This is a genomic window from Klebsiella pneumoniae subsp. pneumoniae HS11286 (assembly GCF_000240185.1).
Taxonomy (GTDB): Bacteria; Pseudomonadota; Gammaproteobacteria; order Enterobacterales; family Enterobacteriaceae; genus Klebsiella; species Klebsiella pneumoniae.
This window is the reverse complement of sequence record NC_016845.1, coordinates 1-57,177: the sequence shown is the minus strand read 5'-3', so window position 1 is coordinate 57,177 and position 57,177 is coordinate 1. Positions and strand designations below refer to the sequence as shown.

The window sequence follows — 57,177 nt, the reverse complement described above, 5'->3', positions numbered from 1 at the left end:
CACCTGCGTTTTGTTCACCTGCGGCTCAAGCAGCCTGGCAAATGGAATATCCAGCGCTACGCAGAGCGACCACAGCGTTTCCAGACTCGGGTTGCCGTTGCCGGACTCCAGTTGCGATAGCGTGGATTTTGCGATACCCGCCCGACGCGCGACTTCCGCCAGCGAAAGCCCGGTCCGCGCCCGCTCCCGCACCAGACTTTTGGCGATAACGCTGATTGGCTGTGTCATACCCGCCCCTTGTTTTTTATATCGAACAATTCGTTCGCCTTGAAAAACGATCATTATGTGTTCATTATAATGGAAATTCGTTCGATATGGCTAAGTGATATGAAACAAACTCTCTCCAGTCTCAGCGGAGACACGATAAAATCGATTGTTTTGGTCTGCCTTGCCGTCGGGGTGGTGGGCATGTCCTATGGGTCGCTGGCGGTGGCTTACGGCTTCCCTTTATGGGTGCCGCTCTTGCTTTCGGTGTCGGTGCTGGCGGGCGCCTCTGAATTTATGTTTATCGGCATTGTCGCCAGCGGCGGTAGTCCGCTGGCCGCCGCCGCCGCCGGCCTGTTAGTCAATGCGCGTCATATCCCGTTCGGGGTGACCGTACGCGAACTGGTTGGTCGGCGCGCCTTAAGCTTTATCGGGTGCCACATTATGAACGACGAGAGCGTGGTCTTTGGCTTGTCGCAGCCCACCCCCGCGCAGCGCAAAGCGGCCTACTGGCTGTGCGGCGCTGGCGTCGCGCTGATCTGGCCCCTCGGTACGCTAACCGGCGCGGCCGTCGGCAAACTGCTGCCAGCGCCGGAAACCATCGGGCTTGATGCGGTCTTCCCGGCGATCCTGCTGGCGCTGGTGATCCCGGCCTTTAAAAACCGCACTACGCTGATCCGCGCCGCCAGCGGCGCCGCGCTGGCGCTTGCCGCCGTACCGTTTGTGCCCACCGGGCTGCCGGTGCTGCTTTCGCTGTTCGGTTTACTGTCGAGGAAAAAATAATGGGCAATATGACGCTGTTTATCGCCGGTATCGCCATCCTGTCGCTGGGAACCTATCTGATGCGTCTCGGCGGCGCGAAGCTCGGCAATCGGCTGGCATTTTCCGAGCGCTCGCAGGCGCTGCTTTCCGATGCGGCGACGGTGCTGCTTTTTTCCGTCGCCCTGGCCACCACTTTCTATGAGGGCGCACATTTCGCCGGTATGGCGCGCGTTCTGGGCGTTGCTTTCGCTGTGTTCCTCGCCTGGCGCAAGGTCCCGCTGATCGGCGTGATTATCGCCGCCGCCGTGGTGACCGCGCTGCTGCGCCTGGCGGGTATGCCCTAGGACGAGTAAGCGTAATCTGTAAAACCGCTGTGCTGTCCGGCGATCGTGCCTTCAAGCCACTGAATAACCGGTTCGATTTGCAGCGGGTGCCGCTGGTCTATCGTCAGTACAGGTCCTAACGACATGGGCTGCGCCCGCCCGGCCAGCTGGGCCAGCTCCGGCAAATACTCTTCTCCGGGGTGGCCCGGCGGCCGCGTCGCCAGCCGCGAGGCATAGCGCGCGACGGCCAGCTCCGGAGAGATATGGTTCCAGACCTCAATCACCTGCTCCACGCCCGCCTGCTGTAGCAGTCTCTGCAAGGTCTCCCGCGGCTGAAAGCCGAACCAGGCGTCGATCAACCAGACCATGCTGGCAGGCGATGCGCCGACAATCGACCAGATCACCTCATACGCCGCGCAGCCCAGCTGGCGATTCATCGGCCGGTCGACAGGGGCCAGGCGCGCCATAAACGGCTCTTTGATGCCGTCGATCGTCAATACCGGCAGGCTAAAGGTCTCCGCCAGCAAACGGGTAATGGTGCTCTTCCCCGACGCCGGAATGCCGTTGATTAAAATGGCCGTTTTGCAGCCTGGGGTCAGATGTCTGTTCATAGTAATGCGACAACCTCCTCCCGGCTGCGGGCCGTCCGCAGTTTGGCCATGGTGTCATTATTATCCAGCAGCGCGACGATGGAACGGATGCCCTCCTCGATATGCGCATTGCTGTCCCGGGCGCCAAACATAATAACAATGTCCGCTTTTTCACTGTCCGCAAAGGGAATAGGCTTTTCCAGCACCACCAGGCTAAAGCAGTTGCGTCTGACGCCGCATTCGGGGCGGGCATGGGGGATGGCAATCCCTTCATCAAAAACGTAATAAGCGCCATGATTTAAAGTATTGTCGATCACCGCCTGGCTATATTCCGTCGAAATAAAGCCTTTTGCCTCCAGCGGGCGGGCAGCCAGCTTTATTACCCGCTGCCAGTCGGACTCCACAACGCCAACCTGAATGGCATCGGCCTCAATAAGCAGTTCTTTTATGGTCATTCTCTGTTCCTAGATATTGCGGCGAATAATATTGCGTAAATTATCAATCTGCAGAAACAGCGCATCGATATCCTGCCGGTGGCTCTTACTTTTGGCATATACCGATAATGCCCGGTTGTAAGTCAACATCAATGTTTTTTGCACGTCGCTATTATCGGGCTGGCGCTGTAATTCGCCTTCCAGTCTGGCGATCTCTTCCGCCAGCTGACGGGACTGTTGATCATAATCCTGCAGCGGGTTTTGCTCTTTTTTCCACAGCGTTTTCAATGATTCAAACATAGCAAGCTCCCTCCCTGGCGGAAGACAGGGCAACAAAAGATATGTGTCGGTAAAAACGCTACTTAAATAGCGCCATTTTTTCCATTAATACGGCAGTAACTGCCTGGTTGGCGGGAATTAAAAATTTCCGTACGCTGTCATTTACTTTTCCTTTCTCAAACGTTGATTTACAGCGGTCGACCCACTGCACGTTCATTTCCGTTCCGACGTTCACTTTATTAATCCCTTCGGTGACGGCCAGCCGCATATCCTCATCGCTGACACCTGTGCCGCCATGCAGCACCAGCGGCACGCCCGTCGCTTCGCTTATCGCCTTCAGCCGCGCATGCTGTATCTGCGCTTTACCGGTGTACAGGCCATGCACAGTGCCCACGGAGACGGCCAGCATATCGACCTGTGTCTCCTTCACAAAACGCGTCGCGTCTTCGACGGTAGTAAAACAGATATCTTCGGCAGCCACCGCTTTTCCATCCTCTGACCCGCCGATCGCCCCCAGCTCACCTTCTACCGTAATATTCCGCGGCCGGGCCATTTCCACCACAATCCGCGTGTTACCGATATTTTCCTCGAGGCTTAAGTGAGACCCGTCGTACATCACCGAAGAAAAGCCCGCATTCATTGCCGTCTCGATGGCTTTAATATCGGAGCAGTGATCGAGATGCAGGCAGGTCGGGATATTTTCACTGTCTGCTAATGAACGCACGGCATCGACCAGTAACCGATACCCCAGATACTCTGCGGTACCGGTTGATATTTGGATCATTAATGGGCTGCGGCTGTTTTGCGCGGCTTTAAAAAAAGCCGGTAACATCTCAATACAGTGCAAGTTAAACGAGCCAATCGCTTTAAAATCTCTTTCCTGAGCGATTTTTAAAATCTCATTAAAATTATACAGACTCATGAACACTTTCCCCTTTCGGCTTAGCGGATTTACCGTTTACAAACCATGCCAGTGCGGCGACAAACACAATAAACAAGGCGACAAAGAGCCAGTTATTCTGGAAGGCGTGGCCTAATACCAGACCGGAGCTGATGACGTCTGAATCGCTGAAGGTGACGCCCGTAAAGCCGTAGCTCTCCAGCATGGGTACCAGAATGGCCGGCAGCAATGTGATAAACAGGCCGTGAATCACCCCGCCGATCATCGCCCCGCGACGTCCGCCCAGCGCATTGCCAAATACCCCTGCCGTACCGCCGGCGAAAAAGTTGGTTAACAGCCCGGGGAGAATCATCGCCAGGCCGAACATCGGGAAAACCAGCATGCCGATAATCGAGCCGACAGTCGTTGCCAGAAATCCAACAATCACCGCATTCGGTGCATAGGGAAATAGCACCGGGCAATCGAGAGCGGGCTTTGCATCCGGGACAATACGCATCGCGATACCGCGAAAAGCCGGCACCAGCTCATTGAGTAATAAACGCACGCCGCTATAGAGGACAAAGACCCCGGCGACAAACTGAATGGACTGCATGAAGGCATACATCAGGTAATTAATGCCGCCGGAGAACTGCGCGATGTACTGAGGCCCCGCCGCGATAGCCGGGATGAGATACATCGGCACCATCACCACCGCCATGGCCAGATAGGTATCCTGCAGAAACTTAAAGTTATCAGGCAGTTCGAGATCTTCCGTGGAGCGAGAGCCTTTTCCGACAACTTTAGCGACCGCAGCCTGCACCAGATAGCCGATAGTACAGAAGTGCCCCAGGGCCACATCGTCAGACCCGATAATGCGCCTGACCACCGGCTGCGCCAGGGCCGGCATTAACACCGCCATCACGCCGCCGAAGATGCCCCCGGTTAAAATCAGCGGTACGCCGGTGAGCCCGGACTTATAGCCAATCACGGCGCCGATCGTCGCCATCCACAGCAGCGCCTGGCCGGTCAGAAAAATATATTTCAGCGGCGTCAGCCGGGCGATAATAATATTGACGGCAAAGATCACCAGCAGCGTCAGCGCCACCTCCGAACCTAATTCCCGATTCGCTAACCCGGCGATGGCGGCCACATCGGTAATATAGCCTTTCATGCCAAATCCCTGGGTGAAGATATCATTCAGGAAGGTCAGCGTGGCGACAATGATGTTTATCCCGGCCATCATAATTAAGAAACCGAGCAGCGTTTTAAATGTCCCTTCCGCGGTTTTGCCTGGCGATTTCTTTTGCAGGATCAGGCCAAGCATGGCAATAAAAGCAATAAGAATGGATGCCTGGCCGAGTAAATCCTTAACGATAAACGCAACGAAGCTATTCATAATCAGCCACCTTCAGATGACGTTCTTTTAAGAATGCGACGATCTTAGTTTCAATCTCCTCTTTATCAGTAAGTTTATTCAACACCACGACACGTTTAATTTCTTCTTCACTGGCATCGGCGGTTAAGATGTCGGCAAAGGTTTTTTGCGTCAGAATCATATCCGATTTAAAAGCCCCAGCTTCGGAAACGGTGGTGTGTTCAATATGAGCGGGAATTTCCAGCTTCTTTAAAACTGCCTTCGCCGTCATTTCAATGGCAAAGCTTGAACCGAGGCCGCAGCCACATACGCATAAAATTTTCAGCATGGAGGGTCTCCTCAAATAATATTGAGTTGCTTGGCAAGTTTATAATGATGTCCTTCAGTATCGACCAGACGTTTTTTCATACTGACTAAATCAATCGGAATAGGTTTGTTACTGGAATTAATTATTATGGCTTTATTTTTCATACCTGACTGAATACAGCGAACCACTTCACTGGCCATAATAGTGCCCTGATAAATCTCTTCGCAGGTTGGATCACCGCTGCGTAAACCATAGCCGACGATCGTTTTACGGATACGGACACCTATTTGTGGTTCCAGCTGTTTAATCATGGTATCAATCGCCCCCTGAAAGCCGGGAGAGTACTCTTTGGTATAGCCTTCTGAGCAGAGGATAACGACGCTATTCTGCGTACTCAGCTTCCGGGTAATCCGTTCCGCGAGCACGGCCAACGGCATCTGTGCCTCCGGGATCAGGGCAATATCCGCATTACATTTAATGGCGGACTGCAACGTTAGTTCTCCACAATAGCCTCCTAATATCTCAACCATAAAAACCCGACCGGGCAGCGCTCTTCCGGTATTTCTTAAACGAGAGACTTCTTTAATAATTTGCTCACAGGCCGTGGAAAAACCAATCGTATAATCACTGCCATACACATCATTATCGATAGTCATTCCCACACCAAAGCAATTAATCTCAAATTCACTAAGGGTATTCAGAAACTGCAGGCTGCCATCCCCCCCGGCCATAATGAGCACATCAATACGCAGAGATTTAAGTTTTTTAGCAATGCTTTCATATTCACTGCGCTGCAGTTTGCGACTGGTTCGCCCCGAGGTAATGATCGGCACCGCGGTAATTGAATAATCAACCAGATCGCGCCACGCCATATCCTGATGACTTTTCTCCAGTAGCCCTGGAATACCGCCATTAAACAGCGTGATATCAGCATTAGCCTGCCTGGCTATCTGGAATATAAAATTATTCATTCCAGAAACATCCCCGCCGCTAATAACGATACCAATTTTCATGACGCATCCTCGCTCATTTGCCTGACAACATTTTTCCCTGAGTACAAGCCTTCTATTTGCAATGAAGATCACATAATGCGTATTAAATTACCGCAGTGAATAGTTGACAGGTACGGCGAAACACCTATTTTTGTGATACACATCCCATTTAAAGAGAGTGATCTCCATCGCTTTCTGTTTTTTATTTCTTTAAATTTCATGGCGTTAAAAAATCGAGATATTCAGGCGTGCTGACCTTTCCTTTGCCATAAAAAGGAGGATTTAAGAAAAGAACGGAAACGTGATTAGTGCCACATTTTTTTCGTAGCAGAGGAAAATATTGGCAAATTTCGCAGAGACGGGAAGCGGAAAACAAAAACAAAAAAAGCGCCCTGAGGCGCTCTTTCGACAGTTGCTATACGCTTATTTGTTCAGTTCGGCAGTCATATGCACGCGGTTGCCGGTAAACGCTTCGGTGATTTTGTAAGACGAAGCGCCGGCAGCCTGCGCCTGTGCGGCGATTTTCGCTTCCGCGCCGTCCATTGTGGAGGCGGTTGCGGTCACGGTTTCAGCAGCGAAGGAAGCGAAAGAGGCGGCCATAGCGATTACTGCGACAAAAGTTTTGATGCTTTTCATAATATAAACCCTTTCATTTAGTTGTTTAGATAAGGCGCTGTGCCTTGATGTGTTAAATAGTAGCCCGCACATTGCTAAACAAAAAGCGGAAGGATTTGCTGTCATTGTTCAAATTTATTGACCAATATTTAACCCGCAATTAAACGCTGCGGATGGGTGTAAACTGTCGCCCTACCCGGCTTGCAAAAGCCCACCAGCGTCAGATTGCAGCGCTCGGCAACTTCCACTGCTAAGGTGGTGGCCGCCGAGACCGCGAACAGGATCTCGACGCCGCACATCGCGGCCTTCTGCACCATTTCATAGCTGGCGCGGCTGGAGACCAGCGCGGCGCCATGCTGCCACCCCTCGCCGACTTCCGCCCGCCGGCCCAACAATTTATCCAGGGCGACATGCCGGCCAACGTCTTCAAACCCGCCCGCCAGTTCGCCCGTCAACCGGACCCACGCGGCCGCGTGAGTACAGCCGGTGAGCCGGCCAACCGGTTGAAAGTCGTTAAGATGCGCCAGGGCCTGATCGAGATTGGCTAAATCGAACGACTGAGTGAACGGCAGCGGCTGGACCGGCTTACCAATATCATTGAGCTGCTCGACGCCGCATACGCCGCAGCCGGTGCGCCCGGCCAGCGCGCGACGCCGGGCTTTGAGGCCCATAAAACGCCGGCTGGAGAGCTCAATCTGCACCTCAAGGCCGTTGCACACCGCTACCACGTCCATGCCGAAAATCTCCCGCCGGTGCTCGATAATCCCTTCGGATAAGGAGAAGCCGACGGCGAATTGCTCCAAATCTTTCGGGGAGGCCATCATCACCACGTGGGAGATACCGTTGTAGACCAGCGCGACGGGCACCTCTTCCGCTAACTCATCTGGCTGAGGGTGTTGCAGATCCTCGCGTTTCCAGAGGGAGACCTGGCGATATCCTGTGACATTCGTCACATTTTTGATTTGTTCGAGAGGCTTCTTGTTCACTTTGCTTTAACCGTATTGGAACAGGCATACACACAATGTGGTATTCTGTTTTTATCCCTTCAGGAATGAGGGAAATTTGCCCTAATTCTGAACCTTTGCGGCCTTCACCGCAAAGCAAATAACTACATGTGACAATGTCGAAACAAGGAGCGAACCATGCAGGTCAGCAGAAGGCAGTTCTTTAAGATCTGCGCTGGCGGTATGGCGGGAACCACGGCAGCAGCGCTGGGCTTTGCCCCGGCAACTGCGCTCGCGGAGACACGGCAGTACAAATTGCTGCGCACGCGCGAAACCCGTAACACCTGCACATACTGTTCTGTCGGCTGTGGGCTGTTGATGTATAGCCTCGGCGACGGCGCGAAAAACGCCAAAGCATCCATTTTCCATATCGAAGGCGATCCGGATCATCCGGTCAACCGTGGTGCGCTCTGTCCGAAAGGGGCTGGTCTGGTGGACTTTATCCATTCTGAAAGCCGCCTGAAATTCCCGGAATATCGCGCGCCAGGCTCCGATAAATGGCAGCAAATCAGTTGGGACGAAGCGTTCGATCGCATCGCCAAGCTGATGAAAGAGGACCGCGACGCCAACTTTATCGCGCAAAACGACGCCGGCACCACCGTCAACCGCTGGTTGACTACCGGGATGCTGTGCGCCTCCGCCTCCAGTAACGAAACCGGCTATTTAACGCAAAAATTCACCCGCGCCCTCGGGATGCTGGCGGTGGATAACCAGGCGCGTGTCTGACACGGACCAACGGTAGCAAGTCTTGCTCCAACATTTGGTCGCGGTGCGATGACCAACCACTGGGTTGATATTAAAAACGCCAACCTGGTCGTAGTGATGGGCGGTAACGCCGCAGAAGCGCATCCGGTGGGGTTCCGCTGGGCGATGGAAGCCAAAATTCATAACGGCGCCAAGCTCATCGTTATCGATCCGCGCTTTACGCGTACGGCGTCGGTGGCTGATTTCTATACCCCGATTCGTTCCGGTACCGACATTACCTTCCTGTCGGGCGTGATCCTGTATCTGCTGAATAACGAAAAATTCAACCGCGAATACACCGAAGCCTATACCAACGCCAGCCTGATCGTGCGTGAGGACTACAGCTTTGATGATGGTCTGTTCAGCGGCTACGATGCCGAAAAACGCCAGTATGACAAAACCAGCTGGAACTATGAACTGGATGAAAACGGCTTCGCCAAACGCGATACCACGCTGCAGCATCCACGCTGCGTCTGGAATCTGCTAAAACAGCACGTTTCCCGTTATACCCCGGATGTGGTCGAAAACATCTGCGGTACGCCGAAGGCCGACTTCCTCAAAGTCTGTGAATACATTGCTGAAACCAGCGCGCCGGATAAGACCGCATCGTTCCTGTACGCTCTCGGCTGGACCCAGCACTCCATCGGTGCGCAGAATATCCGCACCATGGCGATGATCCAGCTGCTGCTCGGCAACATGGGGATGGCGGGCGGCGGCGTCAACGCCCTGCGCGGCCACTCCAATATCCAGGGTCTGACCGACCTCGGCCTGCTCTCCACCAGCCTGCCAGGCTACATGTCGCTGCCGAACGAAAAACAGGCCGACCTGCAGACCTACCTGACGGCTAACACGCCGAAGCCGCTGCTGAAAGACCAGGTCAACTACTGGGGCAACTATCCGAAGTTCTTCGTCTCCATGATGAAAGCCTTCTTCGGCGACAAAGCCACCGCGGAAAACAGCTGGGGCTATGACTGGCTGCCGAAGTGGGATAAGAGCTACGACGTTCTGCAGTACTTCGAGATGATGAATCAGGGCAAAGTGAATGGCTATATTTGCCAGGGCTTTAACCCGGTCGCCTCGTTCCCGAACAAAAACAAGGTCGTCGCTTCCCTGTCGAAGCTGAAGTTCCTCGTGACTATCGACCCGCTCAATACCGAAACGTCCACCTTCTGGCAAAACCATGGTGAGTCGAACGATGTCGATCCGGCGAAAATCCAGACCGAAGTGTTCCGTCTGCCCTCCACCTGCTTCGCCGAAGAGAATGGGTCTATCGTCAACTCCGGCCGCTGGCTGCAGTGGCACTGGAAAGGCGCGGACGCCCCGGGGATCGCCGTCACCGATGGTGAAATTCTCGCCGGTATCTTCACTCGCCTGCGTAAGATGTATGCCGAAGAGGGTGGCCCGGCGCCGGAGCCGGTGCTCAACATGACGTGGAACTACTCCACGCCACACGAGCCGGCATCGGAAGAAGTGGCGATGGAAAGCAACGGTAAAGCGCTGGCGGATATCACCGACCCGGCAACCGGCGCGGTGATCGTCAAGAAAGGCCAACAGCTGAGCTCCTTTGCGCAGCTGCGAGATGATGGCACCACCTCCAGCGGCTGCTGGATCTTCGCCGGGAGCTGGACGCCGGAAGGTAACCAGATGGCGCGCCGCGATAACGCCGATCCATCCGGTCTCGGCAATACCCTGGGCTGGGCCTGGGCCTGGCCGCTCAACCGCCGCATCCTGTATAACCGCGCCTCCGCGGACCCGCAGGGTAAACCGTGGGATCCGAAGCGTCAGTTGCTGAAATGGGACGGCGCCAAATGGGGCGGCGTGGATATTCCGGACTACAGCGCCGCCGCGCCTGGCAGCGACGTCGGTCCGTTTATCATGCAGCCGGAAGGGATGGGCCGTCTGTTCGCTATCGACAAGATGGCGGAAGGACCGTTCCCGGAACACTACGAGCCGTTTGAAACGCCGCTCGGGACCAACCCGCTGCACCCGAACGTGGTCTCTAACCCGGCCGCTCGCGTCTTCAAAGGCGATCTCGAGCAGATGGGTAAGGCCGAGAAGTTCCCGTACGTCGGCACCACTTACCGTCTGACCGAGCACTTCCACTACTGGACCAAGCATGCGCTACTTAACGCCATCGCCCAGCCGGAACAGTTCGTGGAGATCGGCGAAAAACTGGCGAATAAGCTCGGCATCGGCCACGGCGATACCGTGAAAGTTTCCTCCAACCGCGGCTATATCAAAGCCAAGGCGGTGGTGACCAAACGTATTCGCACGCTGAAAGTTGACGGTAAGGATATCGATACCATCGGCATTCCTATTCACTGGGGCTATGAGGGCGTGGCGAAAAAAGGCTTTATTGCCAATACCCTGACGCCGTTCGTCGGTGATGCGAATACGCAGACGCCGGAGTTCAAAGCTTTCCTTGTGAACGTGGAAAAGGTGTAACGGAGACGACTTATGGCTTACCAATCGCAAGATATTATTCGTCGTTCCGCGACTAACGGTTTCACCCCCGCGCCTCAGGCGCGGGACCACCAGCAGGAGGTGGCGAAGCTTATCGACGTCACCACCTGTATCGGCTGCAAAGCCTGTCAGGTGGCCTGCTCCGAATGGAACGATATTCGTGATGAAGTCGGTCACAATGTCGGGGTGTATGACAACCCGGCGGACCTGACCGCCAAGTCATGGACGGTCATGCGCTTCTCGGAGGTGGAACAAAACGACAAGCTGGAATGGCTCATCCGCAAGGATGGCTGCATGCACTGCGCGGACCCGGGCTGCCTGAAGGCCTGCCCGTCAGAAGGCGCGATCATTCAGTACGCCAACGGTATTGTCGACTTCCAGTCCGAGCAGTGCATCGGCTGCGGCTACTGTATCGCCGGCTGTCCGTTCGATGTACCGCGTCTGAACCCGGAAGACAACCGCGTCTACAAATGTACCCTGTGCGTAGACCGCGTGACCGTCGGCCAGGAGCCTGCCTGCGTGAAAACCTGTCCGACCGGCGCAATCCACTTTGGCTCCAAAGAGGATATGAAAACGCTGGCCGGCGAACGCGTGGCTGAGCTGAAAACCCGCGGTTATGACAATGCGGGCCTGTACGATCCGGCCGGCGTCGGTGGCACCCACGTCATGTACGTGCTGCACCATGCCGACAAGCCGAATCTGTACCACGGCCTGCCGGAAAACCCGGAGATCAGCCAGACCGTCAAGTTCTGGAAAGGCATCTGGAAACCGCTGGCGGCCGTCGGCTTCGCCGCGACCTTCGCAGCCAGTATCTTCCACTACGTCGGCGTCGGTCCGAACCGCGCGGAAGAGGAAGAGGACAATCTGCATGAAGAGAAAGACGAGGTGCGCAAATGAAAAGACGTGACACCATCGTGCGCTACACGGCGCCGGAACGCATCAACCACTGGGTCACCGCCTTCTGCTTCGTCCTGGCGGCGGTGAGCGGGTTAGGCTTTTTCTTCCCGTCCTTTAACTGGCTGATGCATATCCTCGGCACGCCGCAGCTGGCGCGAATTCTCCACCCGTTCGTCGGGGTGGTGATGTTCGCGTCGTTTATCATCATGTTTTTCCGTTACTGGCATCACAACCTAATCAATCGGGATGATATCTTTTGGGCGAAGAATATTCGTAAGATCGTCGTCAACGAGGAGGTGGGCGATACCGGGCGCTATAACTTCGGCCAGAAATGCGTATTCTGGGCGGCGATTATCTTCCTGGTACTGCTGCTGGTGAGCGGTGTGATCATCTGGCGTCCGTATTTTGCGCCGGCTTTCTCAATCCCGGTGATCCGATTTGCGCTGATGCTGCATTCATTTGCCGCAGTGGCGTTAATTGTGGTTATCATGGTGCATATCTACGCCGCCCTCTGGGTGAAAGGCACCATTACCGCGATGGTGGAAGGCTGGGTTACCAAAACGTGGGCGAAGAAACATCACCCGCGCTGGTACCGAGAGGTCCGCCAGAAACAGGAAAAGTCATCTGAATGAGTATTCGCATAATCCCGCAAGACGAGCTGGGTTCGAGCGAGAAACGCACGGCGGAAGCAATTCCGCCGTTACTGTTCCCCAGGCTGAAAAATCTGTATAACCGCCGCGCTGAACGCTTGCGCGAGCTGGCCGCTAATAACCCGCTAGGCGATTACCTGCGCTTTGCCGCGCTGATTGCCCATGCCCAGGAAGTAGTGCTGTACGACCATCCGCTGCAGATGGATCTCACCGCCCGCATTAAAGCGGCCAGCGAACAGGGCAAGCCGCCGCTGGATATCCACGTCCTGCCGCGCGACAAGCACTGGCACAAGCTGTTGCACTCGCTGATTGCCGAGCTGAAGCCGGAAATGAGCGGCCCGGCGCTGGCGGTCATTGAGAATCTGGAAAAAGCCTCTGAGCAGGAGCTGGAGCAGATGGCCAGCGCGCTGTTTGTTTCCGATTTCGCCTCCGTCAGTAGCGACAAAGCGCCGTTCATCTGGGCTGCGCTGTCGCTCTACTGGGCGCAGATGGCCAGTCTGATCCCAGGAAAAGCGCGCGCCGAATACGGCGAACAGCGCCAGTTCTGCCCGGTGTGCGGCTCGATGCCTGTCTCCAGCATCGTGCAAATCGGCACCACTCAGGGGCTGCGCTATCTGCACTGCAACCTGTGCGAAACTGAGTGGCACGTAGTACGCGTCAAGTGCAGCAACTGCGAGCAGAGCCGCGACCTGCACTACTGGTCGCTGGACAACGAGCAGGCGGCGGTGAAAGCCGAAAGCTGCGGCGACTGCGGAACCTACCTGAAGATTATGTATCAGGAGAAGGATCCGAAAGTCGAAGCCGTCGCCGACGATTTGGCCTCCCTGGTGCTCGACGCCCGCATGGAACAGGAGGGCTTCGCCAGAAGCTCAATTAACCCGTTCATGTTCCCCGGCGAAGGGGAGTAAGTTCTGCAGTATGATTTCGGGCGGCTCTTGTCGCCCGTTTTCCTTCTTGTGACACGAACGTGCGCAGGGATTATTCACACGCGTCACTGACCGTTATCAGAGGCCAACCTTTGGCTGGAGATATTCGTTTCAGACGAGTCTGTCGCTCACTTGTCGTCCTCCTGCCACTCGAATTATTCAGGGTGGATTTCGTACGGCGTGACTACGCCAGGAATACCGGCAAAATCCTTCGTATTCCGCGTAATTAGTTCCAGACGATGGAGTTGCGCCGTCGCCAGAATGATGGCATCCGGCAGCTTAAGCTTATACTCCTGCCGCAGCGCAACGCTTCGCTCTGCAATATCCTGTGAGATGTTAATGATATTAAAGGTGCTCAGCGCCATTCGCGTGCGCTGCTCCTGGTGATATTTTTTAGCGCCAACCATCACCTCCATCCAGGTAATCAGACTGATCGCATTCTGCGGTGGCCAGGCCTCCAGCGCCTGTTTGGCTTCGCGACGCCCGCTAAATAAATCAATAAGAATATTGGTATCAAAAAGCGCAGATCCGGAGGTCATTACCACTCCTTGCGTAGCTGACGTTGATATTCCATGCCGTCTTCTTCGCAGTCTTGCCACAGACCCAGCGCACTGGAGATGGTATCTTTAGCTCGATCTTGTTTCTCCAGATATTGTTCAACCGCTTCACGTAACAGTTCCGCTCGCGGAATGTTACGCTGCACTTTGAGGTCATCGAGACGTTGAATGACATCGTCTGATAAATCGAGAAGAATTCTGCCCATATCCCTTTCAGCCATCATGCTCATATATACCTCAAGTATATCACCAGTGATGAAGTTATGAGCAAGCTACAGCTTTTGAAATCGGAAACAAACAGGATTTTGTCAGGTAAACTCTTTTTTGCGAGCCGCTTTCCATAATGCACAGGCGACCTCAACAGGCCTGTCTTTTCGCCATAATCCAGGCTATAACACTGGATATTAAAACAGTATAAGGAACTTCATATGGCGCTGGAAAAAGGGATTGCTTCGCTGGTTGAGGCATTTATTGCGGCAGGTCGTCCGTCATCACGCGATCAGCATATTGATGATCGGAGGGCCGGCTATATCGCCAGTGCGGTACTCGCCGGGGAGACGGAAACGCGAGTGCGGGTGGAGGATATCACCCTGGAGGGTATGCACTTCCGCGTCGTTTCACCGCCCACTGCCGACGGCCTGCTACCCACGCTTATCTACTACCACGGCGGCTGTTTTGTCAGCGGCGGCTTTGCCACCCATGACAATCAATTGCGCCAGCTTGCCTGGTTCAGTGGGTGCCGGGTGATCGCCGTGCAGTATCGTCTGGCCCCGGAGTACCCTTTTCCGGCGGCGCACGATGATGCAGAACGAGGTGCCACGATTATTCACCAGCACGCAAAACAGCTTGGCGTGGATGTTTCGCGCATCACCCTGGCCGGCGACAGCGCCGGCGGGCACCTCGCTCTGGTCACGGCCCTGCGCCTGAAAGCGAAAGCGGCGTGGCAACCCGCGCAACTGATCCTGATTTATCCGATGCTTGACCCCACCGCCAGCATGGCGAGCTACCTCAGCAATGGCGATGACTATGTGATTACCCGGGACACGCTACTGAGCGGCTACGAAATGTACCTCGCCTCGACGCCGGCAAACCATCCGGATGCCTGTCCGCTCTGGCGCGAAGATTTTAACGGGCTGCCACCGGTACACATTCTGACGGCGGAGTTCGATCCTTTACGTGATGAGGGCGAAGTGCTGTACCGAAGGCTGACGGAGCAAGGGGTGGAGAGTTCCTGTCAGCGCTATCTGGGGGTGATCCACGGCTTCTTTCAGCTGGGAGGCGTCAGCAACGCCGCGCGTGATGCCATGCGGGATATCGCCTGGCGTGTGGCATCGCCAGGACGATAACTGCCCCAGGCGCTTACTCTTCCTCGTTGCCGCCCTCTTCGTACGAGCCAAAGGGCTTCGCCGGCAACACGATGTAGATCCCCTCGAAAACGGCGCCCTGTTTATCGTCGCCAAAAAGCTCCACCTGCATTTGCACGCGGGCTTTACGCCCGCGCGCCAGTCGGTCGAGATCGCCGCTCAGAGAACCGAGGTCGGCGATGGCGCTGGGGCGGCCGCTAATAGGCTGGCTGTAGCGGATATGCGCATCCGCCAGAATAATGGTGCCTCCCAGGTGCCGCTCGCGCAGCATCAGCCAGATAAGCCCCCATCCGGTTAAGGTAGCGAGCGAAAACAGGCTGCCGGCGAACAGCGTATGGTGCGGATTCTGGTTCCCCGCCTCCGGCATGGTGGTAATAAATTTCTGCCCGGTGTACTGCTGAATACGTACGCCCATTTTTTCACTCAGCGGAATATGCTGATACCACGCCTGCTGGAGCTGTGCGCACCAGTCGCCGCGGTGCAAAATATCGTCCAGCGACGCGACCGGTTTGATCATCAGAAAATGACGGATCGGCGTGGTGGTCGGGGTGGTGATCTCCCCCTGATTGACAAATCCGAGCTTGGCGAAAAATTCCACCGCATCTTCGCGCGCGCTGCAGGTAACCCGCTTAACCCCTTCCTGACGCGCGACGGACTCCAGGGTCATCGCCATCAGCGTACCCAGCCCTTTATCCTGCACCGAGGGATGCACAGCCATAAAGCGGATGGAGGCTTCATTCTCCGCATTGATATATAGCCGGCCGACGGCAACCAGGTTGCCCTCTTCATCCACTACCATCTGATGATGCGCCATCGCATCCCAGGCGTCACGTTCCGATCCCTTAGGCTGATGCAGCGGCTTACGCAGCATCTCCCAGCGGAACTGGTAGTAGCTCTCTAACTCTTCTGCTGTTTGCGGTACACGAAGGTGATACATAGTCGTACTCTCTTTTGTTACCCGCAGCCTGCCCGGAAGCTGGGTCATACCTGCAACCAAAAGGTCACGGGACCATCATTGACCAAAGAAACCTGCATATCCGCAGCGAATCTTCCGGTCTGGGTGTGCATTTCCTGCTGGCGACAGCGGGCGACGAAATACTCATACAGCGCCTCAGCGCGGTCAGGGGCAGCGCCTTTCGAGAAGCTCGGTCGCATCCCCCGCTCGGTATCGGCCGCCAGCGTAAATTGCGAAACCACCAGCACGCTGCCGCCCGCCTGCTGGACATTCAGGTTCATTTTCCCTTCCGCATCGCTGAAGATGCGGTAGCCCAGCACGCGTTCACAAAGGCGATTCGCCTTTTGTTCATCATCGTCTTTCTCGACGCCCAGCAGCACCAGAAGCCCTGGGCCAATTTCGCCCGTCACCTCGTCCGCCACGGTAACGCTTGCACGGGATACGCGTTGAATTAATGCAATCATGGTTGTTCTGTTTCTTCTGTTTCAAGTTTGCGGTATTCACCGAGAGTGACAGTAATTTCAGCGCCAAGCAAGACGATACACCAGGTCCAGTACACCCAGACGAACAAAATCGGCACCACCGAAATCACCCCATAAATTAGCTGATAGGACGGAAAGGTGGTGATATAGAGGGCAAACGCCTTTTTACCTGCCTCAAACAGCAGCGCCGCCACCAGCGCCCCGATCACCGCGTCGCGGTTACGTACCTGGGTAGTCGGTACAATACTATAGAGCAGCCAGAACGCTGCCCAGGAGAGGATCAGCGGAAATAGGCGGAGCAGATTATCAATTACGCCGTCCAGGTCGCTTGCCCAGCGCAGCGACAGCAAATAGGAACTGATCGCCAGGCTGGCGCCCGCCAGCAGCGGGCCGAGGGTCAGGATCATCCAGTAAACGGCAAAGGAATAAACTTTGGGGCGGCTGCGCGTGCTGCGCCAGATGGTGTTTAGCGCGCTGTCGATCGAGTACATCAGCAGCAGCGAGGTGACGATCAGGCCAAAGGCGCCTACGGCGGTCATGCGGCTGGAGTTGGCCACGAACTGCTCGATATATCCCTGGATTACATCCCCGGTCGCCGGAATAAAATTGGCGAAGATAAAATGACGGATCTGCACGCTGACTTCGGAGAACATAGGAAAGGCCGCAAACAGCGCGAACACGACGGCAATCAGCGGCACCAGGGACAGTAATGACACATAGGCGAGGTTCCCCGCCAGGGTGGTCATATGATCTTCATCAATGCGCCGCCACAGCAGCTTTAGCCACGCCAGCAGCGGCCGGGTATGGTGGAGTAATTTTTGATGAACGGTTTTTAGCATAGCTGTTTCGCGAAATAGTCAGGGATGGTCTCCTTACCAGTCACCAGGATACTGGTGATCCCCAACCGGTTGGCCCCTGCTATATTATCGACGTTATCATCAAAAAAGACCGTATCCGCGGCGGAAAACCCCTCTTCTTCCAGTACTCGCAGATAAATTTGCGCTTCAGGCTTACGCAATCCCATCTCCTGCGACAGATAAATGCGATCGGCGGCCGCGCGCACTTCCGGGTATTCATCGGGCCAGAACGTGGTGTGCAGACGATTGGTATTGGAGAGCACCACCACCCGATGCCCCTGGGCACGAAGTTTATGCATGATGGTAATCACCTCCGGGCGCAGCGCGACAAACACCGCCTGCCAGCCGTGAGCAAACTGTTCATAGCTGAGGGGCATATTCATTTCATGGCACATGGCGGCGGCAAAGTCTTCATCGCTGAGCTCGCCGCGCTCATGCTGATGGAAAGCCTCACCCATGGTGAAATGCTGCTTCAGCGTCGCCAGCGGGATGCGGGTTAAATCGCTCCAGGCTCCCAATACCCGGTTGAAGTCAATGTCGACAATCACATTACCTAAATCAAAGATATAGAGCATTTTTGTCTCCTTCCGCGCCGTGGAAAATTAACTTTAGCGGGAAAGGCTGGATTTGACTATTGGCGTGTGATGCAGGAATGAAAAAAAGAAACCCCGCCGGAGAGGCGGGGTTTAGCGAACAACAAGAAGAAAAAATTACTCTTCTTTTGCACCGCGCATCGCGCGTTTACGGTCGTTCTCGGTCAGGTGACGTTTACGGATACGGATAGAGGTCGGAGTAACTTCTACCAGTTCGTCGTCATCGATGAACTCCAGAGCCTGCTCCAGGGTCATCTTAACCGGCGGAACCAGAACCGTGGCTTCGTCAGTACCAGACGCACGCATGTTGGTCAGTTTCTTACCGGTCAGGCAGTTTACCGTCAGGTCGTTGGAACGGCTGTGAATACCGATGATCTGGCCTTCGTAAACTTCAGCGCCGTGGCCGAGGAATAGCTTACCGCGATCCTGCAGACCGAACAGCGCGAACGCTACCGCTTTACCCTGACCGTTGGAGATCAGTACGCCGTTGTTACGCTGGCCCACTTCGCCCGGACGAACGTCGTCGTAGTGGCTGAAGGTGGAGTAAAGCAGACCGGTACCGGAGGTCATGGTCATGAACTCTGAACGGAAGCCGATCAGACCGCGGCTTGGGATCACGTAGTCGAGACGTACGCGGCCTTTACCGTCCGGATTCATGTTTTTCAGGTCGCCTTTACGCTCGCCCAGCGCCTGCATGACAGAACCCTGATGCTGCTCTTCGACGTCCAGCGTCACGTTCTCGAACGGCTCTTGTTTACGGCCGTCGATTTCACGGAAGATAACTTTCGGACGGGAAACCGCCATCTCGAAACCTTCACGACGCATGTTTTCAATCAGAACGGACAGGTGCAGTTCACCACGGCCGGAAACGCGGAACGCATCAGCGTCTTCGGTTTCTTCAACGCGCAGCGCCACGTTGTGCACCAGCTCTTTATTCAGACGGTCCAGGATCTGGCGAGAGGTAACGAACTTACCTTCTTTACCGCAGAACGGAGAGGTGTTGACGTTGAAGAACATGGAAACGGTCGGCTCATCAACGGACAGGGCCGGCAGCGCTTCGACATTCTGCGGGTCGCAGATGGTGTCGGAGATGTTCAGCTCGCCCAGACCGGTGATCGCGATAATGTCGCCAGCTTCAGCTACGTCGCTCTCAATTCGCTCCAGACCCAGGTGAGTCAGCACTTTACCGACTTTACCGTTACGGGTTTTGCCTTCGCTATCGATGATAGTGACCTGCTGGTTCGGCTTCACTTTACCGCGCTTGATGCGGCCGATGCCGATAACACCAACGTAGTTGTTGTAGTCCAGCTGGGAGATCTGCATCTGCAGCGGACCGTCAAGATCAACGTCCGGCGCCGGCACGCGATCGACAATCGCCTGGTACAGCGGGGTCATGTCGTCAGCCATGTCTTCGTGATCCAGACCCGCGATACCGTTCAGCGCGGACGCGTAAACGATCGGGAAGTCCAGCTGTTCGTCGGTCGCATCGAGGTTAACGAACAGGTCGAACACCTGATCGACAACCCAGTCCGGACGCGCGCCCGGGCGGTCAACTTTGTTGATGACCACGATCGGCTTCAGACCGTGGGCAAAAGCTTTTTTGGTCACGAAGCGCGTTTGCGGCATCGGGCCATCAAAGGCATCTACCACCAGCAGCACAGAGTCAACCATGGACATAACACGCTCAACTTCACCTCCGAAGTCGGCGTGCCCTGGGGTATCAACGATGTTGATACGGTAATCATTCCATTTGATTGCGGTGTTTTTCGCGAGGATGGTAATCCCACGCTCTTTCTCCAAATCGTTGGAGTCCATCACACGTTCTTGTGCTTCAGTACGTGCGTCGAACGTACCGGATTGCTGTAGCAGCTTGTCAACCAGGGTAGTTTTACCATGGTCAACGTGCGCGATGATGGCGATATTACGCAGATTTTCGATCACAACTTTGCCTCAGGCATTAGAAATAGCGCGTTATTGTACACGTATTAAGCGAAGGACTGAACAGGATCACAAACATCCTCCGCAAACAAGTATTGCAGAGTTTCTTTGTGACCGCTTTCACGGAGCGATAAAAGGGCACCGTAACAAAAATTGCACCAAAATGGTGCTCAATGTTCACACTGAAGCACTATTTTGGTGCATTATCTCCATCATGGTGCAGTCCTTTTGCACTATGGTGCGCATGATACAGCGTTTTATGGGGCATTTAAAAGTTGGCACAGATTTCGCTTTATATTTTTTAAGGCAACAACGCCACTTTTAAGCAGTATGAAGTTTTCGTTACCACGACGACAATGACCAATCCGGGAGAGTTTAAGTATGTCCGCTGAACACGTTTTGACGATGCTGAACGAGCACGAAGTGAAGTTTGTCGATCTGCGCTTCACCGATACCAAAGGTAAAGAACAGCACGTCACGATTCCGTCTCATCAGGTAAATGCCGAATTCTTCGAAGAAGGCAAAATGTTTGATGGCTCCTCGATTGGTGGCTGGAAAGGTATCAACGAATCTGACATGGTCCTGATGCCGGACGCGTCCACCGCGGTCATTGACCCGTTCTACGAAGAACCGACCCTGATCATCCGCTGCGATATCCTCGAGCCAGGCACCCTGCAGGGCTATGACCGTGACCCGCGCTCCATCGCGAAACGCGCTGAAGAGTACCTGCGCGCCACCGGCATCGCTGATACCGTCCTGTTCGGGCCAGAACCAGAATTCTTCCTGTTCGACGACATCCGTTTTGGCGCCTCTATCTCCGGCTCCCATGTCGCGATCGATGACATTGAAGGTGCGTGGAACTCCTCCACCAAATACGAAGGCGGTAACAAAGGTCACCGTCCGGGCGTGAAAGGGGGTTACTTCCCGGTTCCGCCAGTAGACTCTTCTCAGGACATCCGTTCCACCATGTGTATGATCATGGAAGAGATGGGTCTGGTTGTTGAAGCCCATCACCATGAAGTAGCAACCGCAGGTCAGAACGAAGTGGCAACCCGCTTCAATACCATGACCAAAAAAGCGGATGAAATTCAGATTTACAAATACGTTGTTCACAACGTCGCTCACCGCTTTGGTAAAACCGCGACCTTTATGCCGAAACCGATGTTCGGCGACAACGGCTCCGGCATGCACTGCCATATGTCTCTGGCGAAAAACGGTACCAACCTGTTCTCCGGCGACAAATACGCCGGTCTGTCTGAGCAGGCGCTGTTCTACATCGGCGGCGTAATCAAACACGCTAAAGCCATCAACGCCCTGGCGAACCCGACCACCAACTCCTACAAGCGTCTGGTCCCGGGTTACGAAGCGCCGGTTATGCTGGCTTACTCTGCCCGTAACCGCTCTGCCTCTATCCGTATTCCGGTGGTGACCTCTCCGAAAGCGCGTCGTATCGAAGTGCGCTTCCCGGACCCGGCTGCCAACCCGTACCTGTGCTTTGCGGCGCTGCTGATGGCTGGCCTTGATGGTATCAAGAACAAAATCCATCCGGGCGAAGCAATGGATAAAAACCTGTATGACCTGCCGCCGGAAGAAGCGAAAGAGATCCCGCAGGTTGCCGGTTCTCTGGAAGAAGCCCTGCAGGCCCTGGATGCTGACCGCGAGTTCCTGACCGCTGGCGGCGTGTTCACCAATGACGCTATCGATGCCTACATCGCCCTGCGTATGGAAGAGAACGACCGCGTACGCATGACTCCGCATCCGGTTGAGTTCGAACTGTACTACAGCGTCTAATTTTGCTGTAAATCCAGGGTATGTCGTGTTGTGGCGCGAGATGCCCGGGATATTTTGTTGCCGTGGAAACTTTCAGCCCATCTCAGGATGGGCTTTTTTCTCCACCAACACGCTGATCTCGCGAGCTTTTTACCGATAAAAAGCTATACTGCACTAAATTGGTGCATTCATTTTCAGGAGACTGTCGAATGGCAACAGGCACACTGCCCGATGCTGGGCAGATCCTTAACTCCCTTATCAACAGTATTTTACTGGTCGATGATGACCTGGCGGTGCACTTTGCCAACCCTGCGGCGCAGCAGCTGCTGGCGCAGAGCTCGCGCAAGCTGTTTGGCACCCCATTACCTGAGCTGTTGAGCTATTTTTCGTTGAATATCGGGCTGATGCAGGAGAGCCTGCAGGCGGGCCAGGGGTTTACCGATAACGAAGTGACGCTGGTTATCGATGGCCGTTCGCACATCCTGTCGTTGACCGCCCAGCGGCTGCCGGAAGGCTTTATTCTGCTGGAAATGGCGCCGATGGATAATCAGCGCCGCCTGAGCCAGGAGCAGCTGCAGCATGCGCAGCAGGTCGCCGCTCGCGACCTCGTCCGCGGCCTGGCGCATGAGATAAAAAACCCGTTAGGCGGCCTGCGCGGCGCGGCCCAGCTGCTCAGCAAAGCGCTGCCCGACCCGGCGCTAACGGAATATACCAAAGTGATCATTGAGCAGGCCGACCGGTTAAGAAATCTGGTCGACCGCCTGCTCGGACCACAGCATCCGGGCATGCACGTTACCGAAAGCATCCACAAAGTCGCCGAACGGGTAGTTAAACTGGTTTCCATGGAGTTGCCGGACAACGTGAAGTTGATCCGCGATTACGACCCCAGCCTACCAGAGCTACCCCACGACCCGGATCAAATTGAACAGGTGTTGCTGAACATCGTCCGTAATGCGCTGCAGGCGCTGGGGCCGGAAGGGGGCGAAATTATTCTTCGCACCCGCACCGCTTTCCAGCTGACGCTGCACGGGGTGCGTTATCGCCTCGCCGCCCGCATCGACGTTGAAGATAATGGCCCGGGTATTCCGCCCCATCTCCAGGATACGCTGTTCTATCCGATGGTCAGCGGCCGCGAAGGCGGTACCGGCCTGGGCTTATCTATCGCCCGTAGCCTTATCGATCAGCACTCCGGCAAAATTGAATTCACCAGCTGGCCGGGTCATACCGAATTTTCGGTATACCTGCCTATTCGGAAGTAGAGGTGTTTATGCAACGAGGGATAGCCTGGATCGTTGATGACGATAGCTCCATCCGCTGGGTGCTTGAACGCGCGCTCACCGGAGCCGGCTTGAGCTGCACAACGTTCGAAAGCGGCAATGAGGTGCTAGATGCCCTCACCACCAAAACCCCGGATGTACTGCTGTCAGATATCCGTATGCCCGGAATGGATGGTTTGGCGCTGCTCAAACAGATTAAGCAGCGCCATCCAATGCTTCCGGTCATCATAATGACCGCGCATTCCGATCTGGACGCCGCGGTCAGCGCTTATCAGCAGGGCGCGTTTGATTATTTGCCCAAACCTTTTGATATCGATGAAGCCGTCGCCCTCGTCGACCGGGCGATAAGCCACTATCAAGAGCAGCAGCAGCCGCGAAATGCGCCGATAAGTAGCCCAACTGCCGACATCATCGGCGAAGCGCCAGCTATGCAGGATGTCTTTCGCATTATTGGCCGCCTGTCGCGCTCATCCATCAGCGTGCTGATCAATGGCGAATCCGGTACCGGTAAAGAGCTTGTCGCACATGCCCTGCATCGCCATAGTCCACGCTCAAAAGCGCCGTTTATCGCGCTGAATATGGCGGCGATCCCCAAGGACCTGATTGAGTCCGAGCTGTTCGGCCATGAAAAAGGAGCCTTTACCGGCGCCAATACCGTCCGTCAGGGTCGCTTTGAACAGGCTGACGGCGGTACGCTGTTCCTGGATGAAATTGGCGATATGCCGCTTGATGTCCAGACTCGTCTGCTGCGCGTGCTGGCGGATGGTCAGTTTTATCGCGTGGGCGGTTACGCGCCGGTCAAGGTCGATGTGCGGATCATCGCCGCTACCCACCAGAACCTGGAACAGCGCGTGCAGGAGGGGAAATTTCGTGAAGATTTGTTCCACCGCCTGAACGTCATCCGGGTGCATTTACCGCCGCTGCGCGAGCGCCGGGAAGATATTCCACGCCTGGCCCGCCATTTTCTGCAGATAGCCGCCCGCGAGCTCGGCGTTGAAGCCAAACAGCTGCATCCGGAAACGGAGACAGCGCTGACCCGCCTGGCGTGGCCAGGCAACGTCCGTCAGCTGGAAAACACCTGTCGCTGGCTCACCGTCATGGCCGCCGGCCAGGAGGTGCTGACGCAGGATCTGCCGAGCGAACTGTTTGAGACCACGATTCCTGATAGCCCAACGCAGATGCAGCCTGACAGCTGGGCTACGCTGCTGGGTCAGTGGGCCGATCGGGCGTTGCGATCCGGTCATCAAAACCTGCTCTCAGAAGCGCAACCCGAAATGGAGCGCACGCTGCTAACGACCGCCCTGCGCCATACTCAGGGGCACAAGCAGGAGGCTGCGCGCCTGCTGGGATGGGGACGTAATACCCTGACGCGTAAGCTAAAAGAGTTGGGTATGGAGTAGGGTTCAACAGCATGATGAAAAATAGCCGATCGGCGCAAAGTGCTGCTATTTTGTACTTTACTGTTCCGATGAGTTGAGTATGATCGTGCCCGGCATTAGGGGAGAGCATCATGTTTGAATCACTGGTGAGTATGATATCGAGCGGCGCCGCTGCGAGTCACACGCCACAAACGGCAGTCGCTGCCGTGCTGTGCGCTGCGCTGGTCGGGCTGTTCAGCTAATTGTTCCCCCTCTCCTGCGGGAGAGGGGGAAAATATTAAATAACCCGTGAGAACTGCTGCATCCGGGCCTTTTGCCGTAGGTAGGCATCAAAGCACATACAGATGTTGCGGATCAGCAGGCGGCCTTTCGCCGTCACCTGAATGACCTTATCATCCACAGCCACCAGCCCGTCATGCGCCAGCGGCGCCAGCAGCTTCAGATCCTCGGCGAAATAAGACGCAAAATCCACATCCCACTGCGCCTCGACCGCCGCGATATCCAGCTGGAAGTTACAGATCAACGCTTTAATCACGTCGCGACGCAGACAATCATCGCGAGTTAACGCGATCCCGCGCCACAGGGCGTTCCCTTGCTCTGCTACCTGCTGGTAGTACTGCTTGAGCTCTTTTTGGTTCTGGGCGTAGCTGTCGCCAATCATGCTGATCGCCGAAACGCCCATCCCCAGCAGATCGGTATCGCCCTGAGTGGTGTAGCCCTGGAAATTACGATGCAGTACGCCGTGACGTTGCGCGACCGCTAATTCATCATCGGGACGGGCGAAATGGTCCATGCCGATAAACTGATAGCCTGCCGTCGTCAGCGAGCCGATGGTTTCCTGCAGGATCTCCAGCTTCTGCTCAGCGGAGGGCAGATCGGCATCTTTAATCTTCCGCTGAGCGGCAAAGAGCGTGGGCAGATGCGCATAGTTAAACACGCTCAGGCGGTCAGGATTGAGCTCGGCGACCTTTTGCAGGGTAAAGGCGAAGCTCTCCGGCGTTTGCTTCGGCAGGCCATAAATGAGGTCGATATTGGTCGAGGTAAAACCAATCTCCCGCGCATGGTTGAGCAAATCAAAGATGAACGCTTCGTCCTGCTCACGGTTAACCAGACGCTGAACCTCTTTATTGAAGTCCTGTACGCCCATACTCAGGCGGTTGAAACCCTCAGCGCGTAAATGATCGAGGACATCCAGTTCGATCTCACGCGGATCGACCTCTATGGAGATCTCGGCTTCCGCGCTGAAATGGAAATGGCTGCGCAACAGATCCATCAGGCGACTGATTTGCGCCTTATTGAGATAAGTTGGCGTGCCGCCCCCCCAGTGCAGTTGCTTCACCTGGCGAGTGGCAAACAGCGGCGCGCGGTGGATGATCTCCTGTTCAAGGACATCGAGATATTGATCGGCCTTATGCTGCTGGCGGGTGACTATCTTATTGCAGCCGCAGAAATAACACAGCTTATGGCAAAACGGGATATGCACGTACAGCGACAGGGGACGCTGTGGGTAACGGGCCACAGCGGCATCGAATTCCGCCGCGCCAAATTGCGGTGAAAACTCCAGCGCGGTGGGATACGAGGTATAGCGCGGCCCGGAATAGTTATATTTCTGGATCAGGGCCAGATCCCAGTCGATTATCTGCTCAGACATGCTCACTCCTTCCGATGGTGCCGCCGACGGGTACGCCGTCCCGGCCCCACCGCACCGCGGGTCATGAGCCGGTTGCGCAGCCATTTCTGACGCCGCGACAACCGTCGTAGTTTAACGAATAACCACAGCAGATAACATATAACCAGAAGGGTTATAAGGAGTACCGGGAATCCGATGGGATGCAAATGTTAGTTTCCACCCTTCAGCAGACGCATCATATCTTCCTGACGCTCTTCCTCTTCTTCATCTTCATCATCGTAAGAGAGGCCGAGCTGCTGCATCAGCTCATCAATGCGATCCAGTTTGGCGTCCACCCAGCTCTGCTCTTCAGCATTAAGGGTGCCGCCCTCTTCCAGACGTTCCAGCAGCGCGTCCAGGCGCTCATCATTCTCCAGCAACTCCAGCTCAGCCTGCGGTGAAAGCATAGGTTTCTCGCTCTTTGGTTTATGCTGCTTGGGGGCTGGAGCGCTGCTTTCGCTCACGCCCAGCGGGATCGGTTTTTTGCTACCCACGCGCGGATCTTGCGCCTGACGCTGTTTTTTACCCGCTGAAGCCGCATCGCCGCCGTTCGCGCGACTGCCTGCCGCGTGGCCACGATGTTTCTTCTGCCGTTTGCGATCGCGAGCTTCCTGATTTAACTCTTCACGCGACTTGCGGCCGGATTTGCCACGGGTGGCGGATGTCGGTTTTTTCATGATGTGTAATCTTCAGACAGTAGTATTCAGTATAGAATTGAGGCGGAATCTAGCAGAAAGCAAGCAAAGAAAAAAGGCGACAGATTACTCTGTCGCCTTTTTCCTCACTGACCACCCTTAACGGGCTCTTCTTTCCCTGTTCGCTAACGACTCACCCTGTCTTTCCCTTAGCGTCCAACGGTCCCTGTTTCTTCCTTTTCCCTGTAAAACGTCTCCAAGACGCGCGTCATCCTGACTATCCTGTGGTCTTCGCCTCCTGGCGCTTCCTGACTCCTCGTCCTGAGTCCTAATCCTTTCAGCATCCCCGCCGTTGTGTATTACTTTACCTTGTTGACAAAAATCGACAACCAGTCTGGCAGTTAAAAATCTATTTTCAGAATTCTCTATTTCTATAATTAATTAATTTTCAACACTTTAAATATGTTTTGTCTTATTTTCCTCAGGTATGTCCTATACAAAGAATAGTCAATGTCTCACAAACCATATGGTTTTTACTTACAGGAACGGCGTGCGGTAAAAACAGCCTTTTTCTGCTGTTCAGGTATAATCGCTGCCATAGCCTGTTTTAACGGAGACGACCGTCTTGACCAACTGGAATTATCAACTGACGCACTTTGTCACTAGCGCGCCAGATATCCGCCATCTTCCTGCCGATACCGGTATTGAAGTGGCGTTCGCCGGCCGCTCCAACGCGGGAAAATCCAGCGCGCTGAATACGCTGACTAATCAGAAGAACCTGGCGCGTACCTCCAAAACCCCGGGGCGTACGCAGCTGATTAACCTGTTCGAAGTCGCTGAGGGCAAGCGCCTTGTCGACCTGCCCGGCTATGGTTATGCGCAAGTACCCGAAGAGATGAAGATCAAGTGGCAGCGCGCGCTGGGGGAATACCTGGAAAAACGTCTATGCCTGAAGGGTCTCGTGGTGCTGATGGACATACGTCATCCGCTTAAAGATCTCGATCAGCAGATGATCGAATGGGCGGTAGAGAGCGATATTCAGGTGCTGGTACTGCTCACCAAAGCCGATAAGCTCGCCAGCGGCGCGCGTAAAGCGCAAGTGAATATGGTGCGTGAAGCGGTACTGGCCTTCAATGGCGATGTCCAGGTTGAACCCTTCTCTTCGCTGAAAAAATCTGGCGTCGATAAGCTGCGACAGAAGCTGGATAGCTGGTTTAACGAAATCCCGCCGCAAGAAGCCGTCGAAGACGCCGAGTAACCCCCGCTTTTTCCGGATAACGGCGCGTAGCGCCCTATCCGGACGTTCATACTACGTTGTTTTCACAGCCTTAAACTTTTCTTTCGCGCAATAAAAAACGCCCCGGTCATAAATGACCGGGGCGGCTAAAATATTCAGCCAAATCCGATTACGTGAAGTAAAAGGTCTGAAAGATAGAACATCTTACCTCTGTACCCTACGCGAATAACTTTACTCTTCTTTCGCTCACGGATAAAGCATTTTTTGTAGTTTTTTTTCACTATTTACATAGCAAATTCAAATGATCCTCACAAAACTCTATAAGTTATGTTGCTTACTTACAGAAAATCGCGTTGCGCTTTGTATACTTAGTGCGCTTGATCCCAGTTTTCGCCGCTGCCCACTTCCACCAGCAACGGTACCGCCAGCGTAGTGCTGTTCTCCATCAGTTCGTGGATCTTTTTCGATACGGCATCGAGCTCATCCTTATGCACTTCAAAGACCAGTTCATCGTGAACCTGCATGATCATCCGCACGCGAGGTTTCTCGCTCCGCAGCCATTCATCAACGGCAATCATCGCCCGCTTGATAATATCCGCAGCCGTCCCCTGCATCGGGGCGTTAATCGCCGCACGCTCCGCGCCGGCACGACGAGCGCCATTGCTGGACTTGATATCCGGCAAATAGAGTCGACGGCCATCCAGCGTTTCAACATACCCTTGCTCCTTCGCCTGTGCGCGGGTGCGCTCCATATACTCCAGGACGCCCGGATAACGTTCGAAATAAAGATCCATGTACTTCTGCGCTTCTTTACGCGGGATGTTCAGCTGGCGGGCCAGGCCAAAGGCGCTCATGCCGTAGATCAGACCGAAGTTGATGGCTTTCGCACTGCGCCGCTGTTCGCTGCTGACGCTGTCCAGCGGTAAGCCAAATACTTCAGCCGCCGTCGCCCGGTGAATATCCTTCCCTTCCGCGAAGGCGGTCAGCAGGCCTTTATCCCGCGACAGGTGCGCCATAATGCGCAGCTCGATTTGCGAGTAGTCCGCCGAGACAATGACGTAATCTTCCGGCGCGATAAACGCCTGGCGAATACGGCGCCCTTCTTCGTTACGCACCGGAATGTTTTGCAGGTTTGGATCGGTAGACGACAAACGGCCGGTGGCGGTGACCGCCTGATGATAGGAGGTATGCACGCGGCCCGTTTTGGGGTTAATCATCAGCGGCAGCTTATCGGTATAGGTCGACTTCAGCTTCGCCAGCCCACGATACTCCAGAATCACTTTCGGCAACGGATAATCGAGCGCCAGCTCTTCCAGCACCTCTTCAGAGGTGGACGGCGCACCGCCCGGCGTCTTCTTCAGCGGCTTGATACCCTGTTTTTCAAACAGGATCGTTTGCAGCTGTTTGGTGGAGGAGAGATTAAACGCTTCCCCGGCGATCTCATGTGCTCGCTGCTCCAGCTCAACCAGGCGCTGGGCAATTTCCTGCGAGTGCGCATGCAGCACGGCGGGGTCGATTTTAACGCCGTTGCGCTCAACGCGAGACAGCACCGGCACCAGCGGCATTTCAATATGCTGGAAGATATTCAGCGGGCCTTCATGCTGCTGTAGCTTCGGCCACATCTTCAGATGCAGCTGGAGCGTAACGTCGGCATCTTCCGCCGCGTAGCGACCAGCCTCTTCCAGCGCAATCTGGTTAAAGGTGAGCTGATTCTTACCCTTGCCAGCGATCTCTTCGAAGGTAATGGTTTTATGTTTCAGCCAGCGGTCGGAAAGACTGTCCATATCGTGGCGGCCCGCCACGCTGTCGAGAATGTAAGACTCGAGCATGGTATCGAACGCAATCCCGCGCAGCTCAATGTCGTAATTAGCCAAAATGCCGCGATCGTATTTGAGATTTTGCCCGACCTTGAGCACCTTCTCATCCTCCAGCAGCGGTTTAAGCAGCGCCAGCACGCGCTCGCGCGGGATCTGATCCGGCGCATCAAGATAATCATGCGCTACCGGGACATAGGCGGCCACGCCTGGCTCAACAGCGAATGAAAGACCAACCATGTTGGCGGAGATGTTATCCAGGCTGTCGGTTTCCGTATCAAAGGCAAAGAGCGGCGCCTGCTTCAGCTTATCGATCCAGGTGAGCAGCGTAGCCTCATCAAGGATAGTGACATAATGCTCTGCTGAAAGTGCAGTAGCGGCTTCAACCTCTTCTTCCGCTTCTGCCGCTGCTGCAGGCGCTGCAGGTTTCGCAGCCGGTTTGCCCCCCTTAGCCTGCAGCCATTTTCCGGCCTCAACGTCGGTGGTCCAGCGCTTAAATTCATACTGTCTGAACAGCGCCAGCAGATCGTCTGCCGCCGGCGGCTGCACCTCCAGCTCTTCGCAGGTGAGCTCCAGCTCGACGTCGGTTTTGATGGTCGCCAGCTGATAAGAGAGATAAGCCACGTCCTTGTTCTGCTCGAGCTTCGCCGCCATCGTTTTCGCGCCGCGGAAGCTCAGTTCAGCGATCTTCTCCGGTTCCGCATACAGCGTATCAAGGCCGCCGAGGCCTTGCAGCAGCGCCTGGGCGGTCTTTTCGCCCACGCCCGGCACGCCGGGAATGTTATCCGAGGAGTCGCCCATCAGCGCCAGGAAATCAATAATCAGCTCCGGCGGGACGCCGTACTTAGTAACCACCTCATCCGGTCCGAGGATAGTGTTGGTCATGGTATTGATCAGGGTGATGCCCGGCGTCACCAGCTGGGCCATGTCTTTATCGCCGGTGCTGATCAGGACTGGGCGACCTGCCCTTTCCGCTTCCCGCGCCAGGGTGCCAATCACATCGTCAGCTTCGACGCCCGGGACTGCCATCAGCGGCAGCCCCATCGCTTTCACCATCTTATGCAACGGCTCAATCTGCGCGCGCAGATCGTCCGGCATCGGCGGGCGGTGAGATTTGTAATGCTCGAACAATTCATCACGGAAGGTTTTCCCTTTCGCATCAAAGACCACGACGGCATGAGTCGGTTGATACTGCAGTATCAAACTGCGCAGCATATTCAGTACGCCGTACATAGCCCCGGTGGGCTCCCCTGCGCTGTTAGTCAGCGGCGGAAACGCATGATACGCCCGATAAAGATAGGAGGAGCCATCAACGAGGATGAGAGGGTTTTCTGGGATCTGAACCATAATTTCCGTGCCTGTTTATCAGATTATGGATAAAGGATGCCACAGACGGGCATGAAATCCTGAATTTTTCCCGCAATTCGCGGAAAAGATTCAACGATCGTCGCGATCGCGCGACAACTTAGCTTGTGGATAACTTTGTGTATAGTTTTACAACGTCAGCTTATCCGCCCCTGAAAATAAATGAATAAATAGTATTATTTACTATTTATCAACCACTTAAAAACAAATCAACGATCCTGGCATTAATTTGATGACCTAATCTTCCATGTGGATAGAAGATCCTTGTTTTTTTCTGTTCTGGTAAGACCCGTCATTTGCCGCGTTTTCTGGTAAAATCAGCCTCTTGCGCAGCTTAAAGGCGCTCTTTGTCAGCCTAACTTTCTGAATAAACTAACTATGTCGAGATTACTCGCTGCGATAACACTTCCGCTGAGTATCGCCTTAACCATCTTAGTCACCATTATCTGCTCTGTACCGATCATCGTCGCCGGGCTGATTAAACTGCTGGTCCCCATTCCAGCGGTATGGCGCTCTATATCCGTTTTTTGCAATTTTATGATGTACTGCTGGTGCGAAGGGCTGGCGCTGCTGTTGCATCTCAATCCCTGGCTAAAATGGGACGTCCAGGGTCTGGAAGGCCTGAACAAAAAGAACTGGTATCTGCTGATCAGCAACCACCACAGCTGGGCAGACATCGTGGTGCTGTGCGTGCTGTTCCGCAAGCATATTCCGATGAATAAGTACTTCCTTAAACAACAGCTGGCGTGGGTACCCTTCATTGGCCTCGCCTGCTGGGCGCTGGATATGCCTTTTATGCGCCGCTACTCGCGCAGCTATCTTATTCGTCACCCGGAGCGCCGCGGTAAAGATGTCGAAACCACCCGCCGTTCGTGTGAAAAATTTCGCGCGCATCCGACGACTATCGTCAATTTTGTGGAAGGCTCGCGTTTTACCGAAGAAAAAAAGCGCGAAACGCGCTCTCCTTACCACAACCTGTTACCGCCGAAAGCCGCTGGTATCGCCATGGCGCTCAACGTACTCGGTTCGCAGTTCGATAAACTGCTGAACGTCACGCTGTGCTACCCGGATAATCATACAAGACCATTTTACGATATGTTAAGCGGCCGCCTGACGCGCATCGTGGTCCGTATCAATCTGGTCCCTATTGGCGAAGAGCTGCACGGCGATTACGTTAACGATAAGAACTTTAAGCGCGGCTTCCAGCGCTGGCTGAATGGCCTATGGGAAGAGAAAGACCGTCAGTTGACTGACATCATGAGGGACAAAGAACGGTAGCTATTGCAAAACAGATAAAGTAACGCCGGTCAGTGACCGGCGTTTTTTTATTTCTTCTCTACCAGTTGCTTCACGGTATCCGCATACTGAGCGACGAAGACATCCATATTGCTGGTGTCCATCCCCTGCGGATTCAGCTGGTATTTACCATTAACATACATAGCCGGTACGCCCTGCAGCTGCAGATCGGCTGCCGCTTTCTCTTGCTGAGCGACCAGAGATTTCACCACGAAGCTATTCCATGCGGCATCGTAGTCTTCCCCTTTCACGCCAGCGTCGACAAACACTTTACGAATGTCAGCCACACTCTGCACAGTCTGGTTTTTCTGCACGGCTTCGAACATCGGCGCAGTAATTTTGTCTTCAACGCCCAGCGCGATGGCCACCGCCCATGCCTGCGTCAGATCCTTGCCCAGCGGACCCAGGAACTCAACGTGGTATTTGGTCATTTTAGTGCCTTCCGGCAGTTTCTGGCGCACATTGTCAGAGACATGCAGCACTTCTTCAAACTGGTAGCAGTGCGGGCAGTAGAACGAAAAGAACTCGAGCACCTGCGGCTCGCCAGCAATCGGCTTATCAAGGGTGATGTACTGCTTGCCGTCGGTGATCTGGGCAGCGGATGCACTAAAAGCCAGAATCATACCAGCCAGCGCCAGCCAAACTTTTTTCATGATTTACTCTCTCCTGGATATATCACATTAATACATTGGCGTTAACTGAAGCGGGGGTTCCTGTAGAACCTTCACCTGCTCAAGAAAAGTCGACGTCTGCCCCCGCCAGTAATCCTCCCCGGTTAACCAGGGGAAATTGACCGGGAAAGCGGGATCGTCCCAGCGTCTGAGCAACCACGCCAGATAATAAACCAGTCGCATAGCGCGTAAAGGTTCAATCAGCGCGATTTCATCGCTGTTAAAGGGGCTGAATTCCTCATAGGCCTCGACAATAGTCTCCAGCTGCATACGCTGTTCAGCCTTATCGCCGTTGAGCAGCATCCACAGATCCTGAATCGCCGGGCCGGTGCGCGCATCGTCTAAGTCGACAAACAGTGGTCCGTCGCGCCAGAGGATATTACCGGCATGGCAGTCACCGTGCAGGCGCAACGTGTTCCCGCGGCCGTGCCATTGCTCCATGACGGCAGCAATGAGTTTATCGGTCGCCTTCAGGAAATCGGCCTTCAGGCCAGAGGGGATCAGCGTCGCCTGCTCAAACACCTGACGCGGTTCCAGCAGGTACTCCTGCACGCCAATTTCCGGGCGGGCAGTAAAGCGCTGTTTGCAGCCCGTCTGGTGCAGGCGCCCCAGATAGCGGCCAACCCATTCCATCTGATCAAGGTTATCCGCTTCGAACTGACGACCGCCAAGGCTTGGGAAAACGGCAAAGTAGAATCCCTGATGCTGATGAAGCGTGCTGTCATTAAATAAGAGCGGCGCAGCAACGGGCACTTCATCTTCTACAAGCTGAAGCGCAAACTGGTGTTCTTCAAGGATCTGTTCTGCGGACCAGCGCTCAGGACGATAGAACTTTACCACATAGCGATGGCGCTCTTCGTCCTGGAACTGATAAACGCGGTTCTCATAGCTGTTTAGCGGGGTGAGACCGGAGTCCACCCGCATACCCAGATCGAATAACCCATCGATAATGGTATCCGGGCGAAGCGTCTGAAAAGTAAAAGCCTTATCGTGCATCCTGACATCCGATAATCGTACGAATAGTTCAGGATATCATCTCATTGCACTTTACGCGGTAGCGCTTACAACCTTTTACTCTTTTATTACCCCGCGGGCGCGCAGCAGCGCGGTTTTAAAGTCCTCTTCATAATCCTTCTGAATACCCGGGATGACAGCATCTTTGGAAGAGTCGCGCATCTTCAGGTGATAGATCAGAATATCGTCGGAAAGATCGCTCAGTTCGCCATCATAGCCGGCCTCTTTCGCCAGCTTCTGCAAAAATTGCATCAGGTTCAGTTCAGGCTCTTTTTGCCAGGCTGGCTGGAGGAGTTCAATTACTTCATTCAGACGTTTACATTTCATGGTCATGCTCCTTACTCTTGATAGGGACAAGTTAACAGGGTCAATCCCACAATGAAAGAGGCGATATTCATATGCAAAGCGAGGCGATAACCGGCGTCGTGCTGGCGGGCGGCAGGGCCACGCGGATGGGCGGCATTGATAAAGGATTACAGGCGCTAAATGGTCGCCCTCTCTGGCGACACGTCGCGGAAGCATTAGCCCCGCAGGTAGATGAGTTAGTCATTAGCGCCAATCGTCATCTTGAACAGTGGCGTGCCAGCGGATTTCCGGTCTTTCGAGACATACAGGAGGGTTATCAGGGACCGCTGGCCGGAATGCTTGCTGTGATGCAGCAGGTCGCGAGCCCATGGTTTGTTTTTTGCCCCTGCGACACGCCGTTCATTCCGTCCTTTTTGGTGGAGCGCTTTATCCAGCAGAGAGGGGACGCACCGGTCGTTTGGGCCCATGACGGCGAACGGGATCATCCTGCCGTTGCATTAGTTCATCGTCAAATCATTCCTGAACTGGAGGCTTATCTGGCACATGGAGAGCGCAGGGTGATGGTTTTTATGCGACAAATGGGTGGGCGCCCGGTGAATTTCAGCGATGTGAAAACTGCTTTCATTAATGTAAATACGCTCGAAGATTTGCAGCAGATGCAGGAGCCATCATGATCCCATTACTGGCGATCGCCGCATGGAGCGGTACCGGAAAAACAACATTATTAAAGCGTCTTATCCCTGAGCTTTGCGCTCTAGGATTACGCCCGGGACTGATAAAGCACACCCATCATGATATGGACGTGGATAAGCCGGGCAAAGATAGCTATGAACTGCGTAAGGCGGGCGCTGCGCAAACTATTGTCGCCAGCGAACAGCGGTGGGCATTGATGACCGAGACGCCAGAGAAGCCGGAATTAGATCTCACGTGGCTGGTCAGTCGAATGGATGCCAGCAAACTGGACCTGGTTTTAGTGGAGGGGTTTAAACATGAACCCGTGCCGAAGATCCTGCTTTTTCGGCAAAACAGCGGCCATCGTGTAGAAGAGCTGGTAATTGATGAGCATACCATCGCCGTGGCCAGCGATGTATCGATCGCGACCTCACTTCCGCTGCTGGATTTAAATGATGTACCACAGATCGCGACATTTATTGTGAGTTGGTTAGAGAGGCAATAGTCATTTATCGACGGTGATATAGGAGGGATTTTCCCGGAGGCGGTGCTGCGCACCTTGTCCGGCCACAGGGACGTAGCCCCGTGTCGGATCCGTAGCCCCGGCAAGCGCAGCGCCACCGGGGGGACATGCCGGCACGCTGGCCGGACGACAGAAACGCAAAAAGCCCATCCGACAGGATGGGCTCTTCACTTGTTTGATGCCTGGCAGTTCCCTACTCTCACATGGGGAGACCCCACACTACCATCGGCGCTACGGCGTTTCACTTCTGAGTTCGGCATGGGGTCAGGTGGGACCACCGCGCTAGTGCCGCCAGGCAAATTCTTTGTGCTCAGTATGCAATTCTTTATATTGCGTACTCAACTCTGAATCTAAGCTGAAAATTCTCAAATCCGCCAAAACATCTTCGGCGTTGTAAGGTTAAGCCTCACGGTTCATTAGTACCGGTTAGCTCAACGCATCGCTGCGCTTACACACCCGGCCTATCAACGTCATCGTCTTAACGTTCCTTCAGGAGACTTATAGTCTCAGGGAGAACTCATCTCGGGGCAAGTTTCGTGCTTAGATGCTTTCAGCACTTATCTCTTCCGCATTTAGCTACCGGGCAGTGCCATTGGCATGACAACCCGAACACCAGTGATGCGTCCACTCCGGTCCTCTCGTACTAGGAGCAGCCCCCCTCAATTCTCCAGCGCCCACGGCAGATAGGGACCGAACTGTCTCACGACGTTCTAAACCCAGCTCGCGTACCACTTTAAATGGCGAACAGCCATACCCTTGGGACCTACTTCAGCCCCAGGATGTGATGAGCCGACATCGAGGTGCCAAACACCGCCGTCGATATGAACTCTTGGGCGGTATCAGCCTGTTATCCCCGGAGTACCTTTTATCCGTTGAGCGATGGCCCTTCCATTCAGAACCACCGGATCACTATGACCTGCTTTCGCACCTGCTCGCGCCGTCACGCTCGCAGTCAAGCTAGCTTATGCCATTGCACTAACCTCCTGATGTCCGACCAGGATTAGCTAACCTTCGTGCTCCTCCGTTACGCTTTGGGAGGAGACCGCCCCAGTCAAACTACCCACCAGACACTGTCCGCAACCCCGGTCAGGGGCCAACGTTAGAACATCAAACATTAAAGGGTGGTATTTCAAGGTTGGCTCCACGCAGACTGGCGTCCACGCTTCAAAGCCTCCCACCTATCCTACACATCAAGGCTCAATGTTCAGTGTCAAGCTATAGTAAAGGTTCACGGGGTCTTTCCGTCTTGCCGCGGGTACACTGCATCTTCACAGCGAGTTCAATTTCACTGAGTCTCGGGTGGAGACAGCCTGGCCATCATTACGCCATTCGTGCAGGTCGGAACTTACCCGACAAGGAATTTCGCTACCTTAGGACCGTTATAGTTACGGCCGCCGTTTACCGGGGCTTCGATCAAGAGCTTCTCCTTACGGATAACCCCATCAATTAACCTTCCGGCACCGGGCAGGCGTCACACCGTATACGTCCACTTTCGTGTTTGCACAGTGCTGTGTTTTTAATAAACAGTTGCAGCCAGCTGGTATCTTCGACTGGTCTCAGCTCCATCCGCAGGGACTTCACCTACACACCAGCGTGCCTTCTCCCGAAGTTACGGCACCATTTTGCCTAGTTCCTTCACCCGAGTTCTCTCAAGCGCCTTGGTATTCTCTACCTGACCACCTGTGTCGGTTTGGGGTACGATTTGATGTTACCTGATGCTTAGAGGCTTTTCCTGGAAGCAGGGCATTTGTTACTTCAGCACCGTAGTGCCTCGTCATCACACCTCAGCCTTGATTATCCGGATTTGCCTGGACAATCAGCCTACATGCTTAAACCGGGACAACCGTCGCCCGGCTAACATAGCCTTCTCCGTCCCCCCTTCGCAGTAACACCAAGTACAGGAATATTAACCTGTTTCCCATCGACTACGCCTTTCGGCCTCGCCTTAGGGGTCGACTCACCCTGCCCCGATTAACGTTGGACAGGAACCCTTGGTCTTCCGGCGAGCGGGCTTTTCACCCGCTTTATCGTTACTTATGTCAGCATTCGCACTTCTGATACCTCCAGCATGCCTCACAGCACACCTTCGCAGGCTTACAGAACGCTCCCCTACCCAACAACACATAGTGTCGCTGCCGCAGCTTCGGTGCATGGTTTAGCCCCGTTACATCTTCCGCGCAGGCCGACTCGACCAGTGAGCTATTACGCTTTCTTTAAATGATGGCTGCTTCTAAGCCAACATCCTGGCTGTCTGTGCCTTCCCACATCGTTTCCCACTTAACCATGACTTTGGGACCTTAGCTGGCGGTCTGGGTTGTTTCCCTCTTCACGACGGACGTTAGCACCCGCCGTGTGTCTCCCGTGATAACATTCTTCGGTATTCGTAGTTTGCATCGGGTTGGTAAGTCGGGATGACCCCCTAGCCGAAACAGTGCTCTACCCCCGAAGATGAGTTCACGAGGCGCTACCTAAATAGCTTTCGGGGAGAACCAGCTATCTCCCGGTTTGATTGGCCTTTCACCCCCAGCCACAAGTCATCCGCTAATTTTTCAACATTAGTCGGTTCGGTCCTCCAGTTAGTGTTACCCAACCTTCAACCTGCCCATGGCTAGATCACCGGGTTTCGGGTCTATACCCTGCAACTTAACGCCCAGTTAAGACTCGGTTTCCCTGCGGCTCCCCTATACGGTTAACCTTGCTACAGAATATAAGTCGCTGACCCATTATACAAAAGGTACGCAGTCACACCCGAAGGTGCTCCCACTGCTTGTACGTACACGGTTTCAGGTTCTTTTTCACTCCCCTCGCCGGGGTTCTTTTCGCCTTTCCCTCACGGTACTGGTTCACTATCGGTCAGTCAGGAGTATTTAGCCTTGGAGGATGGTCCCCCCATATTCAGACAGGATACCACGTGTCCCGCCCTACTCTTCGAGTTCACAGCCTGTGCATTTTGGTGTACGGGACTATCACCCTGTACCGTCGGACTTTCCAGACCGTTCCACTAACACACAAGCTGATTCAGACTCTGGGCTGCTCCCCGTTCGCTCGCCGCTACTGGGGGAATCTCGGTTGATTTCTTTTCCTCGGGGTACTTAGATGTTTCAGTTCCCCCGGTTCGCCTCGTTAACCTATGTATTCAGTTAACGATAGTGCAACGAATTGCACTGGGTTTCCCCATTCGGACATCGCCGGTTATAACGGTTCATATCACCTTACCGACGCTTTTCGCAGATTAGCACGTCCTTCATCGCCTCTGACTGCCAGGGCATCCACCGTGTACGCTTAGTCGCTTAACCTCACAACCCGAAGATGTTTCACTTCTGATTGCGAAAATTTGAGAGACTCGAACACACATTAACTGTGTGTCGTTTCAATTTTCAGCTTGATCCAGATTTTTAAAGAGCAAATATCTCAAACATCACCCGAAGATGAGTTTTGAGATAGTTCGGCACGCGTCTTTCACTCACGAACCAGCAAGTGGCGTCCCCTAGGGGATTCGAACCCCTGTTACCGCCGTGAAAGGGCGGTGTCCTGGGCCTCTAGACGAAGGGGACACTGAAGTCTCAATCGCAAGACGCCTTGCTTCTTTACTTTCATCAGACAATCTGTGTGAGCACTACAAAGGCAGGTTCTTTAAGGTAAGGAGGTGATCCAACCGCAGGTTCCCCTACGGTTACCTTGTTACGACTTCACCCCAGTCATGAATCACAAAGTGGTAAGCGCCCTCCCGAAGGTTAAGCTACCTACTTCTTTTGCAACCCACTCCCATGGTGTGACGGGCGGTGTGTACAAGGCCCGGGAACGTATTCACCGTAGCATTCTGATCTACGATTACTAGCGATTCCGACTTCATGGAGTCGAGTTGCAGACTCCAATCCGGACTACGACATACTTTATGAGGTCCGCTTGCTCTCGCGAGGTCGCTTCTCTTTGTATATGCCATTGTAGCACGTGTGTAGCCCTGGTCGTAAGGGCCATGATGACTTGACGTCATCCCCACCTTCCTCCAGTTTATCACTGGCAGTCTCCTTTGAGTTCCCGGCCGGACCGCTGGCAACAAAGGATAAGGGTTGCGCTCGTTGCGGGACTTAACCCAACATTTCACAACACGAGCTGACGACAGCCATGCAGCACCTGTCTCACAGTTCCCGAAGGCACCAATCCATCTCTGGAAAGTTCTGTGGATGTCAAGACCAGGTAAGGTTCTTCGCGTTGCATCGAATTAAACCACATGCTCCACCGCTTGTGCGGGCCCCCGTCAATTCATTTGAGTTTTAACCTTGCGGCCGTACTCCCCAGGCGGTCGATTTAACGCGTTAGCTCCGGAAGCCACGCCTCAAGGGCACAACCTCCAAATCGACATCGTTTACGGCGTGGACTACCAGGGTATCTAATCCTGTTTGCTCCCCACGCTTTCGCACCTGAGCGTCAGTCTTTGTCCAGGGGGCCGCCTTCGCCACCGGTATTCCTCCAGATCTCTACGCATTTCACCGCTACACCTGGAATTCTACCCCCCTCTACAAGACTCTAGCCTGCCAGTTTCGAATGCAGTTCCCAGGTTGAGCCCGGGGATTTCACATCCGACTTGACAGACCGCCTGCGTGCGCTTTACGCCCAGTAATTCCGATTAACGCTTGCACCCTCCGTATTACCGCGGCTGCTGGCACGGAGTTAGCCGGTGCTTCTTCTGCGGGTAACGTCAATCGAGAGGTTATTAACCTTACGCCTTCCTCCCCGCTGAAAGTGCTTTACAACCCGAAGGCCTTCTTCACACACGCGGCATGGCTGCATCAGGCTTGCGCCCATTGTGCAATATTCCCCACTGCTGCCTCCCGTAGGAGTCTGGACCGTGTCTCAGTTCCAGTGTGGCTGGTCATCCTCTCAGACCAGCTAGGGATCGTCGCCTAGGTGAGCCGTTACCCCACCTACTAGCTAATCCCATCTGGGCACATCTGATGGCATGAGGCCCGAAGGTCCCCCACTTTGGTCTTGCGACGTTATGCGGTATTAGCTACCGTTTCCAGTAGTTATCCCCCTCCATCAGGCAGTTTCCCAGACATTACTCACCCGTCCGCCGCTCGTCACCCGAGAGCAAGCTCTCTGTGCTACCGCTCGACTTGCATGTGTTAGGCCTGCCGCCAGCGTTCAATCTGAGCCATGATCAAACTCTTCAATTTAAGTTTGATGCTCAAAGAATTAAACTTCGTAATGAATTACGTGTTCACTCTTGAGACTTGGTATTCATTTTTCGTCCGAGGACGTTAAGAATCCATGTCACTTTGAGTGCCCACACAGATTGTCTGATAAATTGTTAAAGAGCAGTGCCGCTTCGTTTTCGCTGCGGCTCGGGGTGTGCATATTACGCTTTCCCGCTGCAGAGTCAAGCATTTATTTTTGCTTTTCTCTGCGAGGTTCTCACCGGAACCCCGCTGACCCGGCGGCTTGCTTGCCGTTGTTCCGTGTCAGTGGAGGCGCATTATAGGGAGTAATTCTGAGGTGACAAGGGGAAATGCAAAAAAAGTTTTCAACCGTCTCTTTTTTCAACAATGCGGCGAGGAATGTCGCAAAAAACCGCCGTTTTGCCGTTTTAACCGACGAAACGGGGCGCCTGGTGGCATACTGTTAGAGTAGAGGAAAGAAAGGAACGGCATTTATGTCTTTAAGCGCACAGCAACTGGCGGCACAAAAGAACATCTCCTGGGTACTGGCCGAAAAGCTCGCCCAAAAAATACTGACTGGCGAATATCAGCCGGAAAGCATTCTTCCCGGCGAAATGGAGTTGGGGGAGCAGTTCGGCGTAAGCCGTACCGCCGTCCGCGAAGCGGTGAAGACGCTTACTGCAAAAGGCATGCTGCTGCCCCGCCCTCGCATTGGCACCCGGGTGATGCCGCGCAGCAGCTGGAATTTCCTTGATAAGGAACTGCTCTCCTGGTGGCTAACAGAAGATAACTTCGAAGAGGTGGTAAGCCACTTTCTCGTCATGCGCAGCAGCCTGGAGCCACAGGCCTGCTTTCTCGCCGCCGCCAACGGCACCGCCGGGCAAAAAGCGCAGCTCAATACATTAATGGAAGAGATGATTGCTCTGAAACGCCATTTTCAGCGCGAACGCTGGATAGAAGTCGATATGGCCTGGCATGAGCATATCTATGAAATGAGCGGTAATCCTTTCCTCAGCTCTTTCGCCTCGCTGTTTCATTCGGTCTACCACACCTACTTCACGTCGATTACGCAAAATGAAGTGGTGAAGCTCGATCTCCACCAGGCGATTGTCGATGCCATTCTTAACAGTGATGCGCCGGGGGCGTTGCTCGCCTGCCAGGCATTGTTGAACGCCCCACACCACGTAAATCAATAACAAGGATTTGGCATGAGCGGAAAAAAAGGGCGCAGCATGGCTGGCCTGCCGTGGATCGCGGCGATGGCCTTCTTTATGCAGGCGCTGGATGCCACCATTCTTAACACCGCCCTCCCGGCTATCGCCCACAGTCTTAATCGTTCTCCCTTAGCGATGCAGTCGGCCATTATCAGCTATACGCTGACGGTGGCGATGCTGATCCCGGTCAGCGGCTGGCTGGCCGATCGCTTCGGCACGCGCCGGGTCTTTATCATCGCCGTTAGCCTGTTCACCCTCGGTTCCCTCGCCTGCGCCCTCTCCAGTTCCTTAACGGAACTGGTCATTTTTCGCGTAATTCAGGGGATCGGTGGGGCGATGATGATGCCGGTGGCGAGGCTGGCCCTGCTGCGTGCCTACCCCCGCAGCGAACTGTTGCCGGTCCTGAACTTTGTCACCATGCCGGGATTGGTGGGGCCGATTCTGGGCCCGGTACTCGGCGGGGTATTTGTTACCTGGGCCAGCTGGCATTGGATTTTCCTGATAAACATTCCGATCGGCGTAATTGGCATTCTGTACGCCCGTAAATACATGCCAAATTTCACAACGCCGCGCCGACGCTTCGATATAGGCGGTTTTCTGTTATTTGGCTTAAGTCTGGTGTTATTTTCCAGCGGTATTGAACTGTTTGGGGAAAAAATCGTGGCGACATGGCAGGCGCTGGCCGTGATTGCCGTCAGTCTGTTACTGCTCGTGGCCTATGTGCGTCACGCGCGTCGCCATCCGACGCCGCTTATCTCGCTCTCTTTATTTAAGACCCATACGTTCTCGGTCGGCATTGCCGGCAACCTCGCCACGCGGTTAGGTACCGGCTGCGTACCGTTTCTGATGCCGCTGATGCTGCAGGTTGGTTTCGGCTATCCGGCCATTATCGCCGGCTGTATGATCGCCCCCACCGCTATCGGCTCGATTATTGCGAAATCCACCGTTACCCAGGTGCTGCGCTGGTTTGGCTATCGTAAGACCCTGGTGGGGATCACCGTGTTTATTGGCCTTATGATCGCCCAGTTCTCGCTGCAGTCGCCAGAGATGCCGCTGTGGATGCTTCTTCTGCCGCTGTTCGTGCTGGGGATGGCGATGTCCACGCAGTTTACCGCCATGAATACCATTACCCTGGCCGATCTGACCGATGATAATGCCAGCAGCGGCAACAGCCTGCTGGCCGTCACCCAGCAGCTTTCCATTAGTCTCGGGGTGGCCATCAGCGCTGCGGTGCTACGCTTCTATGAAGGTTTTGATAATGCAAGCACGGTACAGCAGTTTCACTACACCTTTATAACCATGGGCGTGATAACCATTATATCGGCGCTGATGTTTATGCTGTTAAGAGCGAAGGATGGCCGCAACCTGATTAGCGAGCGGCATAAACGCTAAGCGGAACCGCGAACCACCAGCTCCGGCGTTAACTGAACGCGCTGCTGTTTTTGCTGCGGATCGGCCATGCGATGGATCAGTACGTCGATGGCCAGTTCCCCCAGCTCATCCTTTGGCTGGTGAATGGTGGTCAATGGCGGCGTCATATAACGTGCCAGCTCAATATCATCGTAGCCCACCAGCGCCATATCCTGCGGAATCAGCAGCCCGGCCTGGTATAACGCCTGATAAGCGCCAACCGCCATCGCATCGTTACCGACAAACACCGCCTGCGGACGCTGCGGCAACGCCAGCAGCTGCTGCATCGCGCTAAACCCGCCGCCAAACTCAAAATCACTGGTCACCACATATCCTTCGGCAACCGGCAGGCCGCAGCGCGCCATCGCGGCATGATAGCCTTCAAGACGCAGGCGCGCCGGGGTTTTATCCAGCGGGCCGGCAATACAGGCAATGCGTGAATGCCCCTGGTCAATCAGATACTGGGTCGCCATATCGCCGCCGAGCAGCGAGTTATCCTGAATCAGATCGCTATCGCCATCAAAGGGGGCCCAGTCCATCATAACCGTCGGTACCGACGGATAGCGCTGCATGATTTCCGGGGAGGGCTGATGGGTCTCCGTGCACAGCAGGAGTAATCCATCGACGCGTTTTTGCATTAGCGTCTCCAGATTACGATTCATTCGCTGCTCATCACCTTCGGTATTGCAGAGCACGAGGCTATAACCCCGCTCAAAGCAGCTACGCTCCACGCCCCGCACCAGCTCCGAATAAAACGGATTGGTACTGGCGGTGATCAGCATGCCGATGGTACGGGTTTGATTGAGCTTGAGGCTACGCGCCAGCGCAGAGGGGGCGTAGTTGAGGCTTTTGATCGCAGCGTCAACTTTGGCGGTAATCGCCTCGCTGACAAAGCGGTCCTTATTGATGACGTGTGACACCGTCGATGTGGAAACGCCCGCGATGCGGGCCACATCTTTCATCGTAGCCAAGCATTACCCCTGTTGCGCTAAAAATTCATCGATCTCTGTGCGCCAAGGCACGGACGGCTGAGCACCTTTGCGGGTTACGGCGATCGCCGCTGCGGCATGCGCAAAGCGAATCGCCTCCGGCAGGGCGGTCCCTTCCAGCAGCGCGGTCACCAGCGCGCCGTTAAAGGTATCACCGGCCGCGATAGTATCAATGGCCTGTACGCGAAACCCTAGGATCCGGCGGCTTTCGCCTTCGGCACTGAGCCAGACGCCGCGGCTGCCGAGGGTGATCATCACCGTACCAATGCCTTTGGCATGCAGCACGTTGGCGGCTTTTGCCGCATCTTCGTCACTCTCAACCCGAATACCGGTCAGCTTTTCCGCTTCGGTTTCGTTAGGGGTAATAATATCCACCAGCGCCAGCAGTTCATCCGGTAGTTCACGCGCTGGCGCGGGGTTCAGCACCACGGTGGTGTGATGGTGATGGGCGATTTTCGCCGCCGCTATGACGCTCTCCAGCGGCGACTCCAGCTGCATCAACAACGCCTGTGCGCTGGCGATACGCTCTTTTTCCGCCTCAACCTGGGAGACGGAAAGCGCCGCATTGGCGCCGGCATGAATACCGATGACATTCTCACCTTCGGCGTTAACGAAAATTAACGCCACCCCGGTCGCTTCCCCGGCAACCGCGCGCACGGGGGCCACGTCGATTTTATCGCTCGCCAGCTGACGACGGATGCGTTCACCGATATCGTCATCGCCGGTGCAGGCGATAAACGCGATATCCGCTCCGCTGCGCCCGGCGGCCACCGCCTGGTTGGCCCCTTTTCCACCGAACGCCACCTGATAATGGTGGCCGGTGACGGTTTCGCCCGGCGTCGGGAAAGCGTCAAGGTTAAGAATGTGATCGGCATTGATACTGCCAAGGACGACAAGTTTGCCTGCAGCTTTCATCATTTCTGTTCCCGGGAAAGCGCGCCACCGGGATCCGGTGGCGCATGCCCTGCTTTTCTTTTTTTATATTGTCCCTCGGACCGTTGCCAGTCCGAATCGCATATTACTGCTTAACGACCAGCTTCAGCTCAACCGGGTAGTTAGCTTCCACTTTTTCGCCCTTCAGTACCTTATCAGCAGTCTCAACGCCTTTCGCGCCGATCTGCTCCGGCAACTGTGCGACGGTCGCCGCCAGTTTGCCACTGTTTACTGCTTTTTCGCCATCCGGAGTGCCGTCAAATCCAACCACCATCACATCGGACTTGCCTGCGGTCTGCAGCGCGCGCAGGGCGCCCAGCGCCATTTCATCATTTTGCGCGAACACTGCCTGGACGTCAGGATGTGCGGTCAGCAGGTTCTGCATCACGTTAAGGCCTTTGGTGCGGTCGAAATCGGCCGGCTGGCTGGCCAGGACGTTGAATTTGTGCGCCGCCACGGCCTGTTTAAAGCCTTCGCCACGCTCGCGAGCCGCAGAAGTTCCGGCAATGCCCTGCAGCTCAATGACTTTTGCACTTTCACCCACTTTTTTCGCGATGTAATCGCCAGCCATTTTCCCACCCTGCACGTTGTCAGAGGCGATATGGCTCACAACATCGCCTTTTGTCGCCTGACGGTCGAGAGTGATGACCGGGATTTTCGCCTGGTTCGCCATCTTCACGGCGTTGCCGACGGCATCAGAGTCGGTGGGGTTGATCAGCAGCAGCTTGGTGCCGCGCACCGTTAAATCCTGGACGTTCGCCAGCTCTTTCGCCGGGTTGTTCTGGGAATCCAGCACCACCAGGTTGTAGCCCAGCTTGTCAGCTTCTTTTTGCGCGCCGTCTTTCAGCGACACGAAGAACGGGTTGTTGAGGGTAGAGATAACCAGAGCGATGGTGTCTTTGGCCATCGCGTTCGCGCTAACGGTCGCACTTAGCGCAACAGCAGAGACCAGGGTCGCCAGTTTTTTCATATTCATAGTTAAGATGTCCTGTAGAGTTCTTAGTTACTGCTTTTTGTTATCTACCAGTACCGCCAGCAAAATCACCACCGCTTTAACGATCATCTGGTAATAGGAAGAAACGCCTAAAAGATTAAGACCATTATTCAGGAAGCCAAGGATCAGCGCACCAATCAGCGTGCCGACGATGCGTCCTTTGCCACCAGCGAGGCTGGTGCCGCCGAGCACCACCGCCGCAATGGCGTCCAGCTCATAGCCCGTCCCCGCCGTCGGCTGCGCGGAGGAGAGACGCGCCACTTCGATGATCCCGGCCAGCGAAGCCAGCATTCCGCACAAGGCGTAAACGATAATTTTAACTTTATTGACGCTAATCCCGGACAGACGCGTCGCCGCTTCATTACCGCCCAGGGCATAAATATAACGGCCCAGGCGAGTATGGTGCAGCATGTACCAGGCCGCCAGGAAGACAATCGCCATGATCCATACAGGCGTCGGGATCCCCAGCGGACGCCCGATGCCAAACCAGCCGAACAGATCGGCATTATCGCTAAAGCCGGTATTGATCGGGCTGCCGTTGGTGTACACCATGGTTACGCCGCGCAGCAGCAGCATCATCACCAGGGTGGCGATGAAGGCCTGCACGCGGCCTCTCGCTACAATCACCCCGGTGACTGCGCCGATCGCCGCACCTAATGCGAGGGCAGCCGCGACCGCCACCAGCGCATTAACCTCAATGCCAACGATCGACGCTGCCACCGCACCGGTGAGCGCCAGCAGGGAGCCGACGGACAGATCGATCCCCGAGGTCAGTATGACCAGCGTCATCCCTACCGCCATAATGGCGTTAACGGAGGTTTGCTGCAGAATATTGAACAGGTTATTGACGGTAAAAAAGTTGGGGCTCATGGTCGATACCACCGCGATCAGCACCAGCAGGGCAATCAGCGATTTTTGCTCCATCAGCCACGCTTTTGTGAAATAGCGGCGACCAGAAACAGCCTGGGTTGTCATCTTTCTTACTCCTGATTCACACGGTTAAGCTTGCCCACAGCGGCAGCCATCAATACTTCCTGGGTGGCCTGCTCGCGTGTGAATTCACCGCCGAGATGCCCTTCGTGCATCACTATGATGCGATCGCTCATGCCCAACACTTCCGGCATCTCGGAGGAGACCAGAATGATGCTCAGGCCGTCGGCTTTGAACTGGTTGATGAGCTGGTAGATCTCTTTCTTCGCCCCGACGTCGACGCCGCGGGTCGGTTCATCGAGGATCAGCACCTTCGGCCGGGTCATCAGCCCGCGGGCGATGGCGACCTTTTGCTGGTTGCCGCCGGAGAGCAGGCCGATCGCCTGCTCCATGGACGGCGTTTTCACGTTAAACAGGCGGATGAAATCACTCACCGCCTGCTGTTCATCTTTATGCTTAAGACTACCGCCCGCCCGGCTGAAATAGCGCAGCGCCGTCAGGGACATGTTTTCTTTTACCGACATCCCGAGAACCAGACCATCGCGCTTACGGTCTTCGGAGATATAGACAATGCCGTTCGCCAGACCATCCTGCGGCGAACGGGTCACCACTTCGCGGCCATCGAGCGTCACGGAACCGCTGCTGCGCGGCAACGCGCCGTACAGCACTTTCATCAGTTCGGTCCGCCCGGCGCCCATCAGCCCGGCAACGCCGAGGATCTCCCCCTGGCGCAGGGTAAAGGTCACGTTATCCACCCCCGGGCCGCAGAGGTTGTCGACCTTCAGGCGCACCGCGCCGGGCGCCTTATCGAGGTGTGGATATTGGTCTTCCAGCTTACGGCCGACCATCATCTCGATAAGTCGGTCCTCATCCAGCGACGAGACCTCGCGCTCGGCGATAAACTGCCCGTCACGAAAGACCGTCACGTCGTCGCAAATCTCGAAGATCTCTTTCATACGGTGGGAGATATAGACGATACCGCGCCCCTGCGACTTCAGTTCGCGGATGACGCGGAACAGCGATTCGGTTTCGGTATCGGTCAGCGCATCGGTCGGTTCATCCATAATGATGACTTTCGATTCGAAGCTCAGCACTTTGGCGATCTCCACCATTTGCTGATCGCCAATCGATAGATCGCCCACCAGTTTCTGGCTGGTAAAGCGGAGATTCAGCTTTGCCAACAGCTTGTCGGCTTCGGCATACATCTGCTTCCAGTCGATTTTGCCAAAACGGTTAACGAACTCGCGGCCAAGGAAGATGTTCTCGGCGATCGTCAACTGAGGGATCAGGTTCAGTTCCTGATGGATAATGCCGATCCCGGCTTCCTGGGAGGATTTTGGGCCGTTAAAGGTCGTCTCTTTGCCTAACCACAGCAAAGAGCCGGCATCACGGGTGTAGATCCCGGTCAACACCTTCATCATAGTGGATTTGCCGGCGCCATTTTCCCCTACCAGCGCCATCACCCGGCCGGCATAGACATTCAGCGCCGCGCCGGAGAGCGCCTTGACGCCAGGGAACGCTTTGTCGATCCCTTTCAGTTGCAATAAGGCTTCCATGACGGCGACCTCAGAACGTGACGCCGGCACAGAGAATGATATTCGCAAACGGGGAACACTCCCCGCTGCGAATTACCGCCTGACTGTCTGCGGTTTGTTTTTTGAACTGCTCATGGCTGGTGTAACGAATTTCAATGGTATTTCCCTGGTGCTGCTGCAGCTGCTCGAGGTGAGTGAGCAACGTCGCGTGGAGCTGCGGATTATGGGTTTTAATCTCTTCCGCGATGACAGCCGCTTCAACCTGCATTTCCGTCGTCACCACTTCCAGCACCTGCATAAATGAAGGTACGCCCTGAGTCAGCGCCATATCAATGCGCGTGCTGCTGCGGGGAACCGGTAATCCGGCATCGCAGACCACCAGCGTATCGGTGTGGCCCAGGCGGGAAATGACCGCGGAAATATCAGCGTTAAGTACGGTGCCTTTTTTCATTTTTTCTCTTTTGCTCCACTAGCGAAACGTTTCGCTAAAATAATTATTATCAATGTGTGAGCAGAAAACCATCACCAGAAGAGAGAAATGTGATCGCCATCGAAACGTTTCGCGAGGCAGCGACAGGACATAACAACCGGAGTGAGAAACAAAAAGCCCTTCGCAATGGAAGGGCTTTTTTGACATCAGATTTCGACCTGGGTACCGAGCTCGATAACCCGGTTTGGCGGGATCTCAAACTGATCCGGCGCCCGCAGGGCGTTACGCTGCAGCAGCAGATAAAGCTTGCCGCGCAGGCGCAGATACCATGGCCGTTTGCCGATAATCAGCGACTCATGCGACATAAAGAACGAGGTCTCCATCATCCGGCAGCTGAGTCCTTCCAGGCCACAGCGGTGGAACACCTCTTCAACGTTAGGCGTTTCCCGCCAGCCGTAGCTGGCCACCACCCGCCAGAAAGACGGTGACAGCTGCTCAATCTGCACCCGGCGAACGTTATGCACGTAAGGCGCATCTTCGGTACGCAGGGTCAGGAGGATCACTCGCTCATGCAGCACCTTGTTGTGCTTCAGGTTATGCAGCAGGGCAAACGGGATCACGTTCAGGGCGCGGGACATATACACCGCAGTACCCGGCACACGCACTGGCGGTGACTTCTCCAGCGAAGAGATCATCGCTTCCAGCGAGTTGCCATGCTCGTGCATCCGGCGCAGCAGGCGGAAACGCTCGCTCTTCCAGGTCGTCATCACCGTAAACATCACCATCCCCAGGGACAACGGTAGCCAGCCGCCGGAGACAATCTTATCGAGGTTCGCCGAGAACAGCGGAATATCAATGCACAGGAAGGCCACCAGCATCAGACCGACAAACAGCTTGTTCCAGTGCCAGTTTTTGCGCGCCACGGTCGCCGACAGAATGGAGGTCAGCACCATGGTGCCCGTTACGGCGATACCATACGCCGCCGCCAGGTTAGACGAATGCTCAAAGCTGACGATAACGATGACCACAGAAACGTACAGCAGCCAGTTAATGAACGGAATGTAAATCTGCCCGGACTCCATTTCCGAGGTATGGATAATGCGCATCGGCGACAGATAGCCCAGACGCACTGCCTGACGGGTCAGGGAGAAGACCCCGGAAATCACTGCCTGGGAGGCGATAACCGTCGCCAGCGTGGCGATGATCAGCATCGGGATCAGCGCCCACTCAGGCGCCAGCAGGAAGAACGGGTTTTTAATCGCTTCCGGGTGCTTCAGCAGCAGCGCGCCCTGGCCAAAATAGTTCAGCACCAACGAGGGCAGCACGACGGAGAACCAGGCAACGCGGATCGGCAGTTTGCCGAAGTGGCCCATATCGGCGTACAGCGCTTCCACCCCGGTAATCGACAGCACCACCGCGCCAAGCGCAATAAAGGAAACGGTCTTGTATTGCAGGAAAAAGTGCACAGCCCAGTAGGGGTTCAGCGCCTGCAGAACTTCCGGATTAGCGTAAATGCTTCGCGCGCCCAGCACCGCCAGCAACAGGAACCAGATCAGCATAATCGGCGCAAACAGCTTGCCGACCATGCCAGTCCCGTGCTTCTGGATCACAAACAGCAGGGTGAGCACGATAATGGAGATAGGGACAATCCAGGTATCCAGCTGCGGGGCGATAATTTCTAACCCCTCTATCGCCGACATTACCGAAATCGCCGGGGTAATCACCACTTCGCCATAGAAGAAACTGCCGCCGATAAGGCCGAGGATCACCAGCACGGAGGTCATTCTGGCCGAAGTATTACGTCCGGCCAGCGACATCAGCGTTAAGATCCCGCCTTCCCCGGCGTTATCCGCCCGCATCACGAAGGTGATGTATTTAATCGATACGGTAAAGATTAACAGCCAGAAAATCAGCGACAAAAAGCCAAAAACGGCATCGCGCTCTACGCCAAAGCCAAACTGACCTGACAGGCATTCGCGCAGGGTATACAGTGGACTGGTACCGATATCGCCGTACACCACGCCGATGGCCGCCAGCGTTAACGCCGGCAACGATTGTTTATTATCAGTGCTCATAGACTAGTCTTTTCGTTTATAAAACAAATGTGTGCCTAGTCCCTTGGCCCACAAAAAGCGCACAGTATGCACGATTATTTGTGAAATCGTACCCCTAACAGACACCATATTAACCTGGCTCAAAAAAAATAAATCGATTCTTCAGGCTATTACCGCCCCGGCTCTAACATCTATACTCGTCCCAATAACGATACATGACAAAGCACGCAACTCAATTATGGCTCAAACACATTTACTGGCTGAAAGAATTTCCCGGCTCAGCGCGGCACTCGAAAAAGGACTCTTTGAACGCAGCCACGCGATACGCCTCTGCCTGCTGGCGGCGCTCAGCGGCGAGAGCGTTTTTTTGCTTGGTCCACCGGGGATCGCCAAAAGCCTGATTGCCCGCCGCCTCAAATTCGCCTTCCAGCAGGCGCGCGCTTTTGAATACCTGATGACCCGCTTCTCCACCCCGGAAGAGGTTTTTGGGCCACTGTCCATTCAGGCGCTGAAAGATGAAGGCCGTTACGAACGTTTAACCGCCGGCTACCTGCCGGAAGCGGAAATCGTGTTTCTCGATGAAATATGGAAAGCAGGTCCGGCTATCCTCAACACCCTACTGACGGCGATTAACGAACGTCACTTCCGCAATGGCGCGCATGAAGAGAAAATCCCAATGCGCCTGCTGGTGGCCGCGTCGAACGAACTCCCGGAAGCCGACAGCAGCCTGGAAGCGCTGTATGACCGAATGCTGATCCGTCTATGGCTTGATAAAGTGCAGGATAAAGGTAATTTCCGTTCGATGCTGGTCAGCCAGCAGGATGAAAACAGCAATCCAGTGCCCAGCGCGCTGCAGGTGAGCGACGAGGAATTTACCCAATGGCAGCAGCAGATCGGCAATATTAAACTGCCGGACGCGGTGTTTGAGCTGATATTCCAGCTCCGCCAGCAGCTGGACGCCCTGCCAAATGCCCCCTACGTCTCGGATCGCCGCTGGAAAAAGGCTATTCGCCTGCTGCAGGCCAGCGCCTTCTTCAGCGGCCGCGACAGCATCGCGCCGATTGACCTAATCCTGCTGAAAGATTGTCTGTGGCACAACGTCGAAAGTATGAACCTGATGTCGCAGCAGCTGGAAACGCTCATGACCTGTCACGCCTGGCAACAGCAGGCGATGCTGACGCGGTTGGGGGCGATTGTGCAGCGACGCATTCAGATCCAACAACAGCAAAGCGACAAAACGGCGCTGAAGGTCACCCGCCTTGGCGGGATGTTTAGCCGCAAACCGCACTATGAACTGCCGGCGGAGATCCAGGGGACCACCCTGACGCTGCTGCTGCAGCAGCCGCTCAAACTTCACGATATGGAAGTGATCCACATTACTTTTGAACGCGAGGCGTTAGCCAACTGGCTGGAAAAGGGCGGCGAGATCCGCGGTAAGCTCAACGGGATCGGCTTTGCTCAACTACTCAATATGGATGTCGACACCAGCCAGCATCTGGTCGTCCGCGATGTGAGCCTGCAGGGCTCACGCCTCGCGCTGCCCGGCAGCGCAGCGCAGGAGAATATGCCGGCGGAAATTCGCCAGCAGCTGGAAGCGCTGGATGATGAGTGGCACCAGCAACACAACCGCTTCAGCGAGCAGCAAAAGTGCCTGTTTATCCCGGTCGAATGGCTGGGAAGAATCGAAGCCAGCCTGCAGGACGTCGGCGCGCAGATTAAACAGGCGAAGCAGCCATGACGCTCGATATGCTGAATGTCATGCTGGCAGTCAGCGAAGAGGGAATGATCGAGGAGATGCTGCTGGCGCTGTTGGCCTCTCCTCAACTGGCGGTGTTCTTTGAAAAATTTCCCCGCCTGAAAAACATCATCGCGGCGGATATTCCGCGCTGGCGGGAAGCCGTTCGCGCCCGCTTAAAAGAAGTTAACATCCCGCCGGATCTGGACGCCGAAGTGCAAACCTATCAGCAGGCTCAGCTGCTCTCTACCTCGCAGTTTATCGTCCAGCTCCCGCAAATTCTCGGCAAACTGCACCAGCTCCAGTCCCCTTTTGCCGCCCAGGCGCAGAAGCTGGTGGATGACAATGCCACCTTTACCCCGGCGCTGCATACGCTGTTTTTACAGCGCTGGCGCCTGAGCCTGGTGGTGCAAGCCACCAGCCTTAACCAGCAGCTGCTGGACGAGGAGCGCGACCAGTTGCTCAGTGAGGTCCAGGAACGAATGACGCTCAGCGGTCAGCTCGATCCGGTGCTGGCGGAAAATGATACCGCCGCCGGACGCCTGTGGGATATGAGCGCCGGCGAACTCAAACGAGGCGACTACCAGCTGATCGTGCGCTATGGCGATTTTCTTAACCAGCAACCGGAGCTGCTGCAGCTGGCGGAACAGCTGGGGCGTTCAAGGGAAGCGAAATCCGTGCCGAAGAAAGATGCGCCGATGGAAACCTTCCGCAGCCTGGTACGCGAGCCGGCAACGGTGCCTGAACAGGTCGACGGCCTCCAGCAGAGCGACGACATTCTACGCCTGCTGCCGCCGGAGCTGGCGACGCTTGGCATCACGGAGCTGGAGTTTGAATTTTATCGCAAGCTGGTGGAGAAACAGCTGCTCACCTACCGGCTACACGGCGATGCCTGGCGCGAGAAAATTACCGAACGCCCGGTAACGCGGCAGGATTTTGATGAGCAACCGCGCGGGCCGTTCATTGTCTGCGTCGATACGTCAGGATCGATGGGCGGTTTTAACGAACAGTGCGCTAAGGCCTTTTGTCTGGCCCTGATGCGCATCGCGCTGGCCGATAACCGTCGCTGCTTCATTATGCTGTTTTCCAGCGAAGTAGTGCATTACGAGTTGACCAGCGAGAGCGGACTGGAGCAGGCGATCCGTTTCCTGAGCCAGCGTTTTCGCGGCGGCACCGATCTGGCCAGCTGTTTTCGCGCCATTATTGAACGTTTGCAAAACCCGCAGTGGGTGGATGCGGATGCCGTGGTGATCTCCGACTTTATTGCCCAACGGTTGCCGGATGAGGTGATTGCTCAGGTGGGGGAGTTACAGCGTAAGCATCAGCACCGTTTTCACGCGGTGGCGATGTCGGTTCACGGCAAACCCGGCATCATGCGCATCTTCGATCATATCTGGCGCTTTGACACCGGGCTGCGTAGCCGCCTGCTGCGACGCTGGCGGCGCTAATCGTTACAGCAGCGCGGAAACGCTTTCGCGAACCTGCGCCGGCCATACGCCGCACTGCACCTGACCGATATGGTCAAGCTGCAGCAACAGCATCGTCAAACGAGACTGGCCAATGCCGCCGCCGATAGTCTGCGGCATCTCGCCGCGCAGCAGCGCCTGGTGCCACTCCAGTTTCAGGCGATCTTCATCGCCGGTCAGCGCCAGCTGGCGCTTTAGCGCCTCGGCGTCAACGCGGATCCCCATCGAGGAGATCTCGAACGCATCCTCCAGCACCGGGTTCCACACCAGGATATCGCCGTTCAGGCCGGCAAAACCTTCAGAAACCTCAGTACTCCAGTCATCATAATCCGGCGCACGCACGTCGTGGCGCTTGCCATCAGCTAGTTTGCCGCCGATACCAATTAAGAAGACGGCGCCCAGCTCTTTGGCAATAGCCCGCTCACGACCTTTGGCATCAAGCTCCGGATAGCGGCTCAGCAGCTCCTGGCTGTGAACAAAATGGATCTGTTCCGGCAGGAACGGCGTCAGGCCAAACTCCTGGCTGACCGCCAGCTCGGTGGCTTTGATCCCGGCGTAGATCGCCTCGACGGTTGCCTTCAGGGTGCCGACGTGACGCTCTTCATCCCCCATCACGCGCTCCCAGTCCCACTGGTCAACATAGACGGAATGGATAGGCGTCAGACGGTCTTCATCGGGGCGAAGGGCTTTCATGTGCGTGTACAGCCCTTCGCCCGCGCTGAAGTCGTGTTGTCCCAGGGTTTGACGCTTCCACTTCGCCAGCGAATGAACCACTTCGAACTGGGCGTCGGGCAGTGTTTTCACTTTTACCTGAACCGCTTTCTCGCAGCCGGACAAGTTATCCTGCGTCCCATCGCCCACGCGGCTTAAGATTGGCGCCTGGACTTCAATCAGGCCAAGCTTCTCTTCCAGCTGACGGGAAAAGTGGGATTTAACGAAACTGATCTGGCGTTGTTTTGCGATATATGCGGTTTTCATTTTTATGACTCCTGCGTCCTGTTGCCATTGATTAAGCAACAAAACAGGGCGGAAATACAATAATCAATCAATAAAAAGGCGCATCAACTTTTAATTCATTAAAATATGGCGCTAAAATAGTAAGAACCCTCAAACTTCATAAGAAAAAGATATGGAAAATTATCAGATCGACAATCTGGACCGCGGCATTCTTGATGCGCTGATGGCCAACGCCCGTACCGCCTATGCCGAACTGGCCAAACAGTTCAGCGTCAGCCCGGGCACCATTCACGTGCGCGTCGAAAAGATGAAGCAGGCGGGTATCATTACCGGCGCGCGCATTGACGTCAGCCCCAAGCAGCTGGGCTACGACGTCGGTTGCTTCATCGGCATTATTTTAAAAAGCGCCAAAGACTATCCCTCCGCCCTCGCCCGCCTGGAAAGTCTGGAGGAGGTCACCGAGGCTTACTACACCACCGGCCACTACAGCATCTTTATTAAGGTGATGTGTAAATCCATCGATGCTCTGCAGCAGGTACTTATCAACAAGATCCAAACAATCGATGAAATTCAGTCCACTGAAACTCTGATCGTGCTGCAGAACCCGATCATGCGCACCATCAAGCCCTGATCGCTTTTTTTAATCCCACATTTTTCCACAGGTAGATCCCAGCTCGCTCACAGCGTACAATACGCCACTCTGAACAGTTGAGCGGGCGATCGGCGATCTATGGCAGACATTACACTTATCAGCGGCAGCACCCTGGGCAGTGCGGAATATGTAGCAGAGCATCTGGCGGAAAAGCTGGAAGAAGCCGGCTATAGCACTGAAATCCAGCACGGTCCGCTGGTGGACGATCTGCAGGCGCAAGGGATCTGGTTAATTATCTCTTCCACCCATGGCGCCGGCGACGTTCCCGACAACCTGGTTCCCTTCTATGACGCGCTGCAGGAGAAGCAGGCCGATCTTTCCGCCGTGCGCTTTGGCGCTATAGGGATCGGCAGCCGCGAATACGACACCTTTTGCGGCGCGATCGATAAATTAGAAGCGGCGCTGAAGGCCTGCGGGGCAAAACAGATCGGTGAGACGCTGAAGATCAACGTCCTTGAACACGAAATTCCGGAGGATCCAGCGGAAATCTGGCTGGGATCCTGGAAAAATTTGCTCTGAGAATTGTAAAGATCGTCCGATCTTCTGTGGATAACCATGCTTAAAAGCTTGGATCAACCGGTAGTTATCCAAAGAATAACCGTAGTATGGTTTTTGAGCTGTGCATAACCCTTCATTCTGATCCCAGCTTATACGGACCAGGATCACCGATCATTCACAGATAGTGATCCTTCTTAAGCTTTTGATCTTACTTCGCGGATCCGACTTATCCACAAAGAGAGTCGATCCTAATAAGAGATCACAATAGAACAGATCTCTATATAAAGATCTTCTTTTTAATACTCAGGATCCCGGAGTCTTTCTCGAAAGACGAAAGTTGAGTAGAATCCACGGCCCGGGCTTCAATCCATTTTCATACCGCTTTATGCGAGGCAGACCACC

The 57,177-nt window shown here is 54.9% G+C and carries 53 protein-coding genes and 3 rRNA genes (1 of these 56 only partly in view); 22 read left to right on the top strand and 34 right to left on the bottom strand.

The features are described 5' to 3' along the window. Positions 1 to 282: the 5' portion of a putative helix-turn-helix regulatory protein gene (locus KPHS_00530; RefSeq protein ID YP_005224353.1), read on the bottom strand. The gene continues 321 nt to the left of window position 1, outside the view; 282 of the gene's 603 nt are visible here — the first part of the coding sequence; it begins with the start codon at positions 280 to 282; its stop codon lies off the left edge, out of view. Positions 283 to 408: 126 nt separating this feature from the next. Between KPHS_00530 and KPHS_00520 the strand changes: the two genes are divergently transcribed. Together KPHS_00520 and KPHS_00510 are read left to right on the top strand one after the other, a co-directional pair. After that, positions 409 to 987, top strand: coding sequence for an AzlC family ABC transporter permease (locus KPHS_00520; protein YP_005224352.1), 579 nt, complete (start codon positions 409 to 411; stop codon positions 985 to 987). Beyond that, on the top strand, positions 987 to 1,310 hold the full coding sequence (locus tag KPHS_00510) for a putative inner membrane protein (protein YP_005224351.1): 324 nt from the start codon (positions 987 to 989) through the stop codon (positions 1,308 to 1,310). The genes KPHS_00520 and KPHS_00510 overlap by 1 nt, the downstream gene beginning before the upstream one ends. Here the strand turns inward: KPHS_00510 and KPHS_00500 are convergent. From KPHS_00500 to KPHS_00420, 9 genes are all read right to left on the bottom strand, one after another. Next, the gene (locus tag KPHS_00500) at positions 1,307 to 1,900 is read right to left on the bottom strand and encodes a putative serine protease (RefSeq protein ID YP_005224350.1); all 594 of its coding nucleotides are present in this window, start codon (positions 1,898 to 1,900) and stop codon (positions 1,307 to 1,309) included. The two genes, KPHS_00510 and KPHS_00500, sit on opposite strands and share 4 nt — an antisense overlap. Then, entirely contained in the window at positions 1,897 to 2,334 is a 438-nt protein-coding gene (locus tag KPHS_00490) for a PTS family protein IIA component (protein YP_005224349.1), read from the bottom strand. Before KPHS_00490 ends, KPHS_00500 begins: the two co-directional genes overlap by 4 nt. A gap of 9 nt (positions 2,335 to 2,343) precedes the next feature. After that, entirely contained in the window at positions 2,344 to 2,613 is a 270-nt protein-coding gene (locus tag KPHS_00480; RefSeq protein YP_005224348.1) for a hypothetical protein, read from the bottom strand. 58 nt (positions 2,614 to 2,671) lie between these two features. Continuing rightward, on the bottom strand, positions 2,672 to 3,514 hold the full coding sequence (locus KPHS_00470) for a putative ketose-bisphosphate aldolase, class-II (protein ID YP_005224347.1): 843 nt from the start codon (positions 3,512 to 3,514) through the stop codon (positions 2,672 to 2,674). Continuing rightward, positions 3,501 to 4,868: a putative sugar phosphotransferase component IIC gene (locus KPHS_00460; protein ID YP_005224346.1), complete on the bottom strand. Its 1,368-nt coding sequence runs from the start codon at positions 4,866 to 4,868 to the stop codon at positions 3,501 to 3,503. Before KPHS_00460 ends, KPHS_00470 begins: the two co-directional genes overlap by 14 nt. Continuing rightward, complete coding sequence (locus KPHS_00450; protein ID YP_005224345.1) at positions 4,861 to 5,175, bottom strand: PTS family protein II component; 315 nt, start codon at positions 5,173 to 5,175, stop codon at positions 4,861 to 4,863. Before KPHS_00450 ends, KPHS_00460 begins: the two co-directional genes overlap by 8 nt. 11 nt (positions 5,176 to 5,186) lie before the next feature. After that, positions 5,187 to 6,167, bottom strand: a complete 981-nt coding sequence (locus KPHS_00440; protein YP_005224344.1) for a putative 6-phosphofructokinase — start codon at positions 6,165 to 6,167, stop codon at positions 5,187 to 5,189. Positions 6,168 to 6,569: 402 nt separating this feature from the next. Further along, a complete protein-coding gene (locus KPHS_00430; protein YP_005224343.1) occupies positions 6,570 to 6,782 on the bottom strand; it encodes a DUF1471 domain-containing protein in 213 nt (70 codons plus the stop codon). Between the two features lie 128 nt (positions 6,783 to 6,910). Next, entirely contained in the window at positions 6,911 to 7,747 is an 837-nt protein-coding gene (locus tag KPHS_00420) for a formate dehydrogenase accessory protein (RefSeq protein ID YP_005224342.1), read from the bottom strand. A gap of 156 nt (positions 7,748 to 7,903) precedes the next feature. Between KPHS_00420 and KPHS_00410 the strand changes: the two genes are divergently transcribed. Genes KPHS_00410 through KPHS_00370 form a run of 5 tightly spaced genes read left to right on the top strand, consistent with a single transcriptional unit; the run spans position 7,904 to position 13,427 of the window. Continuing rightward, positions 7,904 to 8,491, top strand: a complete 588-nt coding sequence (locus tag KPHS_00410; RefSeq protein YP_005224341.1) for a formate dehydrogenase-O alpha subunit — start codon at positions 7,904 to 7,906, stop codon at positions 8,489 to 8,491. Between the two features lie 48 nt (positions 8,492 to 8,539). Further along, the gene (locus tag KPHS_00400) at positions 8,540 to 10,954 is read left to right on the top strand and encodes a formate dehydrogenase-O alpha subunit (RefSeq protein YP_005224340.1); all 2,415 of its coding nucleotides are present in this window, start codon (positions 8,540 to 8,542) and stop codon (positions 10,952 to 10,954) included. A 12-nt stretch (positions 10,955 to 10,966) separates the two neighbouring features. Then, complete coding sequence (locus tag KPHS_00390) at positions 10,967 to 11,869, top strand: formate dehydrogenase-O, Fe-S subunit (RefSeq protein YP_005224339.1); 903 nt, start codon at positions 10,967 to 10,969, stop codon at positions 11,867 to 11,869. After that, on the top strand, positions 11,866 to 12,501 hold the full coding sequence (locus tag KPHS_00380) for a formate dehydrogenase-O subunit gamma (protein YP_005224338.1): 636 nt from the start codon (positions 11,866 to 11,868) through the stop codon (positions 12,499 to 12,501). Before KPHS_00390 ends, KPHS_00380 begins: the two co-directional genes overlap by 4 nt. Continuing rightward, positions 12,498 to 13,427 (top strand): formate dehydrogenase accessory protein FdhE, encoded by a 930-nt coding sequence (locus KPHS_00370; RefSeq protein YP_005224337.1) that lies wholly within the window; start codon positions 12,498 to 12,500, stop codon positions 13,425 to 13,427. The genes KPHS_00380 and KPHS_00370 overlap by 4 nt, the downstream gene beginning before the upstream one ends. Positions 13,428 to 13,600: 173 nt before the next feature. Here the strand turns inward: KPHS_00370 and KPHS_00360 are convergent, their stop codons facing one another. Further along, positions 13,601 to 13,984: a putative 2-component transcriptional regulator gene (locus tag KPHS_00360; protein YP_005224336.1), complete on the bottom strand. Its 384-nt coding sequence runs from the start codon at positions 13,982 to 13,984 to the stop codon at positions 13,601 to 13,603. Next, positions 13,984 to 14,226 carry a ribbon-helix-helix domain-containing protein gene (locus tag KPHS_00350; protein YP_005224335.1) on the bottom strand — a complete coding sequence of 81 codons (243 nt, stop codon included), beginning with the start codon at positions 14,224 to 14,226 and terminating at the stop codon, positions 13,984 to 13,986. Before KPHS_00350 ends, KPHS_00360 begins: the two co-directional genes overlap by 1 nt. A gap of 204 nt (positions 14,227 to 14,430) precedes the next feature. Here KPHS_00350 and KPHS_00340 point away from each other — a divergent pair, with 204 nt between their 5' ends. Further along, complete coding sequence (locus KPHS_00340) at positions 14,431 to 15,348, top strand: acetyl esterase (RefSeq protein ID YP_005224334.1); 918 nt, start codon at positions 14,431 to 14,433, stop codon at positions 15,346 to 15,348. A 13-nt stretch (positions 15,349 to 15,361) separates the two neighbouring features. On the opposite strand, the gene KPHS_00330 is transcribed toward KPHS_00340, so the two are convergent. The 5 genes from KPHS_00330 to KPHS_00290 form a co-directional block, all read right to left on the bottom strand. Next, on the bottom strand, positions 15,362 to 16,363 hold the full coding sequence (locus KPHS_00330) for a putative acetyltransferase (protein ID YP_005224333.1): 1,002 nt from the start codon (positions 16,361 to 16,363) through the stop codon (positions 15,362 to 15,364). Further along, entirely contained in the window at positions 16,348 to 16,785 is a 438-nt protein-coding gene (locus KPHS_00320; RefSeq protein YP_005224332.1) for a D-tyrosyl-tRNA deacylase, read from the bottom strand. The genes KPHS_00330 and KPHS_00320 overlap by 16 nt, the downstream gene beginning before the upstream one ends. Further along, positions 16,782 to 17,642, bottom strand: coding sequence for a ribonuclease BN (locus KPHS_00310; RefSeq protein YP_005224331.1), 861 nt, complete (start codon positions 17,640 to 17,642; stop codon positions 16,782 to 16,784). Before KPHS_00310 ends, KPHS_00320 begins: the two co-directional genes overlap by 4 nt. Next, positions 17,636 to 18,235, bottom strand: coding sequence for a phosphatase (locus KPHS_00300; RefSeq protein YP_005224330.1), 600 nt, complete (start codon positions 18,233 to 18,235; stop codon positions 17,636 to 17,638). Before KPHS_00300 ends, KPHS_00310 begins: the two co-directional genes overlap by 7 nt. Before the next feature lie 135 nt (positions 18,236 to 18,370). Further along, positions 18,371 to 20,194 (bottom strand): GTP-binding protein, encoded by a 1,824-nt coding sequence (locus KPHS_00290; RefSeq protein ID YP_005224329.1) that lies wholly within the window; start codon positions 20,192 to 20,194, stop codon positions 18,371 to 18,373. 160 nt (positions 20,195 to 20,354) lie between these two features. On the opposite strand from KPHS_00290, the gene KPHS_00280 reads away from it, so the two are divergent. From KPHS_00280 to KPHS_00250, 4 genes are all read left to right on the top strand, one after another. Beyond that, positions 20,355 to 20,516, top strand: coding sequence for a hypothetical protein (locus KPHS_00280; RefSeq protein ID YP_005224328.1), 162 nt, complete (start codon positions 20,355 to 20,357; stop codon positions 20,514 to 20,516). Positions 20,517 to 20,572: 56 nt separating this feature from the next. Beyond that, a complete protein-coding gene (locus KPHS_00270; RefSeq protein YP_005224327.1) occupies positions 20,573 to 21,982 on the top strand; it encodes a glutamine synthetase in 1,410 nt (469 codons plus the stop codon). 188 nt (positions 21,983 to 22,170) lie between these two features. Further along, a complete protein-coding gene (locus KPHS_00260) occupies positions 22,171 to 23,220 on the top strand; it encodes a nitrogen regulation protein NR(II) (RefSeq protein YP_005224326.1) in 1,050 nt (349 codons plus the stop codon). Positions 23,221 to 23,228: 8 nt separating this feature from the next. Next, positions 23,229 to 24,638: a nitrogen regulation protein NR(I) gene (locus KPHS_00250; RefSeq protein ID YP_005224325.1), complete on the top strand. Its 1,410-nt coding sequence runs from the start codon at positions 23,229 to 23,231 to the stop codon at positions 24,636 to 24,638. A gap of 256 nt (positions 24,639 to 24,894) precedes the next feature. Here KPHS_00250 and KPHS_00240 read toward each other — a convergent pair whose 3' ends face one another. Together KPHS_00240 and KPHS_00230 are read right to left on the bottom strand one after the other, a co-directional pair. Continuing rightward, positions 24,895 to 26,268, bottom strand: coding sequence for a coproporphyrinogen III oxidase (locus tag KPHS_00240; RefSeq protein ID YP_005224324.1), 1,374 nt, complete (start codon positions 26,266 to 26,268; stop codon positions 24,895 to 24,897). A gap of 188 nt (positions 26,269 to 26,456) precedes the next feature. Continuing rightward, positions 26,457 to 26,963, bottom strand: coding sequence for a Der GTPase-activating protein YihI (locus tag KPHS_00230; protein ID YP_005224323.1), 507 nt, complete (start codon positions 26,961 to 26,963; stop codon positions 26,457 to 26,459). A 583-nt stretch (positions 26,964 to 27,546) separates the two neighbouring features. Here KPHS_00230 and KPHS_00220 point away from each other — a divergent pair. Next, positions 27,547 to 28,179 (top strand): GTP-binding protein, encoded by a 633-nt coding sequence (locus tag KPHS_00220; protein YP_005224322.1) that lies wholly within the window; start codon positions 27,547 to 27,549, stop codon positions 28,177 to 28,179. A gap of 347 nt (positions 28,180 to 28,526) precedes the next feature. Here KPHS_00220 and KPHS_00210 read toward each other — a convergent pair whose 3' ends face one another. Continuing rightward, the gene (locus tag KPHS_00210; protein YP_005224321.1) at positions 28,527 to 31,205 is read right to left on the bottom strand and encodes a DNA polymerase I; all 2,679 of its coding nucleotides are present in this window, start codon (positions 31,203 to 31,205) and stop codon (positions 28,527 to 28,529) included. 510 nt (positions 31,206 to 31,715) lie between these two features. On the opposite strand from KPHS_00210, the gene KPHS_00200 reads away from it, so the two are divergent. After that, positions 31,716 to 32,615 carry a putative endonuclease gene (locus KPHS_00200; protein YP_005224320.1) on the top strand — a complete coding sequence of 300 codons (900 nt, stop codon included), beginning with the start codon at positions 31,716 to 31,718 and terminating at the stop codon, positions 32,613 to 32,615. 47 nt (positions 32,616 to 32,662) lie between these two features. On the opposite strand, the gene KPHS_00190 is transcribed toward KPHS_00200, so the two are convergent. The 3 genes from KPHS_00190 to KPHS_00170 all read right to left on the bottom strand — a co-directional run bounded on the left by KPHS_00190 (position 32,663) and on the right by KPHS_00170 (position 34,645). Beyond that, complete coding sequence (locus KPHS_00190) at positions 32,663 to 33,286, bottom strand: protein disulfide isomerase I (protein YP_005224319.1); 624 nt, start codon at positions 33,284 to 33,286, stop codon at positions 32,663 to 32,665. A gap of 27 nt (positions 33,287 to 33,313) precedes the next feature. Continuing rightward, positions 33,314 to 34,300, bottom strand: coding sequence for a serine/threonine protein kinase RdoA (locus tag KPHS_00180; RefSeq protein YP_005224318.1), 987 nt, complete (start codon positions 34,298 to 34,300; stop codon positions 33,314 to 33,316). 75 nt (positions 34,301 to 34,375) lie between these two features. Then, complete coding sequence (locus KPHS_00170; RefSeq protein YP_005224317.1) at positions 34,376 to 34,645, bottom strand: YihD family protein; 270 nt, start codon at positions 34,643 to 34,645, stop codon at positions 34,376 to 34,378. Positions 34,646 to 34,716: 71 nt separating this feature from the next. Between KPHS_00170 and KPHS_00160 the strand changes: the two genes are divergently transcribed. Both KPHS_00160 and KPHS_00150 read left to right on the top strand, forming a co-directional pair. Next, a complete protein-coding gene (locus KPHS_00160; RefSeq protein ID YP_005224316.1) occupies positions 34,717 to 35,298 on the top strand; it encodes a molybdopterin-guanine dinucleotide biosynthesis protein MobA in 582 nt (193 codons plus the stop codon). Beyond that, positions 35,295 to 35,801 (top strand): molybdopterin-guanine dinucleotide biosynthesis protein MobB, encoded by a 507-nt coding sequence (locus tag KPHS_00150; RefSeq protein ID YP_005224315.1) that lies wholly within the window; start codon positions 35,295 to 35,297, stop codon positions 35,799 to 35,801. Before KPHS_00160 ends, KPHS_00150 begins: the two co-directional genes overlap by 4 nt. 197 nt (positions 35,802 to 35,998) lie before the next feature. On the opposite strand, the gene KPHS_r00060 is transcribed toward KPHS_00150, so the two are convergent. From KPHS_r00060 to KPHS_r00230, 3 genes are all read right to left on the bottom strand, one after another. Then, positions 35,999 to 36,113, bottom strand: a 5S ribosomal RNA gene (locus tag KPHS_r00060). A 101-nt stretch (positions 36,114 to 36,214) separates the two neighbouring features. Continuing rightward, positions 36,215 to 39,113: ribosomal RNA gene (locus KPHS_r00150) — 23S ribosomal RNA — on the bottom strand. Positions 39,114 to 39,463: 350 nt separating this feature from the next. Beyond that, positions 39,464 to 40,989 (bottom strand): 16S ribosomal RNA (locus KPHS_r00230). Together the 16S, 23S and 5S rRNA genes form the textbook arrangement of a ribosomal RNA operon. 483 nt (positions 40,990 to 41,472) lie before the next feature. Here KPHS_r00230 and KPHS_00140 point away from each other — a divergent pair. Together KPHS_00140 and KPHS_00130 are read left to right on the top strand one after the other, a co-directional pair. Further along, positions 41,473 to 42,174 carry a putative transcriptional regulator gene (locus KPHS_00140; RefSeq protein YP_005224314.1) on the top strand — a complete coding sequence of 234 codons (702 nt, stop codon included), beginning with the start codon at positions 41,473 to 41,475 and terminating at the stop codon, positions 42,172 to 42,174. A 12-nt stretch (positions 42,175 to 42,186) separates the two neighbouring features. After that, positions 42,187 to 43,584, top strand: a complete 1,398-nt coding sequence (locus tag KPHS_00130) for an MFS family transporter (protein ID YP_005224313.1) — start codon at positions 42,187 to 42,189, stop codon at positions 43,582 to 43,584. Here KPHS_00130 and KPHS_00120 read toward each other — a convergent pair. From KPHS_00120 to KPHS_00060, 7 genes are all read right to left on the bottom strand, one after another. Next, positions 43,581 to 44,564, bottom strand: a complete 984-nt coding sequence (locus KPHS_00120; protein YP_005224312.1) for a ribose operon repressor — start codon at positions 44,562 to 44,564, stop codon at positions 43,581 to 43,583. The genes KPHS_00130 and KPHS_00120 overlap by 4 nt on opposite strands. Before the next feature lie 12 nt (positions 44,565 to 44,576). Next, a complete protein-coding gene (locus tag KPHS_00110; RefSeq protein YP_005224311.1) occupies positions 44,577 to 45,509 on the bottom strand; it encodes a ribokinase in 933 nt (310 codons plus the stop codon). A 100-nt stretch (positions 45,510 to 45,609) separates the two neighbouring features. Then, positions 45,610 to 46,500, bottom strand: a complete 891-nt coding sequence (locus tag KPHS_00100) for a D-ribose transporter subunit RbsB (protein ID YP_005224310.1) — start codon at positions 46,498 to 46,500, stop codon at positions 45,610 to 45,612. A 27-nt stretch (positions 46,501 to 46,527) separates the two neighbouring features. Next, complete coding sequence (locus tag KPHS_00090; protein YP_005224309.1) at positions 46,528 to 47,493, bottom strand: ribose ABC transporter permease; 966 nt, start codon at positions 47,491 to 47,493, stop codon at positions 46,528 to 46,530. Between the two features lie 5 nt (positions 47,494 to 47,498). Continuing rightward, a complete protein-coding gene (locus KPHS_00080) occupies positions 47,499 to 49,004 on the bottom strand; it encodes a D-ribose transporter ATP-binding protein (protein YP_005224308.1) in 1,506 nt (501 codons plus the stop codon). A gap of 10 nt (positions 49,005 to 49,014) precedes the next feature. Continuing rightward, positions 49,015 to 49,434, bottom strand: coding sequence for a D-ribose pyranase (locus tag KPHS_00070; RefSeq protein ID YP_005224307.1), 420 nt, complete (start codon positions 49,432 to 49,434; stop codon positions 49,015 to 49,017). Between the two features lie 185 nt (positions 49,435 to 49,619). Further along, the gene (locus KPHS_00060; RefSeq protein ID YP_005224306.1) at positions 49,620 to 51,488 is read right to left on the bottom strand and encodes a potassium transport protein Kup; all 1,869 of its coding nucleotides are present in this window, start codon (positions 51,486 to 51,488) and stop codon (positions 49,620 to 49,622) included. A 217-nt stretch (positions 51,489 to 51,705) separates the two neighbouring features. Here KPHS_00060 and KPHS_00050 point away from each other — a divergent pair, with 217 nt between their 5' ends. Beyond that, positions 51,706 to 53,205: a regulatory ATPase RavA gene (locus KPHS_00050; protein YP_005224305.1), complete on the top strand. Its 1,500-nt coding sequence runs from the start codon at positions 51,706 to 51,708 to the stop codon at positions 53,203 to 53,205. Beyond that, the gene (locus KPHS_00040) at positions 53,202 to 54,650 is read left to right on the top strand and encodes an ATPase RavA stimulator ViaA (RefSeq protein YP_005224304.1); all 1,449 of its coding nucleotides are present in this window, start codon (positions 53,202 to 53,204) and stop codon (positions 54,648 to 54,650) included. Before KPHS_00050 ends, KPHS_00040 begins: the two co-directional genes overlap by 4 nt. A 3-nt stretch (positions 54,651 to 54,653) precedes the next feature. Here KPHS_00040 and KPHS_00030 read toward each other — a convergent pair whose 3' ends face one another. Beyond that, the gene (locus tag KPHS_00030) at positions 54,654 to 55,646 is read right to left on the bottom strand and encodes an asparagine synthetase AsnA (RefSeq protein YP_005224303.1); all 993 of its coding nucleotides are present in this window, start codon (positions 55,644 to 55,646) and stop codon (positions 54,654 to 54,656) included. Positions 55,647 to 55,797: 151 nt separating this feature from the next. Between KPHS_00030 and KPHS_00020 the strand changes: the two genes are divergently transcribed. After that, positions 55,798 to 56,256: a DNA-binding transcriptional regulator AsnC gene (locus tag KPHS_00020; RefSeq protein YP_005224302.1), complete on the top strand. Its 459-nt coding sequence runs from the start codon at positions 55,798 to 55,800 to the stop codon at positions 56,254 to 56,256. A 99-nt stretch (positions 56,257 to 56,355) separates the two neighbouring features. After that, positions 56,356 to 56,796: a flavodoxin gene (locus KPHS_00010; protein ID YP_005224301.1), complete on the top strand. Its 441-nt coding sequence runs from the start codon at positions 56,356 to 56,358 to the stop codon at positions 56,794 to 56,796. Positions 56,797 to 57,177 lie beyond the last annotated feature (381 nt).

Excerpts from the sequence above, each read along its gene's own strand:
- KPHS_00280 (YP_005224328.1), top strand. The coding sequence starts at position 20,355 with ATGGTGCTCAATGTTCACACTGAAGCACTATTTTGGTGCATTATCTCC.
- KPHS_00450 (YP_005224345.1), bottom strand. The coding sequence starts at position 5,175 with ATGCTGAAAATTTTATGCGTATGTGGCTGCGGCCTCGGTTCAAGCTTT.
- KPHS_00500 (YP_005224350.1), bottom strand. The coding sequence starts at position 1,900 with ATGAACAGACATCTGACCCCAGGCTGCAAAACGGCCATTTTAATCAAC.
- KPHS_00440 (YP_005224344.1), bottom strand. The coding sequence starts at position 6,167 with ATGAAAATTGGTATCGTTATTAGCGGCGGGGATGTTTCTGGAATGAAT.
- KPHS_00030 (YP_005224303.1), bottom strand. The coding sequence starts at position 55,646 with ATGAAAACCGCATATATCGCAAAACAACGCCAGATCAGTTTCGTTAAA.
- KPHS_00240 (YP_005224324.1), bottom strand. The coding sequence starts at position 26,268 with ATGTCTGAGCAGATAATCGACTGGGATCTGGCCCTGATCCAGAAATAT.
- KPHS_00380 (YP_005224338.1), top strand. The coding sequence starts at position 11,866 with ATGAAAAGACGTGACACCATCGTGCGCTACACGGCGCCGGAACGCATC.
- KPHS_00270 (YP_005224327.1), top strand. The coding sequence starts at position 20,573 with ATGTCCGCTGAACACGTTTTGACGATGCTGAACGAGCACGAAGTGAAG.
- KPHS_00370 (YP_005224337.1), top strand. The coding sequence starts at position 12,498 with ATGAGTATTCGCATAATCCCGCAAGACGAGCTGGGTTCGAGCGAGAAA.
- KPHS_00150 (YP_005224315.1), top strand. The coding sequence starts at position 35,295 with ATGATCCCATTACTGGCGATCGCCGCATGGAGCGGTACCGGAAAAACA.
- KPHS_00040 (YP_005224304.1), top strand. The coding sequence starts at position 53,202 with ATGACGCTCGATATGCTGAATGTCATGCTGGCAGTCAGCGAAGAGGGA.
- KPHS_00300 (YP_005224330.1), bottom strand. The coding sequence starts at position 18,235 with ATGCTCTATATCTTTGATTTAGGTAATGTGATTGTCGACATTGACTTC.
- KPHS_00230 (YP_005224323.1), bottom strand. The coding sequence starts at position 26,963 with ATGAAAAAACCGACATCCGCCACCCGTGGCAAATCCGGCCGCAAGTCG.
- KPHS_00140 (YP_005224314.1), top strand. The coding sequence starts at position 41,473 with ATGTCTTTAAGCGCACAGCAACTGGCGGCACAAAAGAACATCTCCTGG.
- KPHS_00050 (YP_005224305.1), top strand. The coding sequence starts at position 51,706 with ATGGCTCAAACACATTTACTGGCTGAAAGAATTTCCCGGCTCAGCGCG.
- KPHS_00010 (YP_005224301.1), top strand. The coding sequence starts at position 56,356 with ATGGCAGACATTACACTTATCAGCGGCAGCACCCTGGGCAGTGCGGAA.
- KPHS_00340 (YP_005224334.1), top strand. The coding sequence starts at position 14,431 with ATGGCGCTGGAAAAAGGGATTGCTTCGCTGGTTGAGGCATTTATTGCG.
- KPHS_00130 (YP_005224313.1), top strand. The coding sequence starts at position 42,187 with ATGAGCGGAAAAAAAGGGCGCAGCATGGCTGGCCTGCCGTGGATCGCG.
- KPHS_00020 (YP_005224302.1), top strand. The coding sequence starts at position 55,798 with ATGGAAAATTATCAGATCGACAATCTGGACCGCGGCATTCTTGATGCG.
- KPHS_00200 (YP_005224320.1), top strand. The coding sequence starts at position 31,716 with ATGTCGAGATTACTCGCTGCGATAACACTTCCGCTGAGTATCGCCTTA.
- KPHS_00320 (YP_005224332.1), bottom strand. The coding sequence starts at position 16,785 with ATGATTGCATTAATTCAACGCGTATCCCGTGCAAGCGTTACCGTGGCG.
- KPHS_00260 (YP_005224326.1), top strand. The coding sequence starts at position 22,171 with ATGGCAACAGGCACACTGCCCGATGCTGGGCAGATCCTTAACTCCCTT.
- KPHS_00170 (YP_005224317.1), bottom strand. The coding sequence starts at position 34,645 with ATGAAATGTAAACGTCTGAATGAAGTAATTGAACTCCTCCAGCCAGCC.
- KPHS_00460 (YP_005224346.1), bottom strand. The coding sequence starts at position 4,868 with ATGAATAGCTTCGTTGCGTTTATCGTTAAGGATTTACTCGGCCAGGCA.
- KPHS_00180 (YP_005224318.1), bottom strand. The coding sequence starts at position 34,300 with ATGCACGATAAGGCTTTTACTTTTCAGACGCTTCGCCCGGATACCATT.
- KPHS_00310 (YP_005224331.1), bottom strand. The coding sequence starts at position 17,642 with ATGCTAAAAACCGTTCATCAAAAATTACTCCACCATACCCGGCCGCTG.
- KPHS_00390 (YP_005224339.1), top strand. The coding sequence starts at position 10,967 with ATGGCTTACCAATCGCAAGATATTATTCGTCGTTCCGCGACTAACGGT.
- KPHS_00250 (YP_005224325.1), top strand. The coding sequence starts at position 23,229 with ATGCAACGAGGGATAGCCTGGATCGTTGATGACGATAGCTCCATCCGC.
- KPHS_00080 (YP_005224308.1), bottom strand. The coding sequence starts at position 49,004 with ATGGAAGCCTTATTGCAACTGAAAGGGATCGACAAAGCGTTCCCTGGC.
- KPHS_00510 (YP_005224351.1), top strand. The coding sequence starts at position 987 with ATGGGCAATATGACGCTGTTTATCGCCGGTATCGCCATCCTGTCGCTG.
- KPHS_00190 (YP_005224319.1), bottom strand. The coding sequence starts at position 33,286 with ATGAAAAAAGTTTGGCTGGCGCTGGCTGGTATGATTCTGGCTTTTAGT.
- KPHS_00090 (YP_005224309.1), bottom strand. The coding sequence starts at position 47,493 with ATGACAACCCAGGCTGTTTCTGGTCGCCGCTATTTCACAAAAGCGTGG.
- KPHS_00490 (YP_005224349.1), bottom strand. The coding sequence starts at position 2,334 with ATGACCATAAAAGAACTGCTTATTGAGGCCGATGCCATTCAGGTTGGC.
- KPHS_00400 (YP_005224340.1), top strand. The coding sequence starts at position 8,540 with ATGACCAACCACTGGGTTGATATTAAAAACGCCAACCTGGTCGTAGTG.
- KPHS_00350 (YP_005224335.1), bottom strand. The coding sequence starts at position 14,226 with ATGATGGCTGAAAGGGATATGGGCAGAATTCTTCTCGATTTATCAGAC.
- KPHS_00160 (YP_005224316.1), top strand. The coding sequence starts at position 34,717 with ATGCAAAGCGAGGCGATAACCGGCGTCGTGCTGGCGGGCGGCAGGGCC.
- KPHS_00430 (YP_005224343.1), bottom strand. The coding sequence starts at position 6,782 with ATGAAAAGCATCAAAACTTTTGTCGCAGTAATCGCTATGGCCGCCTCT.
- KPHS_00110 (YP_005224311.1), bottom strand. The coding sequence starts at position 45,509 with ATGATGAAAGCTGCAGGCAAACTTGTCGTCCTTGGCAGTATCAATGCC.
- KPHS_00410 (YP_005224341.1), top strand. The coding sequence starts at position 7,904 with ATGCAGGTCAGCAGAAGGCAGTTCTTTAAGATCTGCGCTGGCGGTATG.
- KPHS_00060 (YP_005224306.1), bottom strand. The coding sequence starts at position 51,488 with ATGAGCACTGATAATAAACAATCGTTGCCGGCGTTAACGCTGGCGGCC.
- KPHS_00120 (YP_005224312.1), bottom strand. The coding sequence starts at position 44,564 with ATGAAAGATGTGGCCCGCATCGCGGGCGTTTCCACATCGACGGTGTCA.
- KPHS_00070 (YP_005224307.1), bottom strand. The coding sequence starts at position 49,434 with ATGAAAAAAGGCACCGTACTTAACGCTGATATTTCCGCGGTCATTTCC.
- KPHS_00520 (YP_005224352.1), top strand. The coding sequence starts at position 409 with ATGTCCTATGGGTCGCTGGCGGTGGCTTACGGCTTCCCTTTATGGGTG.
- KPHS_00480 (YP_005224348.1), bottom strand. The coding sequence starts at position 2,613 with ATGTTTGAATCATTGAAAACGCTGTGGAAAAAAGAGCAAAACCCGCTG.
- KPHS_00100 (YP_005224310.1), bottom strand. The coding sequence starts at position 46,500 with ATGAATATGAAAAAACTGGCGACCCTGGTCTCTGCTGTTGCGCTAAGT.
- KPHS_00210 (YP_005224321.1), bottom strand. The coding sequence starts at position 31,205 with ATGTACGGCGTACTGAATATGCTGCGCAGTTTGATACTGCAGTATCAA.
- KPHS_00470 (YP_005224347.1), bottom strand. The coding sequence starts at position 3,514 with ATGAGTCTGTATAATTTTAATGAGATTTTAAAAATCGCTCAGGAAAGA.
- KPHS_00360 (YP_005224336.1), bottom strand. The coding sequence starts at position 13,984 with ATGACCTCCGGATCTGCGCTTTTTGATACCAATATTCTTATTGATTTA.